The organism is Burkholderia sp. 10_S31, assembly GCF_056930375.1.
Map to the genome: position 1 here is coordinate 1,356,925 of NZ_JBXOWK010000003.1, position 57,130 is coordinate 1,414,054.

The window sequence follows — 57,130 nt, forward strand, 5'->3', positions numbered from 1 at the left end:
AAGCATGGTGTCCGACACGGGGGAGGCGTCATGGATCTGAAGGAACTCGACGTATTGGGAGCGGATGTAGGCGATCACTGGTACTACGCGTCGAAGGCGAGCGCGATCCGCCGGTTCCTGGGCACGTCGGACGCGAATCGCATACTCGACGTTGGCGCGGGCTCGGGTTTCTTTTCCAAGCATTTGCTCGAGCGCACGCAGGCGACGGAGGCGTGGTGTGTCGATACGAGCTATGCCGACGATACCGACGGTGAGGCGGCCGGCAAGCCCGTCCATTTTCGCCGTGCCGTCGATCGATTCGATGCCGATCTCGTGCTGCTGATGGATGTTCTCGAACACGTCGATGACGATGTCGGGCTGCTTGCCCGTTATGTGGCGGGCGCGCCGAAGGGTAGCCGGTTCCTGATCACGGTTCCCGCGTTTCAGTTCCTCTGGAGCGCGCATGACGATTTTCTCGAGCACAAGCGCAGGTATACGCTCGACGGCCTCGAAGACGTCGCGCGTCGTGCGGGGCTGGAGGTCGAGCACGGGGCATACTACTTCGGCCTTACGTTTCCGCTCGCGGCGGCATTGCGACTAAGCGAGCGGGTGCGTCGGCAACCGCGCGAGCCGGCGTCGCAATTGCGCCGGCACCATCCGGCCGTCAACGGTCTGCTCAAGCTGATCTGCCGGGTCGAGTTGCCGATGTTCCGGTTCAATCGGGTGGCGGGCCTCACGGTCATCTGTGTCGCGCGCAAGCAGTGAGCATCGAACCGTCACGTCTCGTCACGCCATCTCGCAAAAAATTTCGCAGGAACATGCACAAAATGCATGCGACCCGTTCTAAATCGACAAACTGTCTGTTATAATTTTTTTCTTTCGGGGCGTAGCGCAGCCTGGTAGCGTACCTGCATGGGGTGCAGGTGGTCGGAGGTTCAAATCCTCTCGCCCCGACCAGACAAAGAACCCGCGTCAGTTCAGGCTGACGCGGGTTTTTTCTTGCCCGTCGCTTTTTTGCACATCCCGGCGCGGCCCCGGTAAAATGCAGGGTTGATCCACGGAAAGCGCCGTGATTTAGCGGAAGAGGATTCCCCGAACATGACTGATCTTCGTCTTACCATGCGGTTCGCTGCAGTGCTCGCCACCGGTGCGCTCGTCGCCGGTTGCGGTACGTCGTCGCCCACGAAAGTGGACTACAAGAGCGATTCGAAATCGAAGGAAGCGTCGCTCGCAGTGCCGCCCAACATGCTCGACGAGACGGCCGATCAGCGCTCGCTGCCGCCACAGGGCGGCGCGACTTCCCTGTCTGCGCTTCAGCAGGTCCAGCACGCCGCGCCCGCGACGGACACCGTCGCGCCCGCCGTGGTCGGCATGCATATCCAGCGCGACGGCACCGAGAGCTGGCTCGTGATCGACGGCAAGAAGCCCGCCGACATCTGGCCGCAAGTTCGCCGTTTCTGGCAGGAGCAGGGTTTCCTGCTCGTCGTCGACCAGCGCGACAAGGGCGTGATGGAAACCGACTGGAACGAGACCCATCCGCAGATCAACGACGGTCTGATCCGTAGCGTGATCTCGAAGGCGATGGGCAATTCGTACGTGACGGCGGAGCGCAACAAGTACCGCACGCGCCTCGATTCGGATCCGAACGGCGGCACCTACGTGTTCATCAGCCAAAAGGGCATGCGCGAGGCGATCACCGGCGCGAACAACGATTCGAGCAAGTGGGAAGCGAAGCCGAACGATCCGGCGCTCGAGACGGAATACCTGAAGCGGCTGATGGCGGTGCTCGCGCAGAACGAGCAGCGTGCGAAGAATGGCGAGCCGCCGGTCGCGAACATCAACGACAACACGGTGCCGAAGGACAAGAAGGCCGATACCGACGCATCGAAGGCTGCTGCCGCGGCGATCGCTGCGCAGAACGTTGCGCGTACGTCGTCGCAAGCGAACGACGTCGATTCGGGCGCGGTGCCGTCCGAAGTCACGCTCGGCGAGCCGTACGACCGTTCGTGGCTGCACGTCGGCCTCGCGCTCGATCGCGCGAACTTCACGGTCGACGATCGCGATCGCACGAAGGGTCTGTATTTCGTGCGGTATGTCGATCCAAAGGATCTGAGTGCGGCCGAGCAGGGCTTCTGGAGCCAGCTGTTCCATGGCAAGAAGGAAAAGCAGGCGAAGCAGTATCGCGTCAATGTGAAGGCGCTGACGCCGGACCAGACGCGCGTGGCAGTCGTCGACGATTCGGGTGCGATCGATACGTCGTCGCCGGCCCGACAGATCATGGGGCTGCTCGTGAATCAGCTGCGCTGATCGCGGCAAGCTTCCGGTTTTCGAAAAAGCCCGCCTTTCGGCGGGCTTTTTCATTTTCACGCGCGTCGACGCGGGCGTCTGCGGGCGTTCGGCCCCGCCTCCTGACGTTACGTAACATCCGCGCGTTACGGCGGCAGAGCGCGTGTTACGTCGTCATGGATGTGAAAAATATCCTTATAGATCAATGGTGTGCCTTTTCCTGCTAACCTGGCACGCAAACTGCTTTATAAGTTCGAATCGTTAGGACAGGGAGGATGGCGTCAGATGCCGAGCGTGCATCGCGAGTGCCTGATCAACGGTATCAACGTCTTCAGATGCCGGCGCTGCGAGCGCCGGCGCAACCGATGACGATCCGCGCAGCGCGCGGATCTCGATGGCCCCGTCGCCTATCCTCGTAGGGCGACGGTTTCGCCCGCGCTTCTTCTGAAGCGCGGGCAATTTTTTGGTGAGGTCCCAACACGAGGGCGTGCCGACCCAACTGGTGCGGTTCGTATTCGTCGAGCGCTGGGGAAGGTCGCCTTGGCCGCGCATGCGCGTTCAGCGCACATTCTGGATTGCCGCGGACCGGGCCGATCGTTTCGGGGTCCGCGAGCTGAAGCTCGTGTGAGCGAGGTGGAGCGGCCGGGCGCGTTGCCGGCCGCTGCGACGCGTCAGTGCGACGCGCTCGGTACGTCGAGAATCAGGATGATCGTCCAGTCGGCGTCGCCGTCGTGGTGATACTGGCGTTCGGCGACGATGAACGGCTGCTGCTTGCCTTGCGGACCGAGGAAAAGCACGTCGCCCTCCATCGGCAGGCACTCGATCGGCGGCAGCGCAAGGAATGCGTCGTCCGAGCCGCGCGGCATCAGTTGCTTGATCTTGCGAGTGGCTGCTTCGGTCCACTCGATGTCGAGTTGAATGTTGCTCATGCTGTCCTCCGCACCGGGGTGCGCACGGGTGGAAAATTTCGGTGCGCGACTTTAGCACAGCGCGCAGGCGCCGCAACCAAAAAAGCCGAACCCGGTTGCCCGGATTCGGCTTTTCGCTTATGCGGTGCCGCCGAACTTACTGGCTGGCAGCGTCTGCCGGAGCGGCCTTGGCGGCCTTCTTGGCGGCCTTCTTCGCTGCCTTGTGGTGAGCAGCCTTCTTGCCCTGGTGATGCTCTTCCTGCATCGCCGGCTGAGCGGCTTCGGCCGCTTGCTGCTGCTGCAGCGCTTGTGCGCGCTGCTCGATCTCGGCAATCTTGGCCGGATCGGTGATGGTCTGGATTTGCGTGCTCTCTTGCGCATACGCTGCGCCAGTCAGCGCCGACATCGCGACCAGAATAGCCAGGGACGTCTTCTTCATTGCTTTACCTCCGCTAAGTGGTGATGAACCCGAATGTTGCCGTTTTGTCTGGCGACTGCAATCGAGTGCGTGTCGAGTGTAACAAAAGTGACGGATCAATGTGCATCGGATCACGGCGCAGCGCAAGGCCTCGTTGAAGTCGCGCAACACTTCGCGCATTCCGTCACGCGCATGCCATCCCGGGCGGCACCGTCGCTTTCGGTGTCCGTATTGCCGTCAAAACCAGCCGAGCCATCGATAGACGTGGAACTGCGCGATGCCGACCAGTTCATGCAAGGCCTGGTTCGCGTTTTCCAGGTTGTGCCAGCGTGGCAGCCAGCCCGTTTGTGCACGCCGGCGGTTCGAATAAACGGGCTGCGGATCGATGCCGAAGCGGCGGAAATCGAGCAATGCGCGGCGCATCTGGTAAGACGACGTGACGAGAATGCGCGTGTCGTCATGTTGTGAGCGTAGTATAGACGCAGTGAATTTCGCGTTTTCGTAGGTCGTACGGCTGTTCGGCTCGAGCACGAGATCGCCGGAGGCGACGCCTTCCGCGACCAGCCGGCGCCCGTAGACGGCCGCCTCGGTTTCGCCGTGATGTTGCGGGTCGCCGCCCGACATCACCACGGTGCAGCGGGTGGCCTGCTGCAGGCACGTGCGATAGAGCGCCGCGGTCTTGCGAATGCGTGCTTCACCGTCGGGAGGCGGCCGCAGGCCGGTCTCGCCGCGCCGCGTGCCGATGCCGATGATGATCAGCGTCGTTCGGCCGTGCATGTCGGGGCGCTCGACCGGCGTAACACCCGCCTCGGTCCACGCGATGAGCGGCGCGGCGAGCCAGCCTGTCGCGAGCAGCCAGAGCAGCGCGACACCGGCGATCGCGATGAGTCGCCGCCGCTTGCGGCAGAGCATGAAACAGATGAAGAGAAGTGCAAATGAATCGAACAGAATCAATTTGATTGGGGTATGGTGTCTTTTTATGGACGGCTGACGATCCGGCCCTGACGCGACGCCGAACGTCGGCCTCCAGAATCGGTGGCGGTATCGGCGGGCGGAGCTCCCGCCCGGCGCGCCGCTTCGCATTGTCGCTGCACTTTAAGAAAGAATCGAGATGGCCACGTATTCCAACGAAGCGGTGCTCGACGCATTGAGACGAGTGCAGTACCGCCAGGTACCGTGGGCGCGCCGCCCGGGCGTGTTCGAGTATCTCCGGTCGCTAGGGCTGATGGACACGGTCAGGCAGAAGACCGTTGCTCCCGCACCGGGTTTCCATGCCCCGGTCGACATCGCGGTGCTGACCGATAATGGTCGAGCCGAATGTGCGCGCCTCGAGCGCGACGAGAAATTGCTTTCCTGGACCGATCGCCGTATGGACGACTACGCATTGAGCGAAGCGAGCGCCGTGGCGATTCTCGAAAGCCGCCTGTAGCGGCGCACGCCAGTTCTCGCGCGCGGTGCGCGCGATACTCAAAAAAAGCCCGTATCACGAGGATACGGGCGTACCGGATACTTTTGCTGTTGCCACGCTGTGCTCATGGCAACGAATGTGACTCGTCGCATGTCGAGCAGTTCCCGAATCCGGGAATTTTCTTTGACGAAATCCTGCAGATTGCCGGACTACGGATGACGCGGCAGGTCGGACGGCTGCGAGCTGATGCGCGCACGCGCGTTGCTGGCGATGTCGCCGCGCAAATCGCCGCGCGGCACGGTCTGCCGGTTGGGCGACGTGACGGGCGGTTGCTGGCGAAGGGTGTTCCGGTGCTCTTGCTGGCGGTGAGGCGGCTTTGTGCGATCGTCGGCGCGAGCGGGGGCGGTCAGCGCCAGCGAAATGACAATGCCGCATGCGACGAGCAGTGACATTGGTTTCATGGCGGGGCTCCCTTCAAGCCGTCGGCGAGGCTTGTTGATATGTCGCTAAGGTAAGCGCGGGAGTGCAGGCTTGCTGTAAATAATAGTAAATAGATGTATCGCGGCACGACAGCGGTAATCGACGACGACGCGAGCGCCGCGCAACGGGCGTGGCGATGAAAGAAACCGGGCGGCCGAAGCCGCCCGATCGAGCATGCGTTACGCCATCTTCACGGGGGCGCGCCAGGATTCCGGATTGGTCCAGAAGGCGCCGCGCAGCCGATCGCGGCTCGGCGGTGCCGGCGGCTTCGTCGCGCTTGCCCCGATGCGACCGCGCAATGAGATCTGGCGGCCGCTCGTGCCGAGTCGCTTGACGATTTCGGCGAGCGTACCGTCTGCCTGCCATTCGTCGAAACGACGGCGGCAGGTCGGCGGCGACGGATAGCGGCCCGGCAGCTTCGACCAGCCTTCACCCGTCGACAGTACCCACAGCACGGCGTTGACTACCGAACGTGCTTCCACGCGCGGACGGCCGCGCCGTTCGCTCCGTGCGGGTTCCGAGCAAAACAGACCTTCGACCAGCGCCCACTCGTTATCTCTCAAATCGTCGAACAGCATCATGTCCTCACCTCAGCGAAGCTAACTCCGGTGCGCTGCCCTGCGCCGCGCACTCTTCAAGCACTCGAACGTCGAGTGCCGGGTGGGGGCGTCCGGTTGGCCGGCAGCGGCATCTCTGCCTTCCGTCCGACGAAAACCTGCGCCCTGTGCGTCAGGTAATGCACGATGTGTGCCATGTCGGAGGCGATCCCCTCGAGAGCCGCTTGGCAGCGGGCTAACGGCTAAGTCAGCTAGGGGCGTATAAGACGCCAAAATAACCCGCCAGCAAATCGGGACAATCACCAATCTTGTGCAATTCGCCCGTGCCACGTGCGTTTGCGCGAATATTGCACCGCAGCGAAACATGTGCGATCGATGCCGGATTCGCACATCGGGGCTGTTTCGCGCATTAAAATTGTGCATTGATGTCGACGATTGATGAGGTGAGGGGATGAACGTTACGCTGCGCCAGCTTCGCGTATTCATCGAAGTCGCGCGGCTCAGGAGCTTCAGTCGCGCGGGCGACGAGATCGGACTCACGCAGTCCGCGGTCAGCCGTTGCGTGCGTGAGCTCGAGGCCGAACTCGGGCTGAAGCTGATCGACCGGACGACGCGCGACGTACAGTTGACCGACGTCGGGGCGAACCTGATCGCGAGCGTGTCCCGACTGATCGACGATCTCGACGACACGTTGCGCGAGATTCGCGAGATCGGCGAGCAGCGGCGGGGGCGCGTGATCGTTGCCGCGAGCCCGACGATCGCGTGCCGGCTGATGCCGCGCGTCGTCGCGTCGTCCGAGCGCCAGTTCCCGTTCGTCACGCTCGGCCTGCGCGACGACGTGCAGAGCGACGTGCTGCGCAAGGTGAAGTCGAGCGAGGTCGATTTCGGCGTCGTCATCGGGCCGCTCGCCGTCGCCGATCTCGTGTGCGAACCGTTGATGACCGACTCGTTCTGCCTGGTCGCGCGCGCCGATCATCCGCTTGCGGCGCGGGCGGAGGTGCCATGGACGGCACTCGACGGCGAGCGTCTCGTGCTGCTCGATCATGCGTCCGGAAGCCGGCCGCTGATCGACGCTGCGCTGGCCGCCCATCGGGTGAATGCGACGGTCATGCAGGAACTCGGGCATTCGGCGACCGTATTCGGGCTCGTCGAGGCCGGTGTCGGCGTGAGCGTGCAGCCGTGGCTATCTCTGCCGCTGCCGGCCGGATCGACGCTGGTCGCGCGGCCACTGACGCCCCGTACCGAGCGTACCGTCGAACTGGTGCGCCGCCGCGACCGGTCGCTGTCGCCGGCCGCGCAGGCGATCTGGGAGCTTGTGCGCCAGATGCCGGCACGGGCGGAGGATCTCGACTGAGGGTGCGAATCCACCGCGCACGCCGGTACACTAGGCGGACCGTGTTCCTCAGTGGCGATTCTCGATGAGGCATTTCGCAGAGGTCGGCCCGGCGACGGGCGAGCCGGCGGCACGCAGCGCAGTCCATGCGCTGCGTCCGTCACTGATCAGGGAAGTGGTGAACGCCGGCTTCGGCGTGCCCGACGTGCTGCCGTTCTGGTTCGGCGAATCCGATCGGGTGACGCCTACATTCATTCGTGACGCAGCCGCGGCGGCGCTGCGCGACGGCGCAACCTTCTATACGCACAACCTCGGCACGGTCCCGCTGCGCGACGCGATCGCGGACTACGTGAGCGTGCGGCACGGCGCGACGGCGGCCGAGACGATTGCCGTGACGAGTTCGGGCGTGAGCGCGCTGATGCTCGCTGCGCAACTACTGGTCGGTCCGGGCGATCGCGTCGTCGCGGTCACGCCGCTCTGGCCGAACCTCGTCGAAATTCCGAAGATCCTCGGTGCGCAGGTCGAATGCGTACCGCTCGGCCATGGCGACGCGGGCTGGCGGCTCGACGTCGACCGGCTGCTCGCGGCACTGACGCCCGACACGCGGATGCTGTTCGTCAACTCGCCGAACAATCCGACCGGCTGGACGATGTCCCGCGACGACCAGCAGGCCGTACTCGCGCATTGCCGACGTCACGGCATATGGGTGGTCGCCGACGAGGTGTACGAGCGGCTGGCGTTCGGCGCGGCCGGTGCGTCGTCGTTCCTCGACATCGCATCGCGCGACGAGCGGGTGATCGTCGTGAATTCGTTCTCGAAGGCCTGGGCGATGACGGGCTGGCGGCTCGGATGGCTGGTCGCGCCAGCGGCGGTCATGGGCGACCTGTCGAAGCTGGTCGAATACAACACGTCGTGCGCGCCGGGTTTCATCCAGTCCGCGGGCGAAGTCGCGCTGCGCGACGGCGAACCGTTCGTGCAGTCGTTCGTCACGGCGCTGCGCGGCGCGCGTGATCATCTGGTCGCCGCACTGCACACGCTGCCGGGCGTCGACGTGCCGCCTCCGCCGGGCGCGATGTACCTGTTCCTGCGCTTGCCGGGCGCGGACGACAGCTTCGCGTTCTGCAAGTCGCTGGTGCGCGAGGCAGGGCTTGGACTGGCGCCGGGGCGCGCGTTTGGCCCGGAGGGCGAAGGGTTCGTGCGCTGGTGCTACGCATGCGATCCGGTGCGGCTCGATGCGGGCGTCGAGCGCTTGCGCCATTTCCTCGCTCGCGGCGCGTGCCTGCGCTGAAGCGGGGACGGAGCGCCCGAGGCGTGCTGACGGCGAGCCGTTCGGCGAATCTTTACGCACCGGGCGATTTTGCGTAATATGGCGCTCAGTCACGCGGTTCCGTCGTTGAGCCGTGCTGTTCCGTCCGGTTTGGGCCTGGCTTGAAGTTGGTTCGCCGCCCCCGGTTCGTGCTCCCATCAATATGACCGATCAGAATCGGGCGAGCGCGTCTTCCGTTCCTTTCGTCTGTTTGTTGATCCGGTTCGTTTGACCACAGGGTCTGGCCTAGCTGCATGAATACCCAAGAGGCGAAGATCGTCCTCGAGACTGCTTTGATCTGCGCGCAGGAACCGCTGAAGCTCGGCGATTTGCGCAAGCTCTTTGCCGACGGCGTGTCGGCTGACACGGTCCGCACGTTGCTCGAAGATCTGAAACAGGATTGGTCCGGCCGCGGCGTCGAACTGGTGGCGCTGGCAACCGGATGGCGCTTTCAGAGCAAGCCGGCGATGCGTCACTTTCTGGATCGACTGCATCCCGAGAAGCCGCCGAAATATTCGCGCGCGGTGCTCGAAACGCTCGCGATCATCGCGTATCGGCAACCCGTCACGCGCGGCGACATCGAAGAGATTCGCGGCGTCACGGTCAATACGCAGGTGGTCAAGCAGCTCGAGGATCGAGGCTGGATCGAGGTGATCGGGCATCGCGACGTGCCGGGACGTCCGGCGCTGTACGCGACGACCAAGCAGTTCCTCGACGATCTCGGCCTGAAGGCGCTCGACGACCTGCCCGCGCTCGAGGAGCCCGCCGCGAACATCGAGGCCGCGCTGCTCGCGCAGCAGGCGATGGACTTCGACGGCGATGCGCCGGCGGCGGAAGCGGTGCCGGACGCTGGCGAAGCGGCGGCCGACGAGCCATACGAATTGCCGGGCGACGCAGCGACGGACATCGCGTCGACGCAGGAAATGCCGAACCGCGATACGCTGGAAGCTGATCGCGTTCAAGCCGAACAGGACGGCGCCGAAGCAGCGCCGGCCGGCGGGCCATCCGAGCCGCTGCATGCGGAATGGAACGAGGAAGATCGCAAGCCGGCCGCCGACGCGGTTGCCGGAGACGGAGCGGAAGCGGCCGGCGAGATGCCGGGCGAGGCTGGCCAGGCCGACGCCTCACGCTCCCGTCCCGCGGACGGCGAGATGCTGGACGATACGTCTGACAGTCTTGCCGACGCCGTACGCAGTGCCAGCGCGCCCATCGGCGCCGACGCGCTGCCGGACGACGAAGCAGAACCCGAACAGCGCCGCGCCTGATCGCGGCCGACTTCTTGCCGCGCCCGCGCCGGGCGCGAGACCTGACATTTTGAGGTTGTTTTGACAGATATCCACGATATTGAATCGTCCGCGCCTGCCGTGCAGGCCGCGCGTGCCGACGATGCGCCGGAGCAGGACGCTCCGGCCGCGGGTGGTGACGAGCGTCCCCGCCGCGGCTTGCGGCGCGGCCCGCGCAGCCTGATCGCGCGTCGCCGCGCGGCGGCCAAGTCGAAGGGCGCCGATGGCGAGTCGCAGGGCGGCGAAGGCGCGGACGCGCAGCCGGCCGAGGCCGCGGAAGCGCAACCCACCGCACGCGCGCCACGCAAGGAAGGCGCGGCCAAGGGCGGCCGCAAGCCGGCCGGCAAGCGTGAAGGTACAGCCAAGGGTGCCCAGGGCGGGCAAGGCGGCCAGGGGCGGCGCGGTTCGCCGAAGGGTGAAGGCGGCGCGGCGAAGGCCGATGGCGATGCGGCATCGCAGGACGATCTGTTCGCCTATGTGACGTCGCCGGCCTTCGACGCGGACAACTCGGCGGGCGGCAGCGGCGTACGTGCGCCGATGTTGCGCCGCGGCCGCAGTCAGCCGACGAACAAGCGCGTGCTGTCGCCGGACGATGACGCGCCGAAGCTCCACAAGGTGCTCGCGGAAGCCGGCATGGGCTCGCGTCGCGAAATGGAAGAGCTGATCGTCGCCGGCCGTGTGTCGGTGAACGGCGAGCCTGCGCACATCGGCCAGCGCATCATGCCGACCGACCAGGTTCGTATCAACGGCAAGCCGGTCAAGCGCAAGCTGCCGAACAAGCCGCCGCGCGTGCTGCTGTACCACAAGCCGACGGGCGAAATCGTCAGCCATGCGGACCCGGAAGGTCGTCCGTCGGTGTTCGACCGCCTGCCGCCGATGAAGACGGCGAAATGGCTCGCGGTGGGCCGCCTCGACTTCAACACCGAAGGTCTGCTGATGCTGACCACGTCGGGCGATCTCGCAAACCGCTTCATGCATCCGCGTTACAGCGTCGAGCGCGAGTACGCGGTGCGCGTTGTCGGCGAGCTGTCCGAAGGGATGCGGCAGAAGCTGTTGCATGGCGTCGAGCTCGACGACGGCCCGGCGAACTTCCTGCGTATCCGCGACGGCGGCGGCGAAGGCACGAACCACTGGTATCACGTTGCGCTGGCCGAAGGCCGCAACCGCGAAGTGCGCCGGATGTTCGAGGCGGCCGGCCTGATGGTGAGTCGCTTGATCCGTACGCGCCACGGCCCGATCCCGCTGCCGCGCGGCCTGAAGCGCGGTCGTTGGGAGGAGCTCGACGAGGCGCAGGTGCGCAAGCTGATGGCGACGGTTGGCCTGAAGGCGCCGTCCGAAGAGAAGGGCAAGCGCGGTGGCGGTGGGCAGGCCGAGCGCCGCCAGCCGGATCCGATGCAGACGTCGATGGGTTTCATCGGCCGTGAGCCGGTGCTGACGACGCATGGCCAGCTCGACCAGCCGCGTCGCGGCGGTGGCCGGCGCGGTGCCCCTGGCCTGCCGGGCCTGAGCGGCTACGGCAGCCTGCCGGTTTCGCCGTCGGGCTATGGCAATCGTTCGGGCGGTCGCGATGTCGACGGCAATCGTGCGTCGTATGGCGCTGGTCCGAAGCGCGAAGGTGCTGCGGGCGGCAAGCGAGGTGGCAACAAGGGCGGCAACCGCAATCCCAACGGCAATCGCGCGGAAGGCGCCGGCAACGGCGGTGGTGGCGCACGCGGCGGCCAGCGTCCGCAACGCAATCGCTCGCGCGGCCGTTGAGCGTTTCTGGCGTACGGCGGTGCAAGCCGCCGGTGTGCCGACGAGACTGGCGTGAATCTGGTTGGGTCGGCATCTCGCCTTATGCGGTTTGCTTTCGACTGCATATTTTTGACTGCATATATATTGCGCTGCCGGATTGTGCCGCCAGGTCGGACAGTCCGGTTTCGCATTTTTGGTCGGTAAAGGCGGGCTGGACGCTGCTTTTACCGGCTGGCTTGGCGTTTGCGCCAAAAATCGCTATAATCGCGGAGTCGCTGGGCGTACGGATTCAATGTGCGGCTCAGGTGCGACCACCAGTAAGAAGATGGGCGTTCCGCCCATTTTTTTTTGCTGAAACGGTTAGGCATCTCGGGTAGCGCTTCCTGCGCCGGCTAAGGCGCGCGCCCGCGGGTGAATCGCGAGCGGCGGGCGCGAACACCTGAGAGGACACTGTGCAACTGACGGAACTGATAGAAACCACGGTCACCGGGCTCGGCTACGAGCTGGTGGATCTCGAGCGCACCGGGCGCGGCATGCTTTGCATCTATATCGATCAGCCTGCCGGCATCTCGCTCGAAGATTGCGAAAAGGTCACGCGTCAGCTCCAGCACGTCTTGACGGTCGAAAACATCGATTACGAACGGCTCGAAGTCTCGTCCCCGGGGCTCGACCGCCCGTTGAAGAAGCTGGCCGACTTCGAGCGCTTCGCCGGCAGCGAAGTTTCCGTGACCTTGAAAAAGCCGCTGGACGGGCGCAAGACGTACCGGGGCATTCTGCACGCGCCGAATGGCGAAACGATCGGTTTGGAATTTGAGAGGAAGAAGGGCGAGGCGGCCATGCTGGATTTCACGCTGGCCGATATCGACAAAGCCCGCCTGATTCCGCAAGTTGACTTTAGGAGCCGCAAATAATGAGTCGCGAAGTGTTGATGCTGGTGGATGCGCTGGCGCGCGAGAAAAACGTCGACAAGGATGTGGTGCTGGGCGCCCTCGAGGCTGCGCTCGCGTCCGCTTCCAAGAAGCTGTTCGACGAAGGCGCCGAAATCCGCGTCCATATCGATCGCGAAAGCGGCGAGCACGAAACCTTCCGTCGCTGGCTCGTCGTGCCCGATGAGGCGGGCTTGCAGGAGCCGGATCGCGAGATCCTGCTGTTCGAAGCACGTGAACAGAAGCCCGGCGTCGAAGTCGGCGAATTCATCGAGGAGCCGGTGCCGTCGATCGAGTTCGGCCGTATCGGCGCGCAGGCTGCCAAGCAGGTGATCCTGCAGAAGGTGCGCGATGCCGAGCGCGAACAGATCCTGAACGACTATCTCGAGCGCGGCGAAAAGATCATGACGGGCACGGTGAAGCGCCTCGACAAGGGCAACTTCATCGTCGAATCGGGCCGTGTCGAAGCGCTGCTGCGCCGCGACCAACTGATCCCGAAGGAAAACCTGCGCGTGGGCGATCGCGTGCGTGCGTACATCGCGAAGGTCGACCGCACCGCGCGCGGCCCGCAGATCGAGCTCTCGCGCACGGCGCCCGAGTTCCTGATGAAGCTGTTCGAGATGGAAGTGCCGGAAATCGAGCAGGGCCTGCTCGAAATCAAGGCAGCCGCTCGCGATCCGGGCGTGCGCGCGAAGATCGGCGTGATTGCCTACGACAAGCGGATCGATCCGATCGGCACCTGCGTCGGCATCCGCGGTTCCCGCGTGCAGGCCGTGCGCAACGAGCTCGGTGGCGAAAACATCGACATCGTGCTATGGTCGGAGGATCCCGCCCAGTTCGTGATCGGCGCGCTCGCGCCGGCAGCCGTCCAGTCGATCGTCGTCGATGAAGAAAAGCACTCGATGGACGTCGTCGTCGACGAGAACGAGCTGGCTGTCGCGATCGGCCGCAGCGGTCAGAACGTTCGCCTTGCCGGCGAACTGACCGGCTGGCAGATCAACATCATGACGCCGGACGAATCCGCCCTGAAGCAGGGTGAAGAGCGCGACCGACTGCGTGCGCTGTTCATGGCGCGTCTCGATGTCGACGAAGAAGTTGCCGACATCCTGATCGACGAAGGCTTCACGAGTCTTGAAGAAATCGCTTATGTGCCGCTCAACGAAATGCTCGAAATCGAGGCATTCGACGAGGATACCGTGCACGAGCTGCGCAACCGCGCCCGCGACGCATTGCTGACGATGGCGATCGCGAATGAAGAAAAGGTCGAGAATGCAGCGCTGGATTTGAAGGGCCTCGACGGCGTCACGCCGGAGTTGCTCGCGAAGCTGGCCGAACATGGCATGCAGACGCGCGACGATCTCGCCGAGCTGGCTGTGGATGAACTGGTCGACATGACCGGGATGGAAGAGGATGCCGCTAAGGCGTTGATCATGAAAGCACGTGAACATTGGTTCCAGTGAGAAATGACCATGGCGCACTGATTTGATGGCGGCCGTATGGCCTGACCCGATGCTAACAGCAAGGAATCGGTCCTTGCACTAAGAGGAATGAATGGCGAGTAACAACGTAGCCCAATTTGCCGCGGAACTGAAAATGCCTGCTGGTGTGCTGCTCGAGCAGCTGCAGGCAGCGGGCGTCCAGAAAGCGAGTGAAGACGATGCGCTGTCCGAAGCGGACAAGGCGCGTCTGCTCGATCATTTGCGCAAGTCGCATGGCGCAACCGACGGCGACAAGCGCAAGATCACGCTGACCCGCAAGCATACGTCGGAGATCAAGCAATCTGACGCGACGGGCAAGGCTCGCACCATTCAGGTCGAGGTCCGCAAGAAGCGCACGTTCGTCAAGCGCGACGAAGTGAGCGAGGGTGCGGAACAGGGTCAGGCGCAGGTCGCCGAAGCGGACGACGACGCAGAACTGAAGCGTCGCGAGGAAGAGGCGCGCCGCGAGGCCGAGCTGCTCGAGAAGCAGGCGCAGGAACTGCGCGAGCGTCAGGAGCGACTCGAGCGCGAAGAAGCAGAGCGTCGTGCCCGCGAGGAAGCGGCTGAAGCCGAGCGTCGTCGCGCCGAGGAAGAAGCTGCGGCGAAGCGCGTCGCGGCCGAAGCCGCCGCAGCTCAGCAGGCTGCTGCCCAGCAGGCCGCCGAGGCCAAGCAGGAAGCGGCAGGTGCGCAGTCCGCGCAGGATGAAGCACGCGCAGCCGCAGAACGTGCGGCACAGCGCGAAGCGGCGAAGAAGGCCGAAGACGCTGCCCGCGAGGCGGCGGACAAGGCGCGCGCCGAGCAGGAAGAGATCAGCAAGCGTCGCGCGGCGGCAGAAGCCGAAGCACGCGCGATTCGCGAAATGATGAACACGCCGCGCAAGGCAGTGGTCAAGGCAGTCGAGCCGCCGAAGCCGGTGGAACCGCCGAAGCCGGCTGAAGCGAAGGGCACGCTGCACAAGCCGGCGAAGCCGGCGGGTGCAGGCGCTCAAGCGCGTCCGGCCGTGAAGAAGCCGGCAGGTGCAGCGCCGGCGACGACGCAGGCTCCGGCAGGTGCGGGCGACCGCAACAAGAAGCCGGGTGGCGGCAAGGGCGGCTGGCAGGACGACGCGGCCAAGCGCCGCGGCATCAAGACGCGCGGCGATTCGAGCGGCGGCGTCGACCGCGGCTGGCGCGGCGGCCCGAAGGGGCGCGGCCGTCACCAGGACAGCGCATCGTCGTTCCAGGCGCCGACCGAGCCGATCGTCCGTGAAGTGCACGTGCCGGAAACCGTTTCGGTTGCCGATCTCGCGCACAAGATGTCGATCAAGGCCTCCGAAGTCATCAAGGTGATGATGAAAATGGGCCAGATGGTCACGATCAACCAGGTGCTGGACCAGGAAACGGCGATGATCGTCGTCGAGGAACTGGGCCACCGTGCGGTTGCCGCGAAGCTGGACGATCCGGAAGCGCTGCTGGTCGAAGGCGAGACCGGTACCGATGCGGAGCAGCTGCCGCGTCCGCCGGTCGTCACCGTGATGGGTCACGTCGACCACGGCAAGACCTCGCTGCTCGATCACATCCGCCGCGCGAAGGTTGCAGCGGGTGAAGCGGGCGGCATTACGCAGCACATCGGCGCTTATCACGTCGATACGCCGCGTGGCGTCATCACGTTCCTCGATACGCCGGGTCACGAAGCGTTCACGGCAATGCGTGCACGCGGCGCGAAGGCGACCGACATCGTGGTGCTGGTGGTGGCAGCTGACGACGGCGTGATGCCGCAGACGAAGGAAGCCATCGCCCACGCGAAGGCGGGTGGCGTGCCGATCGTCGTCGCGATCAACAAGATCGACAAGCCGGAAGCGAACCCGGATCGCGTCAAGCAGGAACTGGTCACCGAAGGCGTCGTGCCGGAAGAATACGGTGGCGATTCGCCGTTCGTGCCGGTGTCGGCCAAGACGGGTGTCGGTATCGACGACCTGCTCGAGAACGTGCTGCTGCAAGCCGAAGTGCTGGAACTGAAGGCACCGGTCGAAGCGCCGGCGAAGGGCATCGTGATTGAAGCGAAGCTCGACAAGGGCAAAGGCCCGGTCGCGACGATCCTGGTGCAGTCGGGTACGCTGAACCGCGGCGACATCGTGCTGGCAGGTACGGCTTATGGCCGCGTGCGTGCGATGCTCGACGAGAACGGCAAGCCGACGAAGGAAGCCGGGCCGTCGATCCCGGTCGAAATCCAGGGTCTGTCGGAAGTGCCGGGTGCTGGCGAGGAAGTGATCGTGCTGCCGGACGAACGCAAGGCACGCGAGATCGCGCTGTTCCGCCAGGGCAAGTTCCGCGACGTCAAGCTGGCGAAGCAGCAGGCCGCGAAGCTGGAAAGCATGCTCGAGCAGATGGGCGAAGGCGAAGTGCAGAACCTGCCGCTCATCATCAAGGCAGACGTGCAGGGTTCGCAGGAAGCGCTCGTGCAGTCGCTGCTCAAGCTGTCGACCGACGAAGTGCGCGTGCAGATCGTGCACAGCGCGGTGGGTGGCATCAGCGAAAACGACGTCAACCTGGCAACGGCATCGAAGGCGGTCATCATCGGCTTCAACACGCGTGCGGATGCACAGGCGCGCAAGCTGGCCGAAGCAAACGGTATCGACATCCGCTACTACAACATCATCTACGACGCAGTGGATGAGGTGAAGGCCGCGATGTCGGGCATGCTGGCGCCGGAGAAGCGCGAAGTTATAACCGGCATGGTCGAGGTACGCCAGGTGTTCAAGGTGCCGAAGGTCGGTACGGTTGCCGGCTGTATGGTCACCGACGGTATCGTCAAGCGCTCGTCGTCGGTTCGCGTGCTGCGCAACAACGTCGTGATCTTCACGGGCGAACTCGAATCGCTGAAGCGCTTCAAGGACGACGTGAAGGAAGTCAAGCAAGGCTTCGAGTGCGGTATGTCGGTGAAGAACTTCAACGACGTCATCGAAGGCGACCAGTTCGAAGTCTTCGAAGTGACCGAAGTCGCACGTACGCTGTAATCATCGCGTATCGACTCATGGGGCGGGGCAGGCTTGGGCTTGTCCCGCCCATTTTCATGGCGGCGTGCTAACGGCTCGCCGCTTTATCCTGATAAACGGATCACGGATCGATCATGTCCAGGAAACGTACTTCCCCCAATCGCAACGTTCAGATTGCTGACCAGATTCAGCGCGATCTGTCCGAACTCATCATGCGCGAGGTCAAGGACCCGCGCATCGGCATCGTGACCATCCAGAGCGTGGAGCTCACGCCGGACTACGCACACGCGAAGGTCTATTTCACGGCGCTCACCGGCGATCCGGACAAGACGCAGGAAGCGCTGAATCACGCGTCGGGCCACCTGCACAACCTGCTGTTCAAGCGTCTGCACATTCATACGGTGCCGACGCTGCATTTCCATTACGACCAGACGATCGAGAAGGCCGTGGAGATGTCGCGCCTGATCAAGGAAGCCAACTCGACGCGCGCGAAGGACGACGACGAAGCCGACGCGCCCGCGAAGGACGATTGAGCGCGCGCGCCCTATGACGACTGCAGCTCCTCAGCGTCCACGCGTGCCGCGGCGCGCGCTGGACGGCGTCCTTCTGCTCGACAAGCCGGTCGGCTTGTCGAGCAACGACGCCCTGATTCGCGCGAAGCGCCTGCTTCTCGCGAAGAAAGCCGGCCATACCGGTACGCTCGATCCGCTGGCCTCGGGCCTGTTGCCGCTGTGTTTCGGCGAGGCGACGAAGTTCTCGCAGGACTTGCTGGAAGCGGACAAGACCTACGAAGCGACGATGCGTCTCGGTGTGCGCACGACCACCGGCGACGCGGAAGGCGACGTGCTCGACACGCGCGCCGTCGAATGCGACCGGGCGGCGGTGGAGGCGGCGCTCGCGCACTTTACCGGCGAGATCGTGCAGGTGCCGCCGATGTATTCGGCGCTCAAGCGTGACGGCAAGCCGTTGTACGAATATGCGCGCGCGGGCCAGACCGTCAAACGGGAAGGCCGCAATGTGACGATCCATGCACTCGAGCTGCTCGCCTGCGAGCTGCCGGACGTGACGTTTCGGGTGACCTGCAGCAAGGGCACGTATGTGCGCACGCTGGCCGAAGATCTCGGCGAAACGCTCGGTTGTGGCGCGCATCTGACGATGCTGCGTCGCACGTGCGTCGGCGCGCTGACGCTCGAGCATGCGGTGACGCTCGACGCGCTGTCCGACGCTGCCGAAGCGGCGCGCGACGCGTGGCTTCAGCCGGTCGACGCGCTGCTGTCGACATTTCCGCTGGTGCGTCTCGACGAAGCCAGCGCGAAACGATTCCTGCACGGCCAGCGCCTGCCGCTGTCTGCGCTTGATTCGATCGACGCGGCAGAGGGAGAGCGCGTGCGGGTGTACGACGCGGAGCGACTGCTCGGTGTGGCGCGCAAGGCCAACGGCGTGCTCGCGCCCGAACGCCTCGTCGTGACGGCTGCATGATGCGCGGCGCGCAAGCGCCGTCGTCGGAACGAAAAAAGCCCGGTCGAAATCGACCGGGCTTTTTGTTTGGCGCGCTCGTTCGAGCGTGGTGCTCAGTGCGCAGCTGACGCCGCCGCACCCGCATCGCCGCCGCCCGCGCGTTCGGGCTTCGTGATCCAGATCAATCCGATCAGCAGCACGAAGATCGCCGCCGAGATGTAGAACAGATCGTTCACGCCGAGTTGAGCCGCCTGCTGCGTGGCCATGTTGTTGATGAGGCCGTGCGCCTGGTCCTGCGTCAGCCCCAGGTTGCCCATCTGCGTGACGGCCTGGTTGAACGTCGGGTTGTACGGGTTGGTCTGCTCGACCAGTTGCGCGTGGTGGAAATTGTTCCGGTGATCCCACGCGGTCTGGAAGATCGACGTGCCGATACCGCCGCACATGATCCGCACGAAGTTCGACAGGCCCGATGCCGCGGGAATGCGGTGGCCGGGCAGGCCGGACAGCGTGATCGACACGAGCGGGATGAAGAAGCCGGCCATCGCGATGCCTTGCACGAGCGTCGGCAACGTCAGCGACCACTCGTCGACACCGGTCGTGTAGCGCGAGCGCATCCAGAAGCACAGTGCGAACGTCAGGAACGCGGCGGTCGCGATATAGCGCGGATCCGTGCGCGGCAGGAACTTGCCGGTGAGCGGAGACAGCAGGATCGCGAACAGTCCGACGGGCGCCATCACGAGGCCTGCATCGGTTGCCGTGTAGCCGATCTGGGTTTGCAGCCACAGTGGCAGGAGCACGAGGTTGCCGAAGTAGAGCCCGTAGCCGATCGCGAGCGCGATCGTGCCGCCCGTGAAGTTGCGCATGCGGAACAGCGACAGGTCGACGACCGGGTGCTCGGCGGTCAGCTCCCAGATCACGAAAAACGCGAACGAGATGACCGCGATCAGCGCGAGCGCGATGATCGTCGTCGACGCGAACCAGTCGAGATCCTTGCCTTTGTCGAGCATGATCTGCAGCGAGCCGACCCACAGCACCAGCAACGCGAGGCCGACACCGTCGATCGGCGCGCGTCGCACCGTCGATTCGCGCGTGCGATAGATCGACCACGTGGCCAGCGCGGCAGCGATGCCGACCGGGATGTTCACGTAGAAGATCCACGGCCACGAATAGTTGTCCGAGATCCAGCCGCCGAGGATCGGGCCCGCGACCGGTGCGATCAGCGTCGTCATCGACCATAGCGCGAGCGCCATCGGCGCCTTCGCGCGCGGGTAGCTCGACAGCAGCAGCGATTGCGACAGCGGAATCATCGGCCCCGCGACCGCGCCCTGGAGCACGCGCGACGCGAGCAGGAACGGCAGGCTCGGCGCCAGCCCGCACATCCACGACGAGATGACGAACAGGATGATCGATGCGAGGAACAGGCGAACCTGTCCGAAGCGGTCGGTCAGCCAGCCCGTCAGCGGCACGGAGATCGCGTTCGCGACCGCGAACGACGTGATGACCCACGTACCCTGGTCGGACGACACGCCAAGGTCGCCCGAGATGGTCGGGATCGCGACGTTCGCGATGGACGTGTCGAGCACGTTCATGAACACCGCGAGCGATACCGCGATCGTCCCGAGCACGAGTTGCCCGCCCTGCAGGGGCGGGTGGGAGACAGGAGCCTGTGCCATGTCGGTAGTTTTTCCGGAATCGTAGCCGTTACATCATCTTGGCGACGCCGTTCGACTTCGCCGCGGCCGGTGCCGGCGCATTGCCGCCGGCGTTCTCGGCGATGATGCGCGCGATCTCCGCGTCGGCTTCGTCGCCGTACTTCGCGAACACGTTGGTCTCGTAGACGGTGTTCTGCGCATTGGCGAGCTGATCGCCGCGCTCGTCCTTGATGTCGACGTCGACCTGCATCGACAGGCCGATGCGCAGCGGATGCTTCTGGAGGTCCTTCGGATCGATCTCGATACGCACCGGCAGGCGCTGCACGACCTTGATCCAGTTGCCCGTCGCGTTTTGCGCCGGCAGCAGCGAGAATGCCGAGCCCGTGCCGGCCGAGAAGCCGACGACCTTGCCGTGGTAGACGGCCGACGAGCCGTAGATGTCGGCCGTCAGTTCGACCGGCTGGCCGATGCGCATGTGCTTGAGTTGGACTTCCTTGAAGTTCGCGTCGACCCACACTGCGTTCAGCGGCACGACCGACATCAGCGGATTGCCCGGCGACACGCGCTGGCCGACCTGCACCGAGCGCTTCGCGACATAGCCGGTGACCGGCGCCGGCAGCACGTTGCGTGCGTTCGCGAGGTACGCGTCACGAACCTTCGCGGCAGCAGCCATCACGTTCGGGTGCGACGCGATCGTCGTGTTCGTGGTCAGCGCGCGGTTCGATGCGAGCTGCTGTTGCGCTGCGTCGACCGACGCCTGGGCGGCGCGCACCGCGTCGCGCGCGTGGGAGATTTCTTCCTGCGACACGGCGCCCGTCTGCGCGACGGCCATCCGGCGGCGCAGGTCGTCCTGCGCCTTCGACAGGTCGGACTGACGCAGCGCCACTTGTGCGCGGTACTGGTCGTCGTTGACGAACAGGCCGCGTACCTGGCGCACCGTCTGCGCGAGGTTGGCCTCGGCCTGCTGCAACGCGACCTGCGAGTCGGCCGGGTCGAGCACGACCAGCGGATCGCCGGCCTTGACCGTCTGCGTATCGTCGGCCTTCACGGCGATCACCGTACCCGTGACCTGCGGCGTGATCTGCACGACGTTGCCGTTCACGTACGCGTCGTCGGTCTCTTCATGGAAGCGCGCGACGAGGAAGTAGTACAGGCCGTACGCGATGGCCGCGATCACGATGACCGCGATCAGCAGCGTCATCATCCGTTTGCGCTTCCCGTTGTTCTGCGGCTGTGCGCTGGCGGCGTTTTGTTGAGGGTCGCTCATGGCGATTTTCTCCGTCCGTTATTTCGAGTATCTGCGTAGTGGTGGCGCCGGATCAGTTGGCGGCCTGTTTTGTCTGCTTGTCGGCGTCCGGTGCGGCGAGCCGCGTGCCGGTCGCGTCGAACCCGCCGCCGAGCGCCTTGATCAACGCGAGCTGCATGTCGCGCCGGCGCATCTTCAGGTTGGTCACCGTCTGTTCCGATGCGAGGCGGTTGCTGTCCGCGGTCAGCACCTGGAGCTGCGGCGACAGGCCGGCCTTGTAGCGGATCACGGCGAGGTCGTACGCACGCGTCGACGCATCGAGCGCACGCTGCGCATCGTCCATCTGGCGATCGACCGCGCGAATCGACGCGACCTGCGTCGCGACGTCGTTCAGCGCGCCGATCAGCGTCTGGTTGTAGTTCGCGACCGACAGGTCGAAGTCGGCGTAGCGGCCCTTGAGCTGCGCGCGCAACGCGCCGGCATCGAAGATAGGCAGGTGGATGGCCGGGCCGAACTGCGCCTGGCGGCTCGCGAAATTCAGGAATTTGCCCCAGCCGAACGCATCGAAGCCGAAGCCGGCGGCGAGGTTCACGTCCGGGAAAAACTCGGCCTTCGCTTCCTTCACGTCGTGCATCGCGGCCTCGACCTGCCAGCGTGCGGCGACGATGTCGGGGCGGCGCGACACGAGGTCGGCCGGCAGGTTGCCGGGCAGTGCGACTTCGCCGGTCGGGTTCATCACCGGCGCGGCGATCTGCAGCCCGCGGTCCGGACCCTTGCCGAGCAGCGCGGCGAGCTGGTAACGCACGGTCGTGATCTGGCCGTCGAGGTCGGACAGCGACGCCTGGGTCGTCGCGATATTGCCGCGCGCAGTCTGGCGTTCAACATTGGTGTCGAGGCCGGCGGATACGCGGCCGTCGGTGATCTTGCCGACCGTCTGGCGATTGGTGATCTCGCGCTGCGCGATGTCGCGCAGCGCATACAGTTGCGCGAGCGAGTTGTAGGTGCGTGCGACCGACGACGCGAGCGTGATGCGCGCCTGCTGCATGTCGGCTTCGGCGGCCTTTTCCTGCGACACGGCCGTGTGCAGGCGCTCGCGGTTCTTGCCCCACAGATCGAGATCCCATGACGCGCTCGCGAGCGCGTTGTTCTCGCTGTACCACTGTCCGCCGTACGGGGGCGGGAACAGCGCGTTCGACGAATACAGCTCACGCGTCCACGAGTAGCTGGCTTCGGCCTTCGGCATCAGGTTCGAGCGCGACGATTCGATGTACGACGACGCCTTCGCGATGCGCGCCTGCGCCTGCGCGATCGACGGGTTGCCCTGGAGCGCCTCGTCGATCAGCTTCGGCAGCTGCGGATCCCCGAACTGGTTTGCCCAGTCGAGCGCCGGCCACTGGCCGCCCTGGGCCGGCAGGCTCTGGGCGGTTTCGAATTGCGACGCGGGAGCGATCTGCTTGTCGCTTTTGATGCCGATGTAGTTTGCGCAGCCCGCCAGTGCCAGCGCGGCAACCGCGGCGGCGACGGCGGCGCGGCACGACCCGGCGCGCACGAACAACGGGGAGGATTTCATCGCGCTGTTCCCTGACTCGGAATGAATGATGGACACTGCAAGGATTTCCTTACACTAATCTGTCAAAAGTAATTGTTATGGCAACTATTACATGATGCTACTGCCCGCGGTCTCGCAATAGTTGCTGAGAATGCGGCGCAGCATGCTCTTCAGGAACCCGACTTCTTCCGGCGTAAACCCGTCCAGCAACTCGTCGAGCACGCTGCGGAACACCGGCGGCAGTCGCTCGGCAAGCGCACGGCCTTCGTCGGTCAGCTCGAGGCGCACGACCCGCCGATCCTCGATGCTGCGCACGCGGGACAGCAGGCCGCGCTTCTCGACGCGATCGAGCAGGCGCGTGACCGCGCTTGCGTCGATCCCGTATTCCCGCGCGAGTTCGGCGGCCGTCGAGCACTTGCCGACCGCGATCATGAACAGCATGCTCGCCTGCGTGCCCGTGATGCCGAGCTCTTCCTGCGTGCGTTGCGTGACGAGGTTGGTCATCACGGACTTCACGCGTGACATCAGATAACCGACGCTGTCGTTCATCTGATACGAGGACAGTGGCGAAACAGGCGATTGAGAAGGAGAATCCGGCATAAAACCCTGAAGCTGCAATAGTTGACTAGGCAGCAGTATAGGCACAATTGCTTGCCTCGGCAAATGTTAATCGAACGGGCGAGGGCGCGCTCCGTGGGCCGGAATTCCCTTGTCGCGGTAAGGGTTTTCGGTCGATTGGCGGCAGCTTTGAGGGATCGATTCAGCGCGCAAGGGAAGGGGCGGGGGGCGCTGTTTGTTGCGTTGCAGCGGGCAGTCCGGCTCTCGACATTCGCACGTGCTATAATTCGTGGTTTCCAAGCTGCAACGCGCGCGCACGTGTCGAACGAGCGTGCGCGTTTGCGCGTTCAACGATTTCCAGGTTTCTATGACCCGCGCCCTTCGCAACATCGCCATCATCGCTCACGTCGACCACGGCAAGACCACGCTCGTCGACCAACTGCTCCGCCAGTCCGGCACCTTCCGCGAGAACCAGCAGATTGCCGAACGCGTGATGGACTCGAACGACATCGAAAAAGAGCGCGGGATCACGATTCTCGCGAAGAACTGCGCGGTCGAATACGAAGGCACGCACATCAACATCGTCGACACGCCGGGGCACGCGGACTTCGGTGGCGAGGTCGAGCGCGTGCTGTCGATGGTCGACTCGGTGCTGCTGCTCGTCGACGCCGTCGAAGGCCCGATGCCGCAGACGCGCTTCGTCACGAAGAAGGCGCTCGCGCTCGGCCTGAAGCCGATCGTCGTCGTCAACAAGATCGACCGTCCGGGCGCGCGGATCGACTGGGTCATCAACCAGACCTTCGACCTGTTCGACAAGCTCGGCGCGACCGAAGAGCAGCTCGACTTCCCGATCGTCTACGCGTCGGGCCTGAACGGCTACGCGTCGCTCGACCCGGCCGCTCGCGAAGGCGACATGCGCCCGCTGTTCGAGGCGATCCTCGCGCACGTGCCGGTTCGCCCGGCCGATCCGGAAGCGCCACTGCAGCTCCAGATCACGTCGCTCGACTTTTCGACGTATGTCGGCCGGATCGGCGTCGGCCGCATCACGCGTGGCCGCATCAAGCCGGGTCAGCCGGTCGTGATGCGCTTCGGCCCGGAAGGCGACGTGCTGAACCGCAAGATCAACCAGGTGCTGTCGTTCAAGGGCCTCGAGCGCGTGCAGGTCGAGTCGGCCGAAGCCGGTGACATCGTGCTGATCAACGGTATTGAAGACGTCGGCATCGGCGCGACGATCTGCGCGGTCGATACGCCGGAAGCGCTGCCGATGATCACCGTCGACGAGCCGACGCTGACGATGAACTTCCTCGTCAACTCGTCGCCGCTCGCCGGCCGCGAAGGCAAGTTCGTGACGAGCCGCCAGATCCGCGACCGCCTGATGAAGGAACTGAACCACAACGTCGCGCTGCGCGTGAAGGACACGGGCGACGAAACGGTGTTCGAAGTATCGGGCCGCGGCGAACTGCACCTGACGATTCTCGTCGAGAACATGCGCCGCGAAGGCTATGAGCTGGCCGTGTCGCGTCCGCGCGTCGTGATGCAGGAAATCGACGGCGCGCGGCACGAGCCGTACGAACTGCTGACCGTCGACGTCGAGGACGAGCACCAGGGCGGCGTGATGGAAGAGCTCGGCCGCCGCAAGGGCGAAATGCTCGACATGGCGTCGGACGGCCGCGGCCGCACGCGTCTCGAGTACAAGATCTCGGCGCGTGGCTTGATCGGCTTCCAGAGCGAATTCCTGACGCTCACGCGCGGCACGGGCCTGATGAGCCACATCTTCGATTCGTACGCGCCGGTCAAGGACGGCTCGGTCTTCGAGCGTCGCAACGGCGTGCTGATTTCGCAGGACGACGGCGCTGCCGTGGCCTACGCACTGTGGAAGCTGCAGGATCGCGGCCGCATGTTCGTGAAGCCGGGTGATGCGCTCTATGAGGGCATGATCATCGGCATCCACAGCCGTGATAACGACCTCGTCGTGAACCCGATCAAGGGCAAGCAGCTGACCAACGTGCGTGCGTCGGGTACCGACGAAGCCGTGCGTCTCGTGCCGCCGGTCCAGATGTCGCTCGAGTACGCGGTCGAATTCATCGACGACGACGAGCTCGTCGAAGTGACGCCGCAGTCGATCCGCCTGCGCAAGCGCTTCCTGAAGGAGCACGAGCGTCGCCGCGCGAGCCGCGAAGGCGCGGTCGACTAAGCGTTTCGACCGTTCGCTGCATCACGGAAAAGGCTGCCTGCGGGCAGCCTTTTTTGCATCTGCGCGATGTGCAATCGGACTGTCTGCAAAACACTGTTCCCGCGGGTCGTGGCAATCCGGCAAAACCCCGTCGCGTGGTGCTTTCAGGCACATTTCGTCGTGAACTCCGGTAACGGTTCTGTGATATGCTGCGCGCACGCAAGTTTTAGGTCCTTCCAAGCAAGACTTGATTCGCAATCCGCTAAACGGTCAGGCCGTGTCGCGGAAGGTTGAGTAACCCGCTATTTCTCGAGAAGCTCGAAGAAAGGTGAGCGTAAAATGTCAGATGTAATGAAGCAGTTTCAGCTGAACTCCTATCTGTTCGGCGGCAATGCTTCGTACGTTGAAGAACTGTACGATGCATACCTCAACAATCCGGCATCCGTGCCGGAGAACTGGCGAGAGTATTTCGACGCGCTGCAGAACGTGCCTGCAACGGACGGTTCGAATGCCAATGACGTCGCCCATTTCCCGATCGTCGAATCGTTCGCCGAGCGTGCGAAGGCCAATGCCTTCATCCCGCGCGAAAGCACCAGCAATCTGGCTGCGGCACGCAAGCAAGTGCACGTCCAGTCCCTCATCAGCGCCTATCGCTTCCTCGGCTCGCAATGGGCCAATCTGGATCCGCTGAAGCGTCGCGAACGTCCCGCCATTCCCGAGCTCGAACCCGCGTTCTACGATTTCTCCGAAGGCGACCTCGACCAGACGTACAGCGCAAGCAACCTGTACTTCGGTTTCGACCAGGCTTCGCTGCGTGACATCGTCAAGGGTCTGCGCGACACGTACTGCGGCACGATCGGTGCCGAATACATGTACATCAGCGACCCGGAACAGAAGCGCTGGTGGCAGGAGCGCCTGGAGTCGATCCGCGCGACGCCGAACTTCTCGGCAAACGAGAAGAAGCACATCCTGAATCGCCTGACGGCCGCTGAAGGCCTCGAGCGCTATCTGCACACCAAGTACGTTGGCCAGAAGCGCTTCTCGCTCGAAGGCGGCGAAAGCTTCATCGCGGCGATGGACGAAGTCGTCCAGCACTCGGGCAAGCGCGGCGTGCAGGAAATCATCATCGGCATGGCCCACCGTGGCCGTCTGAACGTGCTGGTCAACACGCTGGGCAAGATGCCGGCCGACCTGTTCGCCGAATTCGAAGGCAAGCACGTCGACGACCTGCCGGCCGGTGACGTGAAGTACCACAAGGGCTTCTCGTCGGACGTGTCGACGGAAGGCGGCCCGGTTCACCTGTCGCTCGCGTTCAACCCGTCGCACCTCGAAATCGTGAACCCGGTGGTCGAAGGTTCCGCGAAGGCGCGGATGGACCGTCGCGGTGACGAAGACGGCCTGCAGGTGCTGCCGGTGCAGATCCACGGCGACGCGGCCTTCGCCGGCCAGGGCGTCGTGATGGAAACGCTGAACCTCGCGCAGACGCGCGGTTACGGCACGCACGGCACGCTGCACATCGTCATCAACAACCAGATCGGCTTCACGACGTCCGACCCGCGCGACGCGCGCTCGACGCTGTACTGTACCGACGTGGTCAAGATGATCGAAGCGCCGGTGCTGCACGTGAACGGCGACGATCCGGAAGCCGTCGTGCTCGCGATCCAGATCGCGATCGACTACCGGATGCAGTTCCACAAGGATGTCGTGATCGACATCGTCTGCTTCCGCAAGCTGGGTCACAACGAGCAGGACACGCCGGCCGTCACGCAGCCGCTGATGTACAAGAAGATCGCGCAGCACCCGGGCACCCGTGCGCTGTACGCAGAGAAGCTCGTGCAGCAGGGCGTGATCACCGCGGAAGACGCCGACAACTACGTGAAGGCGTACCGCAAGGCGATGGACGACGGTCACCACACCGTTGATCCGGTCCTGTCGAACTACAAGAGCAAGTACGCGGTCGACTGGGTTCCGTTCCTGAACCGTAAGTGGACGGATGCAGCCGACACGGCCGTGCCGCTCGCCGAATTGAAGCGCCTTGGCGAACGCATCACGACGGTTCCGGAAAACTTCAAGGTTCACCCGCTCGTCGAGCGCGTGATCAACGACCGCCGCAACATGGCGCGCGGCGACCAGCCGCTCGACTGGGGCATGGGCGAACACCTCGCATTCGCGTCGCTCGTCGCGTCGGGCTACTCGGTGCGCCTGACGGGCCAGGACTCGGGCCGCGGCACGTTCACGCACCGTCACGCGGTGCTGCACGACCAGAACCGCGAGCGCTGGAACGACGGTACGTACGTGCCGCTGCAGAACATCGCCGAAGGTCAGGCGAAGTTCACGGTGATCGACTCGGTGCTGTCGGAAGAAGCGGTGCTGGGCTTCGAATACGGTTACTCGACCGCCGAGCCGAACACGCTCGTGCTGTGGGAAGCTCAGTTCGGCGACTTCGTGAACGGCGCGCAGGTCGTGATCGACCAGTTCATCTCGTCGGGCGAAGTGAAGTGGGGCCGAGTGTCGGGCCTCACGATGCTGCTGCCGCACGGCTACGAAGGCCAGGGTCCGGAACACTCGTCGACCCGTATCGAGCGTTTCCTGCAACTGTGTGCCGATCACAACATGCAGGTCGTTCAGCCGACGACGCCGGCGCAGATCTTCCACCTGCTGCGTCGCCAGATGATCCGTCTGTTCCGCAAGCCGCTGATCGTCGCAACGCCGAAGTCGTTGCTGCGCCACAAGGAAGCGGTGTCGGACCTGTCGGAACTCGCGAAGGGTTCGTTCCAGCCGGTGCTGGGCGAAACCGACGGCGGCATCGACGCGAAGAAAGTCAAGCGCGTGCTGGCGTGCTCGGGCCGCGTGTATTACGACCTCGTCGCACATCGCCGCGAAGCGAAGGCGAACGACGTCGCGATCATCCGTATCGAGCAGCTGTATCCGTTCGCGCACAAGCAGTTCGAAGCCGAAATGAAGAAGTACGAGAACGCGACTGAAGTGGTCTGGGTGCAGGACGAGCCGCAGAACCAGGGCCCCTGGTTCTACGTCGAGCACCATCTGAAGGAAGGCATGAAGGAAGGGCAGAAGCTGGCATACAGCGGCCGTCCGGCTTCGGCCTCGCCGGCGGTTGGCTACTACGCGAAGCACTACGAGCAGCAGAAGGCCCTCATCGAAGGTGCTTTCGGCCGCTTGAAGAGCGCATCGATCGCGAAATAACCGACGGAAGCGAAACGGGAAGGCGCGTGGCGCTTTCCCGTCTCTTTTGGCCCGCCGGGCGCGTTGCGCGCCGCACTGGCCGAAGGAGTCGCACGAACCTCGTCATTACCCAGATTAAGCATCCAGGAAAATCACATGGCTATCGTAGAAGTCAAAGTCCCCCAGCTTTCGGAGTCGGTTTCGGAAGCCACCATGCTGCAGTGGAAGAAGAAGCCGGGCGAAGCAGTCGCTCAAGACGAAATCCTGATCGAACTCGAGACCGACAAGGTCGTGCTCGAAGTGCCGGCACCGGCTGCGGGCGTGCTTGCGCAAGTGCTGCAGAACGACGGTGACACCGTGGTCGCCGACCAGATCATCGCGACGATCGACACCGAAGCGAAGGCCGGTGCTGCCGAAGCAGCGGCAGGCGCCGCCGAAGTGAAGCCGGCGGCAGCGCCTGCTGCAGCCGCACCGGCAGCACAGCCGGTTGCCGCAGTCGCATCGTCGGCAACCGCATCGCCGGCCGCAGCCAAGCTGCTGGCCGAGAAGGGCCTGTCGGCAGGCGACGTCGCAGGTTCGGGCCGCGACGGCCGCGTCACGAAGGGCGATGCGCTGGCCGCAGGCAGCGCACCGAAGGCCGCTCCGGCCGCCGCACCGGCGAAAACCGCCGCTGCGAAGCCGGCGCTGCCGGAAGTGAAGGTGCCGGCGTCGGCAGCGACGTGGCTGAACGACCGTCCGGAACAGCGCGTGCCGATGTCGCGCCTGCGTGCGCGTATCGCCGAGCGTCTGCTCGAATCGCAGCAAACCAACGCGATCCTGACGACGTTCAACGAAGTGAACATGGCTCCGGTCATGGAACTGCGTAACAAGTACAAGGACAAGTTCGAGAAGGAACATGGCGTGAAGCTGGGCTTCATGTCGTTCTTCGTGAAGGCGGCCGTGCACGCGCTGAAGAAGTTCCCGCTCGTGAACGCGTCGATCGACGGTAACGACATCGTCTATCACGGCTACTTCGACATCGGTATCGCGGTCGGTTCGCCGCGCGGCCTGGTCGTGCCGATCCTGCGCAATGCGGACCAGCTGAGCCTCGCCGAGATCGAGAAGAAGATCGCCGAATTCGGCCAGAAGGCGAAGGACGGCAAGCTGTCGATCGAGGAAATGACGGGCGGTACGTTCTCGATCTCGAACGGCGGCGTGTTCGGCTCGATGCTGTCGACCCCGATCATCAACCCGCCGCAGTCGGCCATCCTCGGCGTGCACGCGACGAAGGAGCGCCCGGTTGTCGAGAACGGCCAGATCGTGATCCGTCCGATCAACTACCTGGCACTGTCGTACGACCACCGGATCATCGACGGCCGCGAAGCAGTCCTGTCGCTCGTCGCGATGAAGGATGCGCTGGAAGATCCGGCACGCCTGCTGCTCGACCTGTAAGCCAAGTCTCACCGCATTGATCCGCTCGGCACGCTCGCGTCTACGCGCGAGCGTGCGGGTGTACAAGTAGAAAGGATTGTCATGTCCAAGGAATTTGACGTCGTCGTGATCGGCGCCGGCCCCGGCGGCTACATCGCCGCGATTCGCGCCGCGCAGCTCGGCAAGACCGTTGCCTGTATCGAGAAGTGGAAGAACCCGGCCGGCGCGCTGAAGCTCGGCGGCACCTGCCTGAACGTCGGCTGCATCCCGTCGAAGGCGCTGCTCGCGTCGTCGGAAGAGTTCGAGAATACGTCGCACCACCTGGCCGACCATGGCATCACGGTTGACGGCGTGAAGATCGACGTCGCGAAGATGCTCGGCCGCAAGGACGCGATCGTCGAGAAGATGACGAGCGGTATCGAGTTCCTGTTCAAGAAGAACAAGATCACCTGGCTGAAGGGCCACGGCAAGTTCACCGGCAAGACCGACGCCGGCGTGCAGATCGAAGTGAGCGGCGAGGGTGAAGCCGAAGTCGTCACCGCGAAGAACGTGATCATCGCGACGGGCTCGAAGGCGCGTCACCTGCCGAACATCCCGGTCGACAACAAGATCGTGTCGGACAACGAAGGTGCGCTGACGTTCGACTCGGTGCCGAAGAAGCTCGCCGTAATCGGCGCAGGCGTGATCGGCCTCGAGCTCGGCTCTGTGTGGCGTCGCCTGGGTGCCGAAGTGACGGTGCTCGAAGCGCTGCCGGCGTTCCTCGGCGCAGCCGACGAAGCGCTCGCGAAGGAAGCGGCCAAGCTGTTCAAGAAGCAGGGCCTCGACATTCATCTCGGCGTGAAGATCGGTGACGTGAAGACGACCGCGAACGGCGTGTCGATCGCTTACACGGACAAGGACGGCAACGCGCAGACGCTCGATGCCGACCGCCTGATCGTGTCGGTCGGCCGCGTGCCGAACACCGACAACCTCGGCCTCGAGGCAATCGGCCTGAAGGCGAACGAGCGTGGCTTCATCGACGTGGACGACCACTGCCGTACCGCAGTGCCGAACGTCTACGCGATCGGCGACGTGGTGCGCGGCCCGATGCTCGCGCACAAGGCGGAAGACGAAGGCGTGCTGGTCGCGGAAGTGATCGACGGCCAGAAGCCGCACATCGACTACAACTGCATTCCGTGGGTGATCTACACGTACCCGGAAATCGCATGGGTCGGCAAGACGGAGCAGCAACTGAAGGCCGAAGGCCGCGAGATCAAGTCGGGCAAGTTCCCGTTCTCGATCAACGGTCGCGCGCTCGGCATGAACGCACCGGACGGTTTCGTGAAGATGATCGCCGACGCGAAGACCGACGAACTGCTCGGCGTGCACGTGATCGCGGCGAATGCGTCGGACCTGATCGCGGAAGCCGTAGTGGCGATGGAGTTCAAGGCGGCGTCGGAAGACATCGCCCGTATCTGCCACCCGCACCCGTCGATGTCGGAAGTGATGCGCGAAGCGGCGCTCGCCGTCGACAAGCGCTCGCTGAACAGCTGAGCGCGGTATAGTGCCGGCCGGCCGTCGGCCGGCGCAGCCGTCTCATGACGAAGGCGGGCGGGGGTTTCCCGCTCGCCTTCGTTTTTTCCGGTTTGCCCGATGAACGTCACCGAATACTACACGCGCGAATTGACCACGCGCGGCTATCAGTCCGATCCCGCCCAGCGCGTGGCCGTCGATCGCCTGCAGCACTGCTTCGACGAGTGGGTCGACTACAAGGCGCGCCGCTCGAACGCGTTCAAGAAGCTCATCAATCATCCGGACCTGCCGCGCGGCGTCTACATGTGGGGCGGCGTCGGCCGCGGCAAGAGCTTCCTGATGGACAGCTTCTACGCGGTGGTGCCCGTGCAGCGAAAGACGCGCCTGCACTTCCACGAATTCATGCGCGAAGTGCACCGCGAACTCGAGGAACTGAAAGGGCAGGCCGATCCGCTCGACGAACTCGCGCGACGCATAGCGAAGCGCTACCGGCTGATCTGTTTCGACGAATTCCACGTGTCGGACATCGCGGACGCGATGATCCTGTACCGGCTACTCGACCGCCTGTTCAACAACGGCGTGCAGTTCGTGATGACGTCCAATTACGATCCCGACGATCTGTATCCCGATGGCCTGCATCGCGACCGCATGCTGCCGGCGATCGCGCTGATCAAGCAAAAGCTCGACGTGCTGAACGTCGACGCGGGCGTTGACTATCGCCAGCGCACGCTCGCGCAGGTGCAGATGTATCACACGCCGCTCGGTGCGGATGCCGATCGCGAACTGCGTCATGCATTCGCGAAGCTCGCCGCGGTGCCGGACGAAAGCCCGATCCTGCATATCGAGAAGCGCGAGCTGAAGGCGTTGCGCAAGGCCGACGGGGTCGTTTGGTTCGATTTCGCGACGTTGTGCGGCGGCCCGCGTTCGCAGAACGACTATCTCGAGCTGGCCAGCCGTTTTCACGCGATCGTGCTGTCCGAAGTGCCGCAGATGTCGCCGCGCATGGCGTCCGAGGCGCGGCGCTTCACCTGGCTCATCGACGTGCTGTACGACCACAAGGTCAAGCTGCTGATGTCCGCGGCGGTGCCGGCGGAGCAGTTGTACGTCGAAGGGCCGATGGCGAACGAGTTCGCACGCACGGTATCGCGGATCGTCGAGATGCAGTCAAAGGAGTATCTCGAAACGCCGCGCCGCATCGTCGATACTTCGTTGACCTGATCGCGGTCTTCGGCAGGTGGCGGGCTCCAACCGTCAATTCCGGTCAAATTCTGGCGATCTCCGGGTATTTTCGGACATGTCTTATATTCATCGTTGAGGCCAGCCGATATCGTTGTGTCATGGTTCCTAAGGCTGGAGATGTCCATGACACCGTATCGCGATCTGACAAACCACGAGTGGCACTGCGTCGTGCCGCTTCTGCCTGAAATGCAGCCGCGCACCGAGTTGCGCGGCCGACCGTTGGCCAACACCCGCGCGGTCCTGAACGGCGTACTCTGGGTCATCTATAGCGGTGCGACGTGGTCTGCGATGCCGCGTCGTTACCCTTCGTACCAGACATGCCATCGCCGCTTCAAGGTCTGGCACGAGACCGGCACGTTGATGCAGGTGATGCGCGAGCTGTATGGCGACGCAGGCGCGAATCTGTGCAACGAACTGTCCACGCGGATGCGCAAGCATGCGCAATCGAAAGCGGCCGAGGTGAGGAGTGCCGCAGCGCCGGTATATCGTGCACCGGGCGGCTATGCGTCGGACACGCTGAAGCACGCAGCGTGATGTCGTTCGATTTCATTCACGCCCACACCAAAACAAAATCGGCCTGACGACGTCGTCGCAGGCCGATTTTTCATTGCGTCGAGCGTCGCGTTATTGTGCGCGAACCCAGGTCTGCGATCGGCCGAGCAGCGATACGCCGATGTAGCCGCGCACGACGAGCTTCTGGCCGCCGTCCTCAAGCGACATCTTGCACTTATAGACCTTGCCGTTTTCCGGGTCGAGAATGTTGCCGCCGTCCCAGTGGTCGCCGTCCTTCTTCATCGCCTTGATGATCGTCATGCCTTTGATGAGCTGATCCTTGCGCTCGTCCGTGCATGCAGTGCAGCGACGATCGGGCGTGTCGTTGGCGCCGAGGCCCTTGACGACCTTGCCCGACAGCGAACCGTCGCCGTCGTCGGCGATCTGCACGAGTGCCTTCGGCTGATGCGTGTTGTCGTCGATGGTCTGCCACATGCCGATGGGGTTATCGGTCTGGGCGAACGTGGGGGCGGCGCAAGCGAGCAAGGCACTTGCGACAGCCAGTGCGCGCAACGGGCGGGTCAGTTGAATCATCGTCTTCCTCCTTGTTTCATGTCGTGTTCGATGCGCCCGCACGACCGTCTGCATGGGGCGGTCATGTTGCGAGCTTTGCCAGAATACGTGAAACCGCGCGCTGCGTTTGATAGAGGGGACTCTAATCGAAACAGCCCGCAAGACACGGACTGTTTGGTGACTGATCAGTTGAGCTGATACGAGAATGCAGCATTCACGCGCGGGCTGCGCGATGCGCTTTCAACCGGTGCATCGCCGACAGGCTTCGCGATATTCAGGTCGAGACTGTAGTAGCGGCTGTCCGAAAACCTCACGCCGATACCGACCGACGACAGGCGGCTCGGCGACGGCGTGCCCGTGTGCAGGTATACGCGCGCCATATCGTATGCGATGTACGGCGTAATCGACTTCATGTACGTCCAGCCCGGCGTGAAGCCGCGGTTCACCTCCAGCGACATGCCCCAGCCCGAGTCGCCCGACGTTTCGCCGGGCTGGTAGCCGAGCGCGTAGCGCGTCGAACCGAACGAGATTTGTTCCGACGTCGGCAGTGAGTCGGGGCTGTACTGGCCGGTCAGCGAGACCGACGTGCCGATCTTGAACGGCCATTCGTTGGTCTGCGTGAAGGTCGCGCCGGTGCGCACGAACGTCAGCGAGATCGGGCTGTCCCCCGACGTCGTGTTCGAGCCGATCGTAATGTCCTGCGATTTCGACGCGCCGAGAATGTTGAAGCCCTTCGCGACGTTGACGCTGAGTTTCTGTACCTGCTTGGCCGACACGCTCGTGTAGTCGAGCTGCATTTGCAGCACGCGTACCTGCGATCGCGTGTCGATGCTGTTGCCGGTGATCTTGTTCTGGTAGCGGTCTTCGTTGTGCGACGCATAGCCCGACACGGTGCCGAGCAGGCTGCGCTGGTTGTTCAGCAGCAACGGATAGGATGCCGAAAGACTGAGCTTCTCGTTCTTGACTGTGCGCTCGACGGTCGACGGCAGGCCCGGGTTGTCGGTCGGCTTGCCGCGATACGTGCTGGCGTCGAGGCGTGTGACCAGGCCGCTGCTGCCGACCGGCACCGCGCCGCTGAATGCGACGTAGGTCTGCTTGTCGCGTCCGGGCGGCACCAGCGCGGAAATGCTCAATTGCTCGCCGAACGAGGTGAGGCCGTTCTCCGTTGCGGTGATGAGTCCCTGGACGCCCGGGTGATTGAAATCGATGCCGGTGCTGACGTTGAATGCCTTGCGGTCGACGGCCAGTTCGAGCGTCGTCGCACCGTCGGTCGTCTGCGGCGGTGGCACGTTGGCCTTCACCGTGACGCCGGGCAGGAGGCCAAAGGTATTCACGTAGCGTTCGAACGTCGCGCGGCGCAGCGGGCGATCGGCCGTGATGTGCGCGGCGATCGCGCGGATCTTCGATTCCATCGCGCCGGGTTTGCCGGTGACCTTGACGTCCGACACGTAGCCTTCGACGACCGTGACGCGCACGACGCCATTCTCGAACGTCTGCGCGGGAATGAACGCGAACGACAACGCATAGCCGCGATCCTGGTACAGCTTGGTCACGCCGTTGGCGGTTTCGATCAGATCGCCGATCGTGATGTCCTTGCCGACGAGGGGCGTGAAGCGACGCGAGATTTCGTCGAACGGCACCGACTTCACGCCTTCAACCTGGAACGTCCTCGGCGTGAGGTGCCGCGACAACAGTTCCTGCAGTTGCGGTGCCTGCGGCGCGACCTGCACGGTGACGCTCGGGCCTTTCTTCGGCGCGTTGATCTGGGGGAGGGAATCGAGCGGGTTGCCCGCCGCGCGCGTCTGTGCGTGTGCCGTGCCTGCTGCCGCGATGGCGAGCAGCATCATCCATCTGTCGAGTCTGGATTTCATTGTTCTTCCTCGTAGGCCTTGTTTTTCGTCTTCTTTTCTAATGCGGGCGCGCAACACCGAGGTGTCGCGCCGCGTGCCGCATTGTGCCGGTTGTGTCTGTACGGCCGCGCCTCCCGCTCCGGCTGCAAAGGCGCGACCGTCCTCCTTCTTACTTGCCAACGCTACCCAGCGTGCCCAACAGTCCCGTTACCGGTGCCAGGAGACTCGTCGAGTTGCCGGACGATGCCGTCCCCGACACGCCGCCGATGAGCGACGTGACCGGCGCGAGCGGACTCGACGAAGCCCCGGATCCTGCTGCACCGCCGACTGCTCCGGTGACAGTATTCAGCAAACCGGTGACAGGCGCGAGTGGGTTTGCACCGCCCGTGCCACCCGTTGCGCCACCGAGTGTGCCCGTCACCGTCGACACGAGGCCCGTGACCGGCGCGAGCGGGCTGCTGCCGCTCGAACCGCCGACGCCGCCCAGCGCGCCGGTGACCGTCGAGACCAGGCCGGTGACCGGCGCGAGCGGATTGCCGCCCGAGTTGCCCGTTGCACCGCCAACTGCGCCCGTGAGCGAACCGAGCGGCGTCGAGCCGAGACCGGACAGCAGGCCGCCGAGCGGATTGGTCGAACTGGAGCCCGACGACGAACCGTTCTGGACGGTAGTCGTCGAGCCGCCGACGAGGCTCGTGATCAGGCCGGGGATCGGTGCCGCACCGTTCGGGCCGTTGGGGTTCACGAGGCCGCCCGCGTTGGTGACGGTGTTGCCGACCGTGGTGACGAGCTGGCCGACATCGCCGACGAGCGGCTGATTCGACGTGCTGCCGACCTGCTTGCCTGCCGAGCTGATTGCGCCGCCAACCTGGCCGAGCAGGCCCGACACCGGTTGTCCGAGGCCCGTGGTCGTGCCGACCTGTTGCGTGACCTGGCCCGCGGTAATCACCAGCGGCGTGATTGCCGAACTGAGCGGCTGCGTTACTTGCTGCACGGCACCCGACGACAGCGTCGAGCCGATCGTCGTGCCGGCGGCCCCGAGGCCGTTGGCTACGGTGTCGAGCACGGTGCCGACCGGCGTCGTCACCGGGGCGAGCGGCGCGAGCTGCCCCGTGCCGAGTGCCTTGACCGTCGAGCTCAGCCCGGACACGGTGTTGCTCGTCGCACCGACGACATTCCCGAGGCCGGCGACCGTCGTGCCGACCGGATCCTTCGTTGTGCCGATCTGTCCCAGGCCGTTGCTGACAGCATCGACGGCTGCGCCGACGATCGTGCCGGTGCTGGCCAGGGTGCTGCCGACGCCCTTTGTCACGCCGTCGCCGAGGCCCGGCACGCTGATGTTGCCGACCGTGCTGCCGAGATCGGTAGCGGTCTGGCCGACCGTGCTGATGACGCCCTTGGTGCCGGTCGTCGTACCGCTGGTGCCGCTCGTGCCACTGGTCCCGCTCGTGCCGCTGGAGCTGCCGCCGTTGCTGCTGGTCGGCGGTGTGCTCACGCTGTTGCCGCCGCATGCGGCGAGCAGGCAGGCTGCTGCGAAGGCGGTGAGTGGTACGCGCCACTGGCGCAGGGCGGCCGTCGTAATGGAACGTTGCTGGGACATAAAGGACTCCTTGCTGTCTTGTCGATGAATGGATGCCTGATTACTTGCCGTGCGTGCCGCCGAGCAGGCCGCCGATCAGCGACGTGACAGGCGCGAGCGGATTCGAACCCGAGCCCGAGTTCGTGACGGCGCCTGTGGTGCCGCTCAATGCCGGTACGCCGACCGTGCTGGTGACAGCGGAAACCGCGCCCGTCACGGGAGCGAGCGGGTTGCTGCCGCCGGTGCCGCCCGTTGCGCTGCCGAGCGCACCGGTGACCGTGGAGACCAGGCCCGTGACCGGGGCGAGCGGACCGCTGCTGCCGCCTGCTGTGCCGCCGAGTGCGCCGGTGACGGTGGAAACGAGGCCGGTGACCGGAGCGAGCGGGCCGCCGCTGCTGCCGCCTGCTGCGCTGCCGAGTGCGCCGGTGACGGTGGAGACGAGGCCGGTGACCGGAGCGAGCGGGCCACTGCTGGTGCCGCCAGTTGCGCCGCCGAGCGTGCCGGTGACCGTCGTGAGGAGGCCCGTGAGCGGCGCGAGCGGGTTGGTCGCGCCGCCGGTGCTGCCCGTCAGCAGGCCACCGACGGTCTTCACGGTATTACCGGTCGACGAGACGGTGTTGCCGAGGCCGGTCGTGACGGGGTTGCCGCCCGTCGATGCGATCAGCGCGCCGCCCTGGTTCGCGCCGTTGCCGATCGTGCCGAGCAGCATGTTGACCGGGGCGCCGAGGCCGGTGGCCGTCCCGATCGTTTGCGTCGTCTGGCCGACCATCGTCGTGATCGGCGTGATCGCCGAGCTGACCGTCTGCGTGACTTGCTGGATCGGGCCGGTCGACAGCACGTTGGACAGCGTGGTGCCGCCGTTCGATACCGCATTGCCGACTTGCGTCACGAGGCCGCCGACCGCGCCGGTGACAGGGGCGAGCGGTGACAGGGGGCCGCTGCCGAGGCTCGTGACCAGGTTGCCGGTCTGCGTGACTGCGCCGCCGAGCTGGTTCACGACACCGCCCGTGCTGGCGACCGTGACGCCGACCGGGTCTTTCGTCGCGCCGAGCTGGCCAAGGCCGTTGCCGAGGCCATTGCCGAGCGCCGTTACCGCGCCGCCGACGTTCTGCACGATGCCGCCTGCCGCTTGCGTCGTGGCCGGGTTGACGCCGGGCAGCGACTGGCCGGCGATCACGGAGCCGAGGTTCGACACGGTGCCGCCGACATCCGTGATGAGGTTGCTGCTGCTTGCGAGGACCTTTCCCACCGCGTTCGACGACACACCGGAGGTGCCGCTTGTGCCGCTGCTCGTTCCGCTCGTCGTCCCGCTGGTGCTGCCGCTCGTCGAGCCGGACGTGCTGCCGCTGGTCGAGCCGCTGGTGCTACCCGAGGTGCTGCCGCTCGTCGAACCGGACGTGCCGCCCGAGGTGCCGCCACCCGACGTGGAGATCGAGTCTCCACCGCCGGCGCTCGAGCCGCCGCTGAGCCCCTTGCTGATGGACCCGGAGCCGCCGCATGCGGAGAGGGAAAGCATGGCTGCCACGGTGGCCGCGATCATAGTCGTCCGGAGCGTGCCATGAGGGATAACCTGAATGTCCATTTCGTCCTCGCATTGAAGCTGATGTTGTGTTGAGTGATGCGGGGATTACTCTGCAACTGTCGTGCCATTTCGATGGTCGATGATCCGACGATCGGTTTTAAACGCGGCAATTCCTTGTCGGGAAAGGAGTTTGTGTAATTGAAAGATTGTTGAGATTGTTTAAAAAAGGTCGAGAGAGAACGGTTTCGGCCGTTTTGTAACGTAACGTCACATCATTGGCGTTACGCGTGCGGCGTAACGTAGGGCTGGTAAAGACCCTGCGAGTGGTCCGGTTTTTTTACTGGTGGATTAGGTATGCACATCTAACCTATCGTAAGTCCTATGTGTAAGTCGTACCGAAACGCCGTACAAGTGCGCTGTGCTCCGGAAATTTTTTTCGATTCATTCTTAAAAGAGGTTGGAATTCAAATAGGATCGGATATAGAATCCGGAGCAGATGTAAGCAAATGTACAATTCGGTACACTGCGTTCGAGGAGGGCACTATCGCGAATGTTAACTTGCATCAAATAGTGATACATGCCCCTCGGGGTGACATATAAAGAAAGCGCACTCGGTTGTCGTTATACAGGTGTAACGAACGACGCGGGGCAAGGGCCGGATATGCGGGGATGTACAACGTATAAAAGGCCAAAAAACGTACATACAGGCACGAGGAATTAAAAAATGAAAGCACTCATCAAGCGCTTCCTCAAGGAAGAAGACGGGGTTACCGCGATCGAGTATGGGCTGATTGCGGGTCTTATTGCTGTAGCCATCATCGTAGGCGCCTCAGCGGTGGGGACTAATCTCAACAGCACCTTCTCGAAAATCGGCACCTGTGTCTCGACACCGAGTTCCACGTGTTGGTCGGGCTCGAGTTCGGGCTCCAGTAGCTGACAAGAAAAAACGCCGGTTTCAGATATCGTTTCGCGGCTCTGCAGTGGGTGAATTATTGACGTAATTCACCCGCTGCTTTAGCTGTGCTAGATCGCGACGTAATGGCTCGTCTTATCTTCATCGGGGCATTCCTGGGTTGGGCGGTGTTTGTCGCGGCCAGCGATATCCGCTTTCGGCGTATTCGAAACTCGCTCGTCGTTGCGGGGCTGGTCGGTGCATTGGTGGCTGCGGTCATCAGTAGAAATCCATTCGGAATTTCGCTGGCTCAATCACTGGTCGGTGCGGCCGTGGGGCTGGTGTGCTTTGCCCCCTTGTTCGCATTGCGCGTCATGGGCGCGGCCGACGTCAAGGTGTTCGCCGTACTGGGTGCATGGTGCGGTGCATCAGCGTTGCTGTGGCTCTGGATTGCCGCGAGCCTCGCCGCAGGCGTGCACGCGCTTTGGGTAATGCTTCTGTCGCGGACATCGGTTTCTGCACTGTACAAGCGGGCTACACCCACGATGACGCTCGGCGGCCGTCGCGCGACGCCTTACGCGGCGTTTCTCGTGATGCCCGCGGCTGTGTGGCTTCTGCATCTTGTGTATGTGAGGGGAATGTGATGGCTCGGGGGACGCAAGCACGCCAGCCGTCCGCATGGCGGCAACAACGGGGGGTGGCGGCGGTCGAGTTCGCTGTGGTATTTCCTTTGTTCTTCTTGATCTTTTACGCGATCGTCACGTTCGGGATGGTTTTCATCATCCAGCAAAGCCTGACATTCGCGGCATCCGAAGGCGCGCGCGCCGCATTGAACTACACGTCCGTGCCGTGCGACCGGCTGCAGGTCAATGCGCGGAATGCCGTGGCGCAAGCGTTGGCTGGCACGCCGTGGTCGCAGAACGTTAGTTTTGCTGCACAGGTTTCCATATCGGTGCCTGCGCCTACCTCGGCGCCCGGCGTGACCTGCAGCGGGACATTCACATCGACGTCTACGTCCTCATTCAACGTGATGGTGACGACGACCTATTCATACGCGGCGAATCCGCTGATTCCGTGGATATTCCTGTTCAACGCGCCGCAGTTGCAGAGCAGTGCGACCGTACAGGTCCAACCCAGCATGCTTTGAATCGCATACCTATTGAATCGAGTCACCCGACCGTTGCCACGCTCCAGAACCTGATTCCGGCATTCCCATATCAACATGGCCAACAATCTGACAAAAATCATCGCGGGGTTACTGATTGCGATCGCTGTTCTGCTCGGAATCTACGCATGGATACTTGGGCGCAGCACGTCGCGTCCCGTTCCTGTACAACAGGCCGTCGCCGCGAGCCCGGTGCCGGTGGTCATCGCGACCCGCATACTGCCGGTCGGTCAGCCGATTGCTGCCGATGCATTGAAGGTTCAACCGACTGCTCCTGCGCCGGCTGGTGCGTTTGTCGATCCGGCCCCCCTCGTCGGTCGCGTTCCTGCGAGGGACATTCCGGCGTCGGCGCCGGTCGTGTCGGATGCACTGGTGTCCGGGCTTGCCGAGGACGTTCAGCCAGGCGAACGCGCGATTGCGGTTCGCGTCGATGAGACCAATGCGGTCGGCAACCGCCTGCGGCCCGGCAACTTCGTCGACGTCTTCGTGAACCTGAAGCGGGAAGCGGGCGCGGGGATGCTCGATGGCGAAGTATCGCAGACGCAAGCGAGACTCCTGATGTCGAAGGTGCGCGTGCTGTCGTTCGGCGACGCGACGCCGGAGCGTGACAGCGGCAGCAACACGAACGGCAATAACGGCCAGCCGAGCAACACGCGCATCGCGGTACTCGCGGTACCGACCGCGCAGGTCGATGCACTGACACTCGGTGAGTCGAGCGGCCGGCTGACGCTCGCGCTGCGCAACCCGCGCGACGACGAGCTTGCGACGCAGACGGTAGCGGTGCGCACGGACAACAAGCTGTCGCCGTCGGCGCTTGCCGCGGCCGGCGTTTCGCTGCATCAGCTGTCCGGCACGCCGAGGACCGCCGTGGTCAACGTGAATGTGCCGCCGCTGCCGTCGCGCTTGCCGCTGGCGGTGCGCTCAGGCGGCAGCGGAGGCGGGGGCAACATCGAGGTAATCCGCGGCGGCCGCTCGGAAACGGTTTCGTATTGAACAACATCGATGGCCATCGATATCAGCGACGACAAGTAACGGCCGTGCCACGGTCCAACAAACAATGAAAAACACACTGACTGCATTCGCGATTGCTCTCTGGGCCCTGACATTCGCCTCCATTGCAAGCGCGAGCGGTACGATCGAGCTGGCGGTTGGCGCGCAGCGGCAGATTTCCGCAGGCCGCGCGCTGCAGCGGGTCGCAGTCGGCGATCCGGCGATCGCCGACGTACTGATCATGAAGGGCAGTCGTTCCGGTTCCGTGCTGTTGACCGCGAAAGCGCCGGGTGCGACGAACGTGATGTTGTGGGAACGCGGGCACGACGAGCCGACGGTCTGGAGTGTCGAAGTCGTCGACGCCGCGGCACATGCGGTACTCGACGGTTCGACGCCGCAGGTGAAGGCATACGGCGGGACGTCGGTGCTGCGGGGAACGTCGGCATCGCTCGACGCTCACGAACGGGCCGTCGCGGTCGCCAAGAATATGAGCCCGAAAGGCACGGTGATCGATCGCTCGACGCTGGCCGGCAAGAACGTCGTGCAGGTCGATGTGCGGGTGGTCGAATTCAGCCGCTCGGTGCTCAAGCAAGTCGGCTTCAACTTCTTCAAGCAGAGCAACGGCTTTTCGTTCGGCTCGTTCTCGCCGGGCGGCGTGCAGTCATACAACGGTGGGTCGGGTCCGGGCACGGGGGGATACATTCCGACGCTTGGCGCACCGATGGCGTCTGCATTCAATCTGGTTGTAAACGCAGCGGGACATGGCATCTTTGCCGATCTGTCGCTGCTCGAAGCGAACAACATGGCACGCGTGCTCGCAGAGCCGACGCTCGTCGCACTGTCCGGCCAGAGCGCCAGCTTCCTCGCCGGCGGCGAGATTCCGGTACCGTCGCCGCAGGGGCTCGGCTCGACCGCGATCCAGTGGAAGCAATACGGCGTCGGGCTGTCGCTGACCCCGACGGTGCTGGGCCCGAACCGGATCGCGCTGAAGGTCGCGCCGGAATCGAGCCAGCTCGACTTCGTGAACAGCGTGACGATCAGCGGCGTCGCGGTGCCGGGCATCACGACGCGTCGTGCCGATACGACGGTCGAACTCGGTGACGGCGAGAGCTTCGTGATCGGCGGTCTGATCGACCGCCAGACGATGTCGAACGTGAACAAGGTGCCGCTGCTCGGTGACCTGCCGATCATCGGCACGTTCTTCAAGAACCTGAACTATCAGCAGAACGACAAGGAATTGCTGATCATCGTGACACCGCATCTCGTCGCACCGATCGCGAAGGGGGCGGTATTGCCGGCGACGCCCGGCGAGTTGTCCGAGCAGCGTGACGGGCCGGTCTGGCGATCCTACCTGGGCGGCGCGGCGTCGCCGGATGCTGCACCGGGGTTTTCGAAATGAATGTGAAGCACTGCGCGTTGCGGCACATCGCTATGCCTTGCGTAATCGGGGGTGTTCGACATGAATGCACGGACCCAATCATTGTGTGAACCCGCCGTGACCGACTACTTCGTGTGTGCATCGACAAAGGAAGCGCATGTGCGCTGGCTGGCCGACACGCTGGTGTCGGCCGGTGCGGTCGAGGCAGCATCGCTGGAACCGGGCGTGCTTGCGCAGCGCATCACGGGGCTCAATCCGGCGCTTGTGTTCATTGACTTCTCCGAACGCAGCGATGCGGCGAGCGTCGCTGCTGCCACGGTGCGCGCAGCGCATCCGGGTCTGCCGATCGTCGCGCTCGGTTCGCTCGCACAGCCGGAGAGCACGCTTGCCGCACTGCGTGCCGGCGTGCGCGACTTCATCGACGTATCGGCATCGGCCGAGGATGCCCTGCGGACGACGCGCGGATTGCTGTCCCACGTCAGCGAGCCGACGAGCCGCCACGGCAAGGTCATCGCGTTGCTCGGGGCGCGTGCCGGCATGGGCGTCAGCACGCTTGCCGCGAATCTCGCGGTCTGGTTGCAGAAGCGGGCGCTCGGCCCGGGGGCGACGGGCGGCCCGGACGGCGGCGCGCCGGTTGGTCGTCAAACCGCGCTGATCGATCTGGGCCTGCCGGCCGGTGACGGCGCGCTGTTCCTGAACACGCGCTGCGAATTCCATTTCATCGACGCCGTTCAGAATCTGCGCCGCATCGACCGCACGTTCGTGAACACAGCGCTCACGCGGCACCAGAGCGGCGTCGCACTGACGACGCTGCCGCCGGACCTCGGCGGGCTGCGCGACGTGTCGTATGCGTCGTGCATCGGCTTGCTGAACCGCTTCCGCGCGTTCTTCGACCAGCAGGTCGTGGATCTCGGCGGGTTCTCGAATCGCGAGTTCGTCACGCAGATCGCTGCAGCGGCTGACGAGGCGTGGCTCGTGTGCGATCAGGGCGTCGCATCGATCGTGTCGGCGGCCGACCTGCTCACCGGGCTACGCGATGCGGGTGTCGATACCGACCGCGTCAAGCTCGTGGTCAACCAGTACGATCCCGCTCTGAATCTGATGCCCGGGCAGATCGCGGAGCGTCTCGGCCTGGCGCTGGCCGGCACCTTGCCCGCGCGTCGCGTCGCGATCGGCCATGCTGCGAACCAGGGGCGGCTCATTGTCGATGCGGCGGAGCGCGATCCATATGTCCGCGCACTCGAATCCCTCGCCGCGCGGCTGCCCGGCGTATCGGGCATGGCAGGCGCGTCGCGCGCCACGCCGGGCCTGTCCGTGCTCAAGCGTTTCATTCAACCCTCGTCCAAGCGGTCATAACCGATGGCACACGACATTCAATTCGCCGACGGCACAGCGCCGTTTTCCCAGACGCAGCAGTTCCACGACATCAAGAATGCCGCGCACGAGCATTTGCTGACGCGCATCGAGGAACTGGGCGCCGAGTTCGGCCGATGGTCCCGCCAGGCGATCAATCAGTTCGTCGATCTCGAGATCGACAGCTTCGTGCGCCTGCGCCGCATTCCGCTCAACGAGAACGAGGTGCGTGCGATCGCGGAAGCGCTGACGAAGGAGCTCGCGGGCTTCGGGCCGATCGAGGATCTGCTCGCGGATCCGGCCGTCGAGGATATCCTGATCAACGGTTACAACGACGTGTACGTGTCGCGTCACGGGATCCTCGCGAAGCTGCCGGTACGCTTCACCGACAACGCGCATTTGCTGCGCATCGTGCGCCGGATCCTCGCGCCGATCGGGCGCCGCCTCGACGAGTCGAATCCGATGGTCGACGCGCGACTGCCCGATGGCGGACGCGTGAACGTCGTGATCGAGCCGCTGTCGATCGACGGCCCGATCGTGTCGATCCGGAAATTCCGCAAGGATCCGCTCAAGCCCTCGGACCTGCTCGGCAACGGCACGTACAACGAAGAGATCGGCGCGCTGCTCGAGGCGGCGGTCGAGGCACGCTGCAACGTGCTCGTGTCGGGCGGCACGAGTTCGGGCAAGACGTCGCTGCTCAACGCGCTCGCATTCCACATTCCGGAGGCCGAACGTGTCGTGACGATCGAGGATACGGCCGAGCTGTCGCTTAATCACCCGCACGTCGTGCGGCTCGAAAGCCGGCCGGGCGGATTCGACGGCACTGGCGTCGTGACGATTCGCGACTTGTTGCGCAACACGCTGCGGATGCGTCCGGACCGGATCATCGTCGGCGAAGTGCGCGGCGGGGAAGTGCTCGAAATGCTGCAGGCCATGAATACGGGCCACGATGGCTCGATGGGCACCGTGCATGCGAGCTCGCCGCGCGAGTGCCTGTACCGTCTCGAGATGCTTGCCGGTTTCGCGGGCTTCCAGGGTACCGAGTCGAGCCTGCGTCGCCAGATCGCGAACGCGATCGACTTCATCGTGCAGATAGGGCGGCTGTCGAATGGACGCCGCCGGATTCTGTCGATCACCGAAGTGACCGGGCTGTCCGACAACATCATCGCGACGCAGGAACTGTATCGCTACGAAGCGCGCGTGACGCCGGAGGGCGAGGAAGTCGATCACTGGGAATCGTTGGGTATCCATCCGCATTCGCCGAAGCTCGTACGTTTCCGCCAGGCGTTGACGAATAGCGGAATGAGCGGCGGTGGGTTCGGCGGCGGCTTTGGCGGCAGCGGTTTCGGTCGCGGCGGAGGCTTCAATGTATAGCGCGATGATTGGGGTGCTCGCGGTCGCGATGCTGTGCGTGGCATCGGCACTGATGCTGTGGCGACATGCGGAAACCCGGCGCGTGCGCACCGATGCGAAGCGCTTCATCGACAGTCGGCTTGAACCCGGTGCACGTGCGGCCGCACCGGCCGCAAGACCGGTCGTATCCACTGCGTCGCGGACTGTGTCGCCATCCGGTGGCGTGGGCAATGCGGTGTCCCGTGCATTCTGGATGCACGGGTATGAGGTCGCAACCGAGTATCTGGCCAACCTCGTGAATCGTGCCGGGATCGAGGGCGCGCGCGGCAAGGCGATCGTCGCGCTGACCGTGCTCGTCGCGATCGCGGCAATTGCTGGCAGCCGCGGCGGCGCGCTCGCGTGTTTCGCTGCGCTTGTTTGTGGGAGTGCGATTTTCGGCATCTGGCTTACCTCGCGAATCCAGCGGCGGCGACTGAAAATTGTCCGGCAGATTCCGTCGTTTCTCGACGGGATTGTGCGACTGGTGACCCTTGGCAACAGCGTCCCAGCCGCATTTCAGGCGGCACTGCTGACGACGGAGGAGCCGCTGCGGGGGTGTCTCGATCACGTGTCCCGGATGTTGCGTACGGGTGTCGAGATCGATCGAGCGATGCTTCATATCGCGAAGATCTACCGGACGCAAGAATTCGAACTTCTCGGATCGGTGCTGCGCTTGTCGGTCAAGTATGGCGGTCGTGCGGACGTGATGCTCGAACGCATGGCCGTGTTCATGCGCGACCTCGAACAGGCGGAACGCGAGCTGACGGCGATGTCGGCGGAGACGCGGTTGTCGGCGTTCGTGCTCGTGATGCTGCCGATCGCGATCGGCAGTTTTGTCGTGATGACCAATCCGAAGTACCTGGAAGGAATGTGGATTGATCAGGGCGGACGAATGTTCCTCATCTTCGCGTTCCTGCTGCAGGTTGCAGGTAGCGTGTGGTTGTATCGAATGGCTCGACTCAGGTGATGCGATGACGGCAACTCAGATCGGATCGGTTGCTCTGGCGCTCGGTGCGCTGGGCGTGCTGTTGCTTGGAATGATCGCATTGCTGCGCGCGAGCGCCGCGTCGCGTGCCGAACGTGCGCTGGCCGATGCGCTCGACCGGCGTATGGCAGCACTCGAAGCGGCCAAGGTACGGACCGCGGTGGAGGATGGTGGCGACACGAAAATGGTAACGCCCGGCCGCCAGCGCATTGAGCGCCTGCTTGCACGATTGTCGGCGGCGGGGATGCGCTGGCTCGATACCGGGTTTGGCAAGCACATTGTCGCGGAAGAGGACCGACGTATTCTCGAGCAATGCGGCTACGTCGACATGCGCACGCGCGGACTGTTTCTGACCGCGCGGCTCGTTTGTGCGATCGGGTTGCCGCTTCTGTTCGCGATATTCGCCAGCGGACACATGAAGGGCGGACACTGGACGATCGGGATGTTCGCGGCATTCGGGCTCGGCTTCATGCTGCCGAAGCTTTACTTGCGACGCCGTGCTGCCACCCGTCGCCAAAGCGTCGTCGATGAACTGCCGCTGTTCGTCGACATGCTGCGCCTTTTGCAGGGCGTCGGACTGTCGCTGGATCAAAGCCTTCAGGTCGTGACGAACGATTTCCGCGGGATGATGCCGGTGCTGTCGTCCGAGGTCGGAATCGCGCAGCGTCAGTTCGCGGCGGGCCGCACGCGCGATCAATCGATGCAGAGGTTGTCGGGCGGGTTCGACAACGAGGACTTGCGTGCGATTACCCGGTTGATGGTGCAGGTCGACAAGCACGGCGGCGCGGTACAGGAGCCGCTCAAGCAGTTCGGCGACCGGCTGCGCGAGACGCGCCGCGCGATGCTCCGCGAGCGGATCGGTCGATTGACCGTGAAGATGACGGGTGTCATGGTCCTGACGCTGTTGCCCGCACTGCTGATCGTGACGGCGGGGCCCGGGTTTCTGGCAGTGATGCATGCGCTGTCGGCGCATCATTGATGGGTGGAAGGAAAGACGATGAAACGGATCAGCAGGATGGCGAGGCACGCAAGTATGGCGACAGCGGTACTGCTGCTTGGCGCTTGTGCGACCAAGGAAAGCGGGTACGGCGTCGGTGCACAGGCCGAGCGCGCTGCGATGATTCAGGCGGCCGACCAGAAACAGGCGGTGCCGGATACGCCCGCGATGTATCTCGGTTTGATCCAGCGAATGCAGGTACAGGGTCTCTATTACGCGTCGCTCGCGCACATCGACGCTTACGACAAGGCGTACGGCGTGTCGCCAGACACGATCTTGCTGCGGGCGGATGCACTGCGCATGACAGATCAGCCGGCTGCCAGCGCCGCAGCTTATACGCAGTTGCTGAAGACGCCGCTCGCCGCTCGTGGTTACCGAGGGCTTGGATTGATCGCCGGTGCGGCCGGTGACTTCGGTCAGGCGGTACAGGCACTGACACAGGCGTCCGAGCTCGCGCCCACGGACGCGTCGCTGCTGTCAGATCTCGCCTATGCAAAATTGCGTAACGGCGACGTGGTCGGCGCGCGGGTACCGCTGATGAAGGCGGCGGAACTGGATCAACGCAATCCGAGGATCGTTAGCAACCTCACGCTGTATCTGCTTGCCGCCGGGCGCATACAGGACGCGCAGCGGCTGATGAATCAGCAGCATCTGCAGGCGGATATCCGCAAGGACATCCTTGGCGATGCCGCGAAAATTTCAGCCGCGGCACGCGCGCGGCAGCGTGCGGTTGCGACGCCACCGGTGGTGTCGCGGCACGCCGCGACCGAGCCGATCACGCCGATGGCAAACAATTTCGGCTATGACCAGACCGTGCCGCTGCTGCAACGGTTTGCACAATGAACAGACAGGTGGGGAACGACATGAACAATAAACATTATCGAAACACGCTTGCGGGTCGCATCGTGGTGCTGGGCGCGATCATGGCGATGGCGATGGGCACCGTAGCCGCACATGCGCAACAGGGTACGGCGCCGGCCGCATCCGACGTCGACCGTTCGACGAGGGAATGGCTCTCGATGCAACGAGACAACCGCGCGGCGGCACCGACGCAACCGATGCTCGGCGACGTCGCGTCGCTCGTCTATCAGCGCTATCTTGATTCGTTCAAGAACAAGATTCCGGATTCGATGAGTACGCAGCTGGGTAGTTCGTCCGGCGGCATGTCGAGTAGTGGGCAGAGTGCGCAGTAAGCGAGATGACGATGCGCGCAGATCAAGCACATGGATCTCGGTGGCGCGGCGCTCGCTGGCCGGGAAAACGACGTCAGCGCGGCTCCATCGTTGTTATGGCGGCGATCTGGGTCATGGTCGCGATCGTCGTGCTCGGGGTGATCGACATCGCGAATCTTTATTTGCAGAAGCGGGATCTGCAGAGGGTCGTGGACTTGGCCGCGTTGGCGGCAGTGCAGCCGATGACGAGCGATCCGACCGGTTGCCTGAACGATGCAAAAAATAATGTGGCGACGAGTGCGAACATCAACGACAAGGGTTATACGTTCACGTTGATAAGCGCCACGGCGACAGCAAGTCCTACCGCGGGAAACGACCAGATTGCCGTCAGTTGCGGGAGGTGGGATCCGTCGACCGCGTACGTGACGCCCGCGCCGACTGCGGCGAATGCGGCGAATGCGGCCCAGGTTACGGCCTACCGGCAGGTGAATTACTTTTTCCTAGGGCTGCTGAACCAATTGAGCGGGCGGCAGGCCGTTGTCTCTGCGACGGCTACCACACGTGCGGCGGCAATCGACACGTTTAGCGTGGGTTCGACGCTTGCGAGCCTGAATACCTCCTCGTCCACGATACTCGATCCGCTACTCACCGGATTGCTGGGTTCCACGACCAACGTCAATGTGGGATTGGCGAATTACCAGGCGTTGGCCGGAGCAAACATCACGCTAGGGCAGTTGGCGAATGTCGCGACCCAACTCGGTACAGCGGGGATGTCGAGCCCGGCCAGCATCGGGAAGTTGCTCGGTCTCGATCTGACCGTATCGGATATTCTGAACCTCGCCGCGACGGCGGTGGGCAGCAATACCACGGCCGGCACGGTGCTCTCTGCGTTGAGCAATAGTGTTGGCGCCAATGTCAATGTCAACAAGATTTCTTTGGGAAGTCTCCTTCAATACTCGGGCAGCAATGCGGAGGCCGCGGCGAGCGCCAGCATCAATGTGCTTCAGTTGTTGCTCACGACGGCGGAGATCGGCGCATACAACAGCGCGCTAACGCTATCGGTCGGTCAAGCCAACTGCCCCGGCAGTGCGTTTTGTCCGCTCATTTCAGCGGTGTCTTCGCTTGTTCGAGTCAATCGCTTGCAATTGCAGGTGCTGGCGCCGCCGTCGATCGGAATTGGCGAAGCCGGACAAGTGAACGGCATCTGGCGCACGCAGGCGTCGCAAGCGGAGATCGGGCTCTACGTCGATGTGCAAGCGCTGTCGGATCCGCCGCCGCTGGGCATTCCTGGGCTGTTGTCGCTTCAGCTTTCGGGGCCACATTTGCCCCTCTATATCATTCTAGGCGGCCCAGGTCGCGCTTGGTTGGCCAATACGAGTTGTCAATCGACTCCGGCATCGAGCACCGCGACGTTTGGCGCGTTGCCGGGCGTGGCGATGATTTGCGCAGGGCAGCAGACTGCCGGCTCAACGAATCTCAATTCGCCAAGTTGCGCGGCCAGCTCGGGTACGATTCCTGTCGCACAGGCGTCAGGGACATTGCTGGGTGTCGGTTTTTCGCTTGCGACGGTCAGCTTGTCGCTACCGAATCCCGTCGCCTATATCGGCAGCACCGTCCCCAGCTACAGCGGGCCACCGTTGCCATCGACCCCGGGCTCGCTCGGCGCCGGCAGCCCTGCGCTGACCTTGCCCAGCTCCCCTTATCGGAACAACTCGCAGTATTCCTTCTGCAATACCAACCCGAGCAACGCGGCGTGTAGTCTCGCCGGATGGTCTTATGAGCCGACCTGGAGCACGTCTTCGACAGCGACCAACTCTCTCAATATGCAGCTGACCGGTCTGTTACAAGGGATTGGAGCGACACAAATTAGCGTAGCCGGCCTGAACCTGTCGCTCGGGACTCTCGGGCAGGTCCTGACGCTACTCATTTCGCCACTGTTGAATCTCGTCAATCCATTGCTCAACACGCTAGTGACGCCATTGTTGACGGCATTAGGATTGCAAATTGGCCAGCTGACCGTGATACAACACAGCCTGACTTGCAACGCCCCGCAAATTGTTCATTGAAAGCATCAACAATGAGACCCACCTCCGCAATCGCAGAACTCGACCTCTACGTCTGGGAAGGCAAGGCGGACATTGTCGACCGCGTTGCCCGCTGCATGGCGAGCTTCGACGTCGAAGTGATCCGCGCCGACAATGCGGAAATCTCGCCGGAACGTGCCGCCTTGCGGCCGTCGCTCGCGATCATCAGCGTGACGATGATCGAGACCGGCGCGGCGTTCCTGCGCGACTGGCAGGCCAACATCGGCATGCCGGTCGTCTGGGTCGGCGCGGCGCGCGGCCACGACGCGTCGCAGTATCCGCCCGACTATTCGCACATCCTGCCGCTCGACTTCACCTGCGCCGAACTGCGCGGGATGATCGGCAAGCTGGTCACGCAGCTGCGCGCGCATGCGGCGGAAACGCTTCAATCGTCCGAACTCGTCGCGCACTCGGAGTCGATGCAGGCGCTGCTGCATGAAGTCGACACGTTCGCCGATTGTGACACCAACGTGCTGCTGCACGGCGAAACCGGAGTCGGCAAGGAGCGCATCGCGCAATTGCTCCACGAAAAGCATTCGCGCTACCGGGACGGCGAATTCGTGCCGGTCAACTGCGGTGCAATTCCGGACGGCCTGTTCGAATCGCTGTTCTTCGGGCATGCGAAGGGCTCGTTCACCGGCGCGGTTGTTGCGCATAAAGGCTATTTCGAACAGGCGGCGGGCGGCACGTTGTTTCTCGACGAAGTGGGCGACCTGCCGTTGTACCAGCAGGTCAAGCTGTTGCGCGTGCTGGAGGACGGCGCGGTGCTGCGGGTTGGCGCGACGACGCCGATCAAGGTCGATTTCCGTCTCGTCGCGGCCAGCAACAAGAAGCTGCCGCAACTCGTGAAGGAAGGCCTGTTCCGCGCGGATCTTTACTATCGGCTCGCGGTGATCGAGCTGAGCATTCCGTCGCTGGAGGAACGGGGCGCTGTCGACAAGATCGCGCTGTTCAAGTCGTTCGTCGCGGAGGTGGTGGGCGACGAGCGGCTTGCGCAGTTGTCCGACCTGCCTTACTGGCTCGCGGACGCGGTCGCGGACAGCTATTTCCCCGGCAACGTGCGCGAGCTGCGCAATCTTGCGGAGCGCGTCGGCGTGACGGTGCGGCAAACGGGCGGCTGGGATGCCGCGAGACTGCAGCGGCTGGTCGCGCATGCGCGCAGTTCCGCGCAGCCGGTGCCGGTGGAGAGCGCGGCGGAAGTGTTCGTCGACCGCAGCAAATGGGATATGAACGAACGCAGCCGCGTGATTGCAGCGCTCGACGCAAACGGTTGGCGGCGCCAGGATACGGCGCAGCAGCTCGGCATCAGCCGCAAGGTATTGTGGGAAAAGATGCGTAAATATCAGATATTCGACGAAGAGCCCGAGACCCGCGAAAGCGAGTAATTAATGGGATAAAATCGCGCTGAATTACAACGACACGGGCGGGTATCAAAGTTCATGAGCCATATGACGGGGTTGGGGCGGGCGTGTGTGTTGCTCGCCATGATGGGAGGCATGCAGGGCGCAGTCGCGCAGGGGTTGGCAGGCAATGCATCGCCGGCGGTACAGCAGGCATCGGCACCGGTGGCGGCGATTCCGGTGATCGATCAGCAGGCACAGACGTCGGCGCAGCCACAGGCGGGCGAAACGACCGGGCCGAGCACGGTCGACGAGTTGCAGCGTCAGATCCAGGCGCATTCGCTGACGGAAATGCGCACCAGCTATAACGGCAGCTACGGCGCGAGCATGCTGTTCAGCGTGAAGGACGGTTCCTATTTCGTCGCGCTGTTCCAGCAGAAGGCATTCTGGCGCGTGATCAAGACTTACGACGAAACGCGGGCGGAAGCGATCTATCGCGATTTCTCGCGGCAGGCGGAACGGCTGGCCGTCAACGAGCTGCGTGCGGCGAAGCTGGAATCGCAGAAGGCACAGATGGACCGGCAGATCGAAGTTACGCAGGAGCGGGCGCGGCGTCTGCAAGCCGACATCTCGATCGCACGCGAGCAGCAGGCTGCGGTCGCGGATCGCCAGAAGAGCGTCCGCAATGAAACGGCGGCGCTGCAGGCGCAACAGGCGGAACTTCAGTCGCAGTTGCGTGCATTGCAGCAGCAGGTGCGTTCGCTGCAGCGCGAGGCCGATGCGGGGTTGCCGACGACGGCACGCTGAGCGACCACCGCACGGCCGGTGCGGCGACATGCCGCGCCGACCCACCAGGAAAAAGGGCAAGCCGGTTGGCTTGCCCTTTTGTTTTACTGGCCGTCCGGCACGATTCGCCGGCGACGCGTGACGATGACCGGGCCGTTGCCGCCGCGCGCATCGGACGGTGACGAGTTGCCCGATGCGTCGCCGGCATCGCGCGGCGCGCCGTAGCTTTCACGCGGTGCGCCATAACCCTCGCGCGGTTCGCGGGAGCCATAGCCTTCACGCGGTTCACGCGAGCCGTAACCTTCACGTGGCTCGCGGGAGCCGTAGCCGCCGTCGCCGCGCGATTCGCGGGAGCCGCCGTGCGAGCCGTACGGGCTGTGGCCGCCGCCTTCGCGGCCGCCCGGCCGACCACCGGTACGCGGGCCGCGGGGGCCACTGCCGCCCGGGCGCGAGCCGCCCGTGTCGAGCTGGATCGTCGAAATCGCACGCTTGTAGATGCCTTGCAGACCCACGGGGGTGCGCAGCATCACCAGGTACTGGTCGAACGACTCGATACATCCCGTCAGACGAATGCCGTTGACGAGATAGATTTCAACACGCTTACGTTCCTTGCGCGCCGAATTGATGAAGTCGTTTTGCGGATGGGATTCTGCGGGATTGGCCATTGAGGTGCGGCAGGAGCCTGCGTCAGAGAATATGTTGTGCGTGTGTGTGGCGTGTTCGCCCACCAAGTGTTTGGCGGGATTTTACCCTGTTCGTTCCGCCAGCGCGCGGTCGTGATTGTGTCGAACCGTAACCCACTATAGACGTTCCCGCGCGTTTTCGCGATTCGGTCAAATGGCTAGCGTCGTTTCGTTACGCCGCGTTACGACTCTCGCATCGGCGTAGCACCTGGCGGCGCGCGGCGGGATTACATTCACCGCGCATGCCGGGCAGGCCGGCGGATCAGGGAACAGGAACATGAACAAGAGGGGATTGGTGGTGTGGATCGGGAGCGTCGCGTTGCTCGCTTCCGGCAGTGCAATGGCGCACGTCGACCTGTCGGTGGGCATCGGCGTGCCGGTCGCGCCGGTCTATGCCGAGCCGGCACCGGTCTATGTGGCGCCGCAGCCGGCGGTGGTTGCGTATCCGGGTTATGGATACGATTACTACGGTGACGAGGACGACGACGGCTACCGGAAATGGCGCAAGCACTATTACAAGCATTGGCGCAAGCATCACGACGATGACGACGATTGAGCGCGACGGGTGTGGTGCCGATGACGATCAGAGCGCGTAGTCCGGGTTTTTGGATCGAACGCGGATTCGTCGAGCGTCGGCGGCGCGATTTTCTCGATGATGAGCCGCTCGAAGAGCTTGCCACGGCCGTCATGGGACTCGACGGTCCGGAAGCAGGGCGTGCAGGTCGAGCCCGAGGATTTCCTTCTTCGCGCAGAACTGTGGCCGGCCGGCGCCAGCTCCGCCGGCGGCGCGGCCCCCTGCGTCGCACTCGCGCCATCGGCCGCTTCGTGCGCATGCAGGCCCGGGCTGTGCGAGCAACAGCATTCAGGCGACTGCAGCGGCGGCGGCATCCGCCGTGCGGCGCTTGATTCTTTCGTTCATCGACAGGGTCTCCCGGAGCGATGCGGCGTTCAGCCTTGCTTCGCGGCCTTGATCCTGGCAAGTTCCTCGTCGCGCAGTGCGCGGCGCAGGATCTTGCCGACGCTCGTCTGCGGCAGCGCGTCGCGGAACTCGACGAACTTCGGCATCTTGTATCCGGTCAGGTTCTTGCGGCAGTGCGCGAGCACATCATCGACCGTCAGCGTCGGGTCGCGGCGCACGACGAAGACCTTGATCCGCTCGCCCTGCACTTCGTCCGGGATACCGATCGCAGCGGCTTCGCTGATGCCCGGATGCATGACCAGCACTTCCTCGATCTCGTTGGGGTACACGTTGAAGCCCGAGACGAGGATCATGTCCTTCTTGCGGTCGATGAGGCGGATGAAGCCGCGCTCGTCCATCACGCCGATGTCGCCGGTGCCGAGCCAGCCGTCGGCGTCGATCACCTTCGCGGTCTCGTCGGGCCGCTGCCAGTAGCCGCGCATCACTTGCGGACCGTGCACGCATAGCTCGCCCGGCTCGCCGATGGCGGCCCAGGTGCCGTCCTCGCGGCGAAAGCGCACGAGCGTCGACGGTGCGGGCAGGCCGATCGAGCCGCTGAACGCGGCCATGTCGTTCAGGTCCACCGGGTTCATCGTGACGATTGGCGAGCATTCGGTGAGCCCGTAGCCTTCGACGACCGGCCGGCCCGTAACCTGCTGGAAGCGCTCCGCGACCGCGCGCTGCATCGCCATCCCGCCCGCCATCGCGAGCTTGAGCTTCGAGAAGTCGCGCTTGCGGAATTCCTCGTTGTCGAGGAACGCGTTGTACAGCGTGTTGATGCCGGTGATACCAGTGAACGTTTCGTTGCGAATGATCTTCATCACCATCTTCATGTCGCGCGGGTTTGCGATCAGGATGTTGCGCCCGCCGAGCCCCATGAAGATGAACGCGTTCACCGTGAGCGAATAGATGTGATACAGCGGCAGCGGCGTCAGCACGGTCTCGACGTCGCCGGAGACTTGGTCGGCGATCCACGCCTTGGCTTGCAGCAGGTTCGCGATCAGGTTGCCGTGCGTGAGCATCGCGCCTTTTGCGACGCCCGTCGTGCCGCCCGTGTATTGCAGGAACGCGAGATCGTCGCGCGTCGTCTGCACCGGCTGCGGTTTGCCGCGTGCGCCGAGCGCGAGCGCGGAGCGCAGCCGGATCGATTGCGGCAGGCTGTAGGCCGGCACGAGCTTCTTTACGTGCTTGAGCACGAAATTGATCAGGCGTCCCTTCGCATTGAATCCGTCGGCGAGCAGATCGCCGAGCGCGGTGACGACGATGTTCTTCACCTGCGTTTCCGGCAGTGCGTCCTGCAGCGTGTGTGCGAAGTTCTCGAATACGACGATCGTCTGCGCGCCGCTGTCCTTCAGCTGGTGTGCGAGTTCGCGCGCGGTGTAGAGCGGATTGACGTTGACGACGATCGCGCCGGCCTTCAGCGTGCCGAACAGCGCCACCGGGTACTGAAACGTGTTCGGCAGCATGATCGCGACGCGATCGCCTGGTTTCACGCCGGTGCTTTGCAGATACGACGCGAACGCATCGACTTTCTGCGCGAGCGTGCGGTAGGTCATCGATGCGCCTGCGCTCACGTAGGCGACCCGATCGGCGAAGCGCGTCGTGCATTCGTCGAAGAACTGCACGAGCGATGCGTATTGCGTGACGTCGATCTCGTGCGGTACGCCGGGCGGATACGACGCGTACCAGATACCGTCGCTGTTCGGCGGGAGCTGGGCCGTTGTGATTGCTGCGGATGATGACATGATGTGTCTCCGGTGTCGGTGAGAGTTAGCGCTTTAGCGCTTACTCTCACCCCATGCTTTGCGGTCGGTGAGAGTCAGTGCTTTAGCGCTAACTCGTACCCCATGCTTTGCGGTCGGTGAGAGTCAGTGCTTTAGCGCTAACTCGTA

General features: G+C 64.0%; 47 protein-coding genes, 1 tRNA gene and 2 pseudogenes. 34 read left to right on the top strand and 16 right to left on the bottom strand.

What is annotated here, in order from left to right; translation table 11 throughout:
- Positions 1-30: 30 nt before the first annotated feature.
- From AC1Z3W_RS26350 to bamC, 3 genes are all read left to right on the top strand, one after another.
- Complete coding sequence (locus AC1Z3W_RS26350; protein WP_175826953.1) at positions 31-744, top strand: methyltransferase domain-containing protein; 714 nt, start codon at positions 31-33, stop codon at positions 742-744.
- A 115-nt stretch (positions 745-859) separates the two neighbouring features.
- Positions 860-936 (top strand) — tRNA-Pro (locus tag AC1Z3W_RS26355).
- 141 nt (positions 937-1,077) lie between these two features.
- The gene (gene bamC / locus AC1Z3W_RS26360; RefSeq protein WP_057924305.1) at positions 1,078-2,286 is read left to right on the top strand and encodes an outer membrane protein assembly factor BamC; all 1,209 of its coding nucleotides are present in this window, start codon (positions 1,078-1,080) and stop codon (positions 2,284-2,286) included.
- Between the two features lie 650 nt (positions 2,287-2,936).
- On the opposite strand, the gene AC1Z3W_RS26365 is transcribed toward bamC, so the two are convergent.
- From AC1Z3W_RS26365 to AC1Z3W_RS26375, 3 genes are all read right to left on the bottom strand, one after another.
- Positions 2,937-3,194: a hypothetical protein gene (locus tag AC1Z3W_RS26365; RefSeq protein WP_006486090.1), complete on the bottom strand. Its 258-nt coding sequence runs from the start codon at positions 3,192-3,194 to the stop codon at positions 2,937-2,939.
- A gap of 136 nt (positions 3,195-3,330) precedes the next feature.
- The gene (locus AC1Z3W_RS26370) at positions 3,331-3,612 is read right to left on the bottom strand and encodes a hypothetical protein (RefSeq protein WP_057924306.1); all 282 of its coding nucleotides are present in this window, start codon (positions 3,610-3,612) and stop codon (positions 3,331-3,333) included.
- Between the two features lie 216 nt (positions 3,613-3,828).
- Entirely contained in the window at positions 3,829-4,503 is a 675-nt protein-coding gene (locus AC1Z3W_RS26375; protein ID WP_173938481.1) for a YdcF family protein, read from the bottom strand.
- A gap of 199 nt (positions 4,504-4,702) precedes the next feature.
- On the opposite strand from AC1Z3W_RS26375, the gene AC1Z3W_RS26380 reads away from it, so the two are divergent.
- Positions 4,703-5,020, top strand: a complete 318-nt coding sequence (locus AC1Z3W_RS26380) for a hypothetical protein (RefSeq protein ID WP_006754206.1) — start codon at positions 4,703-4,705, stop codon at positions 5,018-5,020.
- A 188-nt stretch (positions 5,021-5,208) separates the two neighbouring features.
- On the opposite strand, the gene AC1Z3W_RS26385 is transcribed toward AC1Z3W_RS26380, so the two are convergent.
- Together AC1Z3W_RS26385 and AC1Z3W_RS26390 are read right to left on the bottom strand one after the other, a co-directional pair.
- Positions 5,209-5,460 carry a hypothetical protein gene (locus AC1Z3W_RS26385; protein ID WP_057924308.1) on the bottom strand — a complete coding sequence of 84 codons (252 nt, stop codon included), beginning with the start codon at positions 5,458-5,460 and terminating at the stop codon, positions 5,209-5,211.
- Positions 5,461-5,661: 201 nt separating this feature from the next.
- Positions 5,662-6,057, bottom strand: a pseudogene (locus tag AC1Z3W_RS26390) (transposase); the annotation flags it as partial.
- A 430-nt stretch (positions 6,058-6,487) separates the two neighbouring features.
- On the opposite strand from AC1Z3W_RS26390, the gene AC1Z3W_RS26395 reads away from it, so the two are divergent.
- From AC1Z3W_RS26395 to truB, 9 genes are all read left to right on the top strand, one after another.
- Positions 6,488-7,390, top strand: a complete 903-nt coding sequence (locus tag AC1Z3W_RS26395; RefSeq protein WP_057924309.1) for a LysR family transcriptional regulator — start codon at positions 6,488-6,490, stop codon at positions 7,388-7,390.
- 64 nt (positions 7,391-7,454) lie between these two features.
- Positions 7,455-8,657 (top strand): pyridoxal phosphate-dependent aminotransferase, encoded by a 1,203-nt coding sequence (locus tag AC1Z3W_RS26400; RefSeq protein WP_483508775.1) that lies wholly within the window; start codon positions 7,455-7,457, stop codon positions 8,655-8,657.
- Between the two features lie 272 nt (positions 8,658-8,929).
- Positions 8,930-9,940: an SMC-Scp complex subunit ScpB gene (scpB, locus tag AC1Z3W_RS26405; protein ID WP_483508776.1), complete on the top strand. Its 1,011-nt coding sequence runs from the start codon at positions 8,930-8,932 to the stop codon at positions 9,938-9,940.
- Between the two features lie 60 nt (positions 9,941-10,000).
- A complete protein-coding gene (rluB, locus tag AC1Z3W_RS26410; protein WP_057924312.1) occupies positions 10,001-11,713 on the top strand; it encodes a 23S rRNA pseudouridine(2605) synthase RluB in 1,713 nt (570 codons plus the stop codon).
- A 431-nt stretch (positions 11,714-12,144) separates the two neighbouring features.
- Complete coding sequence (gene rimP / locus AC1Z3W_RS26415) at positions 12,145-12,603, top strand: ribosome maturation factor RimP (protein ID WP_014897219.1); 459 nt, start codon at positions 12,145-12,147, stop codon at positions 12,601-12,603.
- Entirely contained in the window at positions 12,603-14,078 is a 1,476-nt protein-coding gene (gene nusA / locus AC1Z3W_RS26420) for a transcription termination factor NusA (RefSeq protein WP_057924313.1), read from the top strand. Before rimP ends, nusA begins: the two co-directional genes overlap by 1 nt.
- 91 nt (positions 14,079-14,169) lie before the next feature.
- Positions 14,170-17,091, top strand: coding sequence for a translation initiation factor IF-2 (infB, locus tag AC1Z3W_RS26425; protein ID WP_057924314.1), 2,922 nt, complete (start codon positions 14,170-14,172; stop codon positions 17,089-17,091).
- Positions 17,092-17,204: 113 nt separating this feature from the next.
- Positions 17,205-17,603, top strand: coding sequence for a 30S ribosome-binding factor RbfA (rbfA, locus tag AC1Z3W_RS26430; RefSeq protein ID WP_006495346.1), 399 nt, complete (start codon positions 17,205-17,207; stop codon positions 17,601-17,603).
- 13 nt (positions 17,604-17,616) lie between these two features.
- Positions 17,617-18,549, top strand: coding sequence for a tRNA pseudouridine(55) synthase TruB (gene truB / locus AC1Z3W_RS26435; protein WP_483508778.1), 933 nt, complete (start codon positions 17,617-17,619; stop codon positions 18,547-18,549).
- A 92-nt stretch (positions 18,550-18,641) separates the two neighbouring features.
- Here truB and AC1Z3W_RS26440 read toward each other — a convergent pair whose 3' ends face one another.
- The 4 genes from AC1Z3W_RS26440 to AC1Z3W_RS26455 all read right to left on the bottom strand — a co-directional run bounded on the left by AC1Z3W_RS26440 (position 18,642) and on the right by AC1Z3W_RS26455 (position 23,575).
- Positions 18,642-20,201: a DHA2 family efflux MFS transporter permease subunit gene (locus tag AC1Z3W_RS26440; protein WP_483508779.1), complete on the bottom strand. Its 1,560-nt coding sequence runs from the start codon at positions 20,199-20,201 to the stop codon at positions 18,642-18,644.
- A gap of 28 nt (positions 20,202-20,229) precedes the next feature.
- On the bottom strand, positions 20,230-21,447 hold the full coding sequence (locus AC1Z3W_RS26445) for an HlyD/EmrA/EmrK family protein (protein WP_057924317.1): 1,218 nt from the start codon (positions 21,445-21,447) through the stop codon (positions 20,230-20,232).
- A 52-nt stretch (positions 21,448-21,499) separates the two neighbouring features.
- Entirely contained in the window at positions 21,500-22,996 is a 1,497-nt protein-coding gene (locus AC1Z3W_RS26450) for an efflux transporter outer membrane subunit (protein ID WP_057924318.1), read from the bottom strand.
- An 87-nt stretch (positions 22,997-23,083) separates the two neighbouring features.
- Complete coding sequence (locus AC1Z3W_RS26455; protein ID WP_483508780.1) at positions 23,084-23,575, bottom strand: MarR family winged helix-turn-helix transcriptional regulator; 492 nt, start codon at positions 23,573-23,575, stop codon at positions 23,084-23,086.
- 325 nt (positions 23,576-23,900) lie between these two features.
- Here AC1Z3W_RS26455 and typA point away from each other — a divergent pair, with 325 nt between their 5' ends.
- From typA to AC1Z3W_RS26485, 6 genes are all read left to right on the top strand, one after another.
- On the top strand, positions 23,901-25,727 hold the full coding sequence (gene typA / locus AC1Z3W_RS26460; RefSeq protein ID WP_057924320.1) for a translational GTPase TypA: 1,827 nt from the start codon (positions 23,901-23,903) through the stop codon (positions 25,725-25,727).
- 318 nt (positions 25,728-26,045) lie between these two features.
- On the top strand, positions 26,046-28,910 hold the full coding sequence (locus AC1Z3W_RS26465) for a 2-oxoglutarate dehydrogenase E1 component (RefSeq protein WP_057924321.1): 2,865 nt from the start codon (positions 26,046-26,048) through the stop codon (positions 28,908-28,910).
- 135 nt (positions 28,911-29,045) lie between these two features.
- Positions 29,046-30,320: a 2-oxoglutarate dehydrogenase complex dihydrolipoyllysine-residue succinyltransferase gene (gene odhB / locus AC1Z3W_RS26470; RefSeq protein WP_057924322.1), complete on the top strand. Its 1,275-nt coding sequence runs from the start codon at positions 29,046-29,048 to the stop codon at positions 30,318-30,320.
- Positions 30,321-30,401: 81 nt separating this feature from the next.
- A complete protein-coding gene (lpdA, locus tag AC1Z3W_RS26475; RefSeq protein ID WP_057924323.1) occupies positions 30,402-31,832 on the top strand; it encodes a dihydrolipoyl dehydrogenase in 1,431 nt (476 codons plus the stop codon).
- A 99-nt stretch (positions 31,833-31,931) separates the two neighbouring features.
- Positions 31,932-33,029: a cell division protein ZapE gene (gene zapE / locus AC1Z3W_RS26480; RefSeq protein WP_057924324.1), complete on the top strand. Its 1,098-nt coding sequence runs from the start codon at positions 31,932-31,934 to the stop codon at positions 33,027-33,029.
- A 144-nt stretch (positions 33,030-33,173) separates the two neighbouring features.
- Positions 33,174-33,584, top strand: a complete 411-nt coding sequence (locus tag AC1Z3W_RS26485; protein ID WP_057924325.1) for a transposase — start codon at positions 33,174-33,176, stop codon at positions 33,582-33,584.
- 90 nt (positions 33,585-33,674) lie between these two features.
- Here AC1Z3W_RS26485 and AC1Z3W_RS26490 read toward each other — a convergent pair whose 3' ends face one another.
- The 4 genes from AC1Z3W_RS26490 to AC1Z3W_RS26505 form a co-directional block, all read right to left on the bottom strand.
- Positions 33,675-34,136, bottom strand: coding sequence for a DUF2147 domain-containing protein (locus AC1Z3W_RS26490; protein WP_057924326.1), 462 nt, complete (start codon positions 34,134-34,136; stop codon positions 33,675-33,677).
- Positions 34,137-34,300: 164 nt separating this feature from the next.
- The gene (locus tag AC1Z3W_RS26495) at positions 34,301-35,986 is read right to left on the bottom strand and encodes a ShlB/FhaC/HecB family hemolysin secretion/activation protein (protein WP_057924327.1); all 1,686 of its coding nucleotides are present in this window, start codon (positions 35,984-35,986) and stop codon (positions 34,301-34,303) included.
- 148 nt (positions 35,987-36,134) lie between these two features.
- Positions 36,135-37,562 carry a collagen-like triple helix repeat-containing protein gene (locus AC1Z3W_RS26500; RefSeq protein WP_483508781.1) on the bottom strand — a complete coding sequence of 476 codons (1,428 nt, stop codon included), beginning with the start codon at positions 37,560-37,562 and terminating at the stop codon, positions 36,135-36,137.
- A 40-nt stretch (positions 37,563-37,602) separates the two neighbouring features.
- Positions 37,603-39,123, bottom strand: coding sequence for a collagen-like triple helix repeat-containing protein (locus AC1Z3W_RS26505; protein ID WP_483508782.1), 1,521 nt, complete (start codon positions 39,121-39,123; stop codon positions 37,603-37,605).
- A 664-nt stretch (positions 39,124-39,787) separates the two neighbouring features.
- Here AC1Z3W_RS26505 and AC1Z3W_RS26510 point away from each other — a divergent pair.
- From AC1Z3W_RS26510 to AC1Z3W_RS26575, 14 genes are all read left to right on the top strand, one after another.
- On the top strand, positions 39,788-40,000 hold the full coding sequence (locus tag AC1Z3W_RS26510) for a Flp family type IVb pilin (protein WP_175826946.1): 213 nt from the start codon (positions 39,788-39,790) through the stop codon (positions 39,998-40,000).
- Between the two features lie 101 nt (positions 40,001-40,101).
- Entirely contained in the window at positions 40,102-40,599 is a 498-nt protein-coding gene (locus tag AC1Z3W_RS26515) for an A24 family peptidase (RefSeq protein WP_483508783.1), read from the top strand.
- A complete protein-coding gene (locus AC1Z3W_RS26520; protein ID WP_175826944.1) occupies positions 40,599-41,102 on the top strand; it encodes a TadE/TadG family type IV pilus assembly protein in 504 nt (167 codons plus the stop codon). Before AC1Z3W_RS26515 ends, AC1Z3W_RS26520 begins: the two co-directional genes overlap by 1 nt.
- A gap of 75 nt (positions 41,103-41,177) precedes the next feature.
- On the top strand, positions 41,178-42,113 hold the full coding sequence (gene cpaB, locus AC1Z3W_RS26525) for a Flp pilus assembly protein CpaB (protein WP_483508785.1): 936 nt from the start codon (positions 41,178-41,180) through the stop codon (positions 42,111-42,113).
- A 64-nt stretch (positions 42,114-42,177) separates the two neighbouring features.
- A complete protein-coding gene (locus AC1Z3W_RS26530; protein ID WP_124835086.1) occupies positions 42,178-43,509 on the top strand; it encodes a type II and III secretion system protein family protein in 1,332 nt (443 codons plus the stop codon).
- Between the two features lie 60 nt (positions 43,510-43,569).
- Positions 43,570-44,844 (top strand): fimbrial protein, encoded by a 1,275-nt coding sequence (locus AC1Z3W_RS26535; protein ID WP_483508788.1) that lies wholly within the window; start codon positions 43,570-43,572, stop codon positions 44,842-44,844.
- 3 nt (positions 44,845-44,847) lie between these two features.
- Entirely contained in the window at positions 44,848-46,215 is a 1,368-nt protein-coding gene (locus AC1Z3W_RS26540) for a TadA family conjugal transfer-associated ATPase (RefSeq protein WP_124835084.1), read from the top strand.
- Positions 46,208-47,200 carry a type II secretion system F family protein gene (locus tag AC1Z3W_RS26545; protein ID WP_124835083.1) on the top strand — a complete coding sequence of 331 codons (993 nt, stop codon included), beginning with the start codon at positions 46,208-46,210 and terminating at the stop codon, positions 47,198-47,200. The genes AC1Z3W_RS26540 and AC1Z3W_RS26545 overlap by 8 nt, the downstream gene beginning before the upstream one ends.
- Positions 47,201-47,204: 4 nt before the next feature.
- Positions 47,205-48,197 carry a type II secretion system F family protein gene (locus tag AC1Z3W_RS26550; RefSeq protein WP_124835082.1) on the top strand — a complete coding sequence of 331 codons (993 nt, stop codon included), beginning with the start codon at positions 47,205-47,207 and terminating at the stop codon, positions 48,195-48,197.
- Between the two features lie 18 nt (positions 48,198-48,215).
- The gene (locus tag AC1Z3W_RS26555) at positions 48,216-49,058 is read left to right on the top strand and encodes a tetratricopeptide repeat protein (protein ID WP_483508790.1); all 843 of its coding nucleotides are present in this window, start codon (positions 48,216-48,218) and stop codon (positions 49,056-49,058) included.
- Positions 49,059-49,078: 20 nt separating this feature from the next.
- Positions 49,079-49,408: a DUF3613 domain-containing protein gene (locus AC1Z3W_RS26560; RefSeq protein WP_483508791.1), complete on the top strand. Its 330-nt coding sequence runs from the start codon at positions 49,079-49,081 to the stop codon at positions 49,406-49,408.
- A gap of 11 nt (positions 49,409-49,419) precedes the next feature.
- Positions 49,420-51,453, top strand: coding sequence for a pilus assembly protein TadG-related protein (locus tag AC1Z3W_RS26565; protein ID WP_483508792.1), 2,034 nt, complete (start codon positions 49,420-49,422; stop codon positions 51,451-51,453).
- An 11-nt stretch (positions 51,454-51,464) separates the two neighbouring features.
- Positions 51,465-52,856: a sigma 54-interacting transcriptional regulator gene (locus AC1Z3W_RS26570; protein WP_483508793.1), complete on the top strand. Its 1,392-nt coding sequence runs from the start codon at positions 51,465-51,467 to the stop codon at positions 52,854-52,856.
- A gap of 54 nt (positions 52,857-52,910) precedes the next feature.
- Positions 52,911-53,618: a DUF2968 domain-containing protein gene (locus AC1Z3W_RS26575; RefSeq protein WP_057924341.1), complete on the top strand. Its 708-nt coding sequence runs from the start codon at positions 52,911-52,913 to the stop codon at positions 53,616-53,618.
- A gap of 83 nt (positions 53,619-53,701) precedes the next feature.
- Here the strand turns inward: AC1Z3W_RS26575 and hfq are convergent, their stop codons facing one another.
- Positions 53,702-54,262 (bottom strand): RNA chaperone Hfq, encoded by a 561-nt coding sequence (gene hfq / locus AC1Z3W_RS26580; protein ID WP_483509602.1) that lies wholly within the window; start codon positions 54,260-54,262, stop codon positions 53,702-53,704.
- Between the two features lie 295 nt (positions 54,263-54,557).
- Here hfq and AC1Z3W_RS26585 point away from each other — a divergent pair, with 295 nt between their 5' ends.
- Entirely contained in the window at positions 54,558-54,836 is a 279-nt protein-coding gene (locus AC1Z3W_RS26585; protein WP_057924343.1) for a PXPV repeat protein, read from the top strand.
- Positions 54,837-54,863: 27 nt separating this feature from the next.
- On the opposite strand, the pseudogene AC1Z3W_RS26590 reads toward AC1Z3W_RS26585, so the two are convergent.
- Positions 54,864-55,046, bottom strand: a pseudogene (locus AC1Z3W_RS26590) (DUF1571 domain-containing protein); the annotation flags it as partial.
- Positions 55,047-55,228: 182 nt separating this feature from the next.
- A complete protein-coding gene (locus AC1Z3W_RS26595; protein ID WP_483508794.1) occupies positions 55,229-56,983 on the bottom strand; it encodes an AMP-binding protein in 1,755 nt (584 codons plus the stop codon).
- Positions 56,984-57,130 lie beyond the last annotated feature (147 nt).

What these genes read in the sequence shown, in the direction of transcription:
- AC1Z3W_RS26370 (WP_057924306.1), bottom strand. Translation starts at nt 3,612, where the DNA reads ATGAAGAAGACGTCCCTGGCTATTCTGGTCGCGATGTCGGCGCTGACT.
- AC1Z3W_RS26555 (WP_483508790.1), top strand. Translation starts at nt 48,216, where the DNA reads ATGAAACGGATCAGCAGGATGGCGAGGCACGCAAGTATGGCGACAGCG.
- AC1Z3W_RS26540 (WP_124835084.1), top strand. Translation starts at nt 44,848, where the DNA reads ATGGCACACGACATTCAATTCGCCGACGGCACAGCGCCGTTTTCCCAG.
- AC1Z3W_RS26595 (WP_483508794.1), bottom strand. Translation starts at nt 56,983, where the DNA reads ATGTCATCATCCGCAGCAATCACAACGGCCCAGCTCCCGCCGAACAGC.
- bamC (WP_057924305.1), top strand. Translation starts at nt 1,078, where the DNA reads ATGACTGATCTTCGTCTTACCATGCGGTTCGCTGCAGTGCTCGCCACC.
- AC1Z3W_RS26505 (WP_483508782.1), bottom strand. Translation starts at nt 39,123, where the DNA reads ATGGACATTCAGGTTATCCCTCATGGCACGCTCCGGACGACTATGATC.
- AC1Z3W_RS26350 (WP_175826953.1), top strand. Translation starts at nt 31, where the DNA reads ATGGATCTGAAGGAACTCGACGTATTGGGAGCGGATGTAGGCGATCAC.
- AC1Z3W_RS26375 (WP_173938481.1), bottom strand. Translation starts at nt 4,503, where the DNA reads ATGCTCTGCCGCAAGCGGCGGCGACTCATCGCGATCGCCGGTGTCGCG.
- truB (WP_483508778.1), top strand. Translation starts at nt 17,617, where the DNA reads ATGACGACTGCAGCTCCTCAGCGTCCACGCGTGCCGCGGCGCGCGCTG.
- AC1Z3W_RS26455 (WP_483508780.1), bottom strand. Translation starts at nt 23,575, where the DNA reads ATGCCGGATTCTCCTTCTCAATCGCCTGTTTCGCCACTGTCCTCGTAT.
- AC1Z3W_RS26490 (WP_057924326.1), bottom strand. Translation starts at nt 34,136, where the DNA reads ATGATTCAACTGACCCGCCCGTTGCGCGCACTGGCTGTCGCAAGTGCC.
- AC1Z3W_RS26380 (WP_006754206.1), top strand. Translation starts at nt 4,703, where the DNA reads ATGGCCACGTATTCCAACGAAGCGGTGCTCGACGCATTGAGACGAGTG.
- rbfA (WP_006495346.1), top strand. Translation starts at nt 17,205, where the DNA reads ATGTCCAGGAAACGTACTTCCCCCAATCGCAACGTTCAGATTGCTGAC.
- AC1Z3W_RS26560 (WP_483508791.1), top strand. Translation starts at nt 49,079, where the DNA reads ATGAACAATAAACATTATCGAAACACGCTTGCGGGTCGCATCGTGGTG.
- AC1Z3W_RS26520 (WP_175826944.1), top strand. Translation starts at nt 40,599, where the DNA reads ATGGCTCGGGGGACGCAAGCACGCCAGCCGTCCGCATGGCGGCAACAA.
- AC1Z3W_RS26365 (WP_006486090.1), bottom strand. Translation starts at nt 3,194, where the DNA reads ATGAGCAACATTCAACTCGACATCGAGTGGACCGAAGCAGCCACTCGC.
- AC1Z3W_RS26575 (WP_057924341.1), top strand. Translation starts at nt 52,911, where the DNA reads ATGAGCCATATGACGGGGTTGGGGCGGGCGTGTGTGTTGCTCGCCATG.
- AC1Z3W_RS26495 (WP_057924327.1), bottom strand. Translation starts at nt 35,986, where the DNA reads ATGAAATCCAGACTCGACAGATGGATGATGCTGCTCGCCATCGCGGCA.
- AC1Z3W_RS26570 (WP_483508793.1), top strand. Translation starts at nt 51,465, where the DNA reads ATGAGACCCACCTCCGCAATCGCAGAACTCGACCTCTACGTCTGGGAA.
- AC1Z3W_RS26510 (WP_175826946.1), top strand. Translation starts at nt 39,788, where the DNA reads ATGAAAGCACTCATCAAGCGCTTCCTCAAGGAAGAAGACGGGGTTACC.
- AC1Z3W_RS26485 (WP_057924325.1), top strand. Translation starts at nt 33,174, where the DNA reads ATGACACCGTATCGCGATCTGACAAACCACGAGTGGCACTGCGTCGTG.
- AC1Z3W_RS26385 (WP_057924308.1), bottom strand. Translation starts at nt 5,460, where the DNA reads ATGAAACCAATGTCACTGCTCGTCGCATGCGGCATTGTCATTTCGCTG.
- AC1Z3W_RS26500 (WP_483508781.1), bottom strand. Translation starts at nt 37,562, where the DNA reads ATGTCCCAGCAACGTTCCATTACGACGGCCGCCCTGCGCCAGTGGCGC.
- AC1Z3W_RS26565 (WP_483508792.1), top strand. Translation starts at nt 49,420, where the DNA reads ATGCGCGCAGATCAAGCACATGGATCTCGGTGGCGCGGCGCTCGCTGG.
- AC1Z3W_RS26440 (WP_483508779.1), bottom strand. Translation starts at nt 20,201, where the DNA reads ATGGCACAGGCTCCTGTCTCCCACCCGCCCCTGCAGGGCGGGCAACTC.
- nusA (WP_057924313.1), top strand. Translation starts at nt 12,603, where the DNA reads ATGAGTCGCGAAGTGTTGATGCTGGTGGATGCGCTGGCGCGCGAGAAA.
- AC1Z3W_RS26400 (WP_483508775.1), top strand. Translation starts at nt 7,455, where the DNA reads ATGAGGCATTTCGCAGAGGTCGGCCCGGCGACGGGCGAGCCGGCGGCA.
- AC1Z3W_RS26450 (WP_057924318.1), bottom strand. Translation starts at nt 22,996, where the DNA reads ATGAAATCCTCCCCGTTGTTCGTGCGCGCCGGGTCGTGCCGCGCCGCC.
- AC1Z3W_RS26535 (WP_483508788.1), top strand. Translation starts at nt 43,570, where the DNA reads ATGAATGCACGGACCCAATCATTGTGTGAACCCGCCGTGACCGACTAC.
- AC1Z3W_RS26550 (WP_124835082.1), top strand. Translation starts at nt 47,205, where the DNA reads ATGACGGCAACTCAGATCGGATCGGTTGCTCTGGCGCTCGGTGCGCTG.
- AC1Z3W_RS26465 (WP_057924321.1), top strand. Translation starts at nt 26,046, where the DNA reads ATGTCAGATGTAATGAAGCAGTTTCAGCTGAACTCCTATCTGTTCGGC.
- AC1Z3W_RS26585 (WP_057924343.1), top strand. Translation starts at nt 54,558, where the DNA reads ATGAACAAGAGGGGATTGGTGGTGTGGATCGGGAGCGTCGCGTTGCTC.
- AC1Z3W_RS26530 (WP_124835086.1), top strand. Translation starts at nt 42,178, where the DNA reads ATGAAAAACACACTGACTGCATTCGCGATTGCTCTCTGGGCCCTGACA.
- AC1Z3W_RS26395 (WP_057924309.1), top strand. Translation starts at nt 6,488, where the DNA reads ATGAACGTTACGCTGCGCCAGCTTCGCGTATTCATCGAAGTCGCGCGG.
- zapE (WP_057924324.1), top strand. Translation starts at nt 31,932, where the DNA reads ATGAACGTCACCGAATACTACACGCGCGAATTGACCACGCGCGGCTAT.
- lpdA (WP_057924323.1), top strand. Translation starts at nt 30,402, where the DNA reads ATGTCCAAGGAATTTGACGTCGTCGTGATCGGCGCCGGCCCCGGCGGC.
- infB (WP_057924314.1), top strand. Translation starts at nt 14,170, where the DNA reads ATGGCGAGTAACAACGTAGCCCAATTTGCCGCGGAACTGAAAATGCCT.
- scpB (WP_483508776.1), top strand. Translation starts at nt 8,930, where the DNA reads ATGAATACCCAAGAGGCGAAGATCGTCCTCGAGACTGCTTTGATCTGC.
- AC1Z3W_RS26445 (WP_057924317.1), bottom strand. Translation starts at nt 21,447, where the DNA reads ATGAGCGACCCTCAACAAAACGCCGCCAGCGCACAGCCGCAGAACAAC.
- cpaB (WP_483508785.1), top strand. Translation starts at nt 41,178, where the DNA reads ATGGCCAACAATCTGACAAAAATCATCGCGGGGTTACTGATTGCGATC.
- typA (WP_057924320.1), top strand. Translation starts at nt 23,901, where the DNA reads ATGACCCGCGCCCTTCGCAACATCGCCATCATCGCTCACGTCGACCAC.
- AC1Z3W_RS26545 (WP_124835083.1), top strand. Translation starts at nt 46,208, where the DNA reads ATGTATAGCGCGATGATTGGGGTGCTCGCGGTCGCGATGCTGTGCGTG.
- AC1Z3W_RS26515 (WP_483508783.1), top strand. Translation starts at nt 40,102, where the DNA reads ATGGCTCGTCTTATCTTCATCGGGGCATTCCTGGGTTGGGCGGTGTTT.
- odhB (WP_057924322.1), top strand. Translation starts at nt 29,046, where the DNA reads ATGGCTATCGTAGAAGTCAAAGTCCCCCAGCTTTCGGAGTCGGTTTCG.
- hfq (WP_483509602.1), bottom strand. Translation starts at nt 54,262, where the DNA reads ATGGCCAATCCCGCAGAATCCCATCCGCAAAACGACTTCATCAATTCG.